This window comes from Streptomyces sp. ISL-96 (assembly GCF_018614035.1).
Taxonomy (GTDB): domain Bacteria; phylum Actinomycetota; class Actinomycetes; order Streptomycetales; family Streptomycetaceae; genus Streptomyces.
The window spans coordinates 1-55,140 of the sequence record NZ_JAGGPA010000002.1 but is presented as its reverse complement, the minus strand read 5'-3'; the positions used below and the strand labels follow the sequence as shown (position 1 = coordinate 55,140).

At 69.0% G+C, this 55,140-nt stretch carries 56 protein-coding genes and 6 pseudogenes; 27 read left to right on the top strand and 35 right to left on the bottom strand.

The window, feature by feature from the left end:
- Positions 1–84 precede the first annotated feature (84 nt).
- Positions 85–828, top strand: a complete 744-nt coding sequence (locus tag J7E96_RS01535; RefSeq protein WP_215126578.1) for a hypothetical protein — start codon at positions 85–87, stop codon at positions 826–828.
- A gap of 24 nt (positions 829–852) precedes the next feature.
- Here J7E96_RS01535 and J7E96_RS01530 read toward each other — a convergent pair whose 3' ends face one another.
- On the bottom strand, positions 853–2,085 hold the full coding sequence (locus J7E96_RS01530) for a cytochrome P450 (protein WP_215126577.1): 1,233 nt from the start codon (positions 2,083–2,085) through the stop codon (positions 853–855).
- A complete protein-coding gene (locus tag J7E96_RS01525) occupies positions 2,082–2,846 on the bottom strand; it encodes an alpha/beta fold hydrolase (RefSeq protein WP_215126575.1) in 765 nt (254 codons plus the stop codon). The genes J7E96_RS01530 and J7E96_RS01525 overlap by 4 nt, the downstream gene beginning before the upstream one ends.
- Positions 2,847–3,150: 304 nt before the next feature.
- Between J7E96_RS01525 and J7E96_RS01520 the strand changes: the two genes are divergently transcribed.
- The 3 genes and pseudogenes from J7E96_RS01520 to J7E96_RS01510 all read left to right on the top strand — a co-directional run bounded on the left by J7E96_RS01520 (position 3,151) and on the right by J7E96_RS01510 (position 6,099).
- Complete coding sequence (locus J7E96_RS01520) at positions 3,151–4,110, top strand: Ig-like domain-containing protein (protein ID WP_215126793.1); 960 nt, start codon at positions 3,151–3,153, stop codon at positions 4,108–4,110.
- A gap of 79 nt (positions 4,111–4,189) precedes the next feature.
- Positions 4,190–4,438, top strand: a pseudogene (locus J7E96_RS38665) (DUF3995 domain-containing protein); the annotation flags it as partial.
- A gap of 65 nt (positions 4,439–4,503) precedes the next feature.
- On the top strand, positions 4,504–6,099 hold the full coding sequence (locus tag J7E96_RS01510; protein ID WP_215126789.1) for an alpha/beta fold hydrolase: 1,596 nt from the start codon (positions 4,504–4,506) through the stop codon (positions 6,097–6,099).
- 47 nt (positions 6,100–6,146) lie between these two features.
- Here the strand turns inward: J7E96_RS01510 and J7E96_RS01505 are convergent.
- From J7E96_RS01505 to J7E96_RS01450, 12 genes and pseudogenes are all read right to left on the bottom strand, one after another.
- A pseudogene (locus J7E96_RS01505) lies at positions 6,147–6,501 on the bottom strand (amino acid ABC transporter permease); the annotation flags it as partial.
- Positions 6,476–6,685: pseudogene (locus J7E96_RS01500) on the bottom strand (ATP-binding cassette domain-containing protein); the annotation flags it as partial. The pseudogenes J7E96_RS01505 and J7E96_RS01500, both read right to left, overlap by 26 nt.
- A gap of 125 nt (positions 6,686–6,810) precedes the next feature.
- Entirely contained in the window at positions 6,811–7,281 is a 471-nt protein-coding gene (locus J7E96_RS01495) for a DUF6278 family protein (RefSeq protein WP_215126573.1), read from the bottom strand.
- A gap of 88 nt (positions 7,282–7,369) precedes the next feature.
- Entirely contained in the window at positions 7,370–8,149 is a 780-nt protein-coding gene (locus tag J7E96_RS01490; protein ID WP_215126571.1) for an exodeoxyribonuclease III, read from the bottom strand.
- A gap of 30 nt (positions 8,150–8,179) precedes the next feature.
- Positions 8,180–8,812 (bottom strand): MBL fold metallo-hydrolase, encoded by a 633-nt coding sequence (locus J7E96_RS01485; RefSeq protein ID WP_215126570.1) that lies wholly within the window; start codon positions 8,810–8,812, stop codon positions 8,180–8,182.
- Between the two features lie 27 nt (positions 8,813–8,839).
- Positions 8,840–10,156, bottom strand: a complete 1,317-nt coding sequence (pcaC, locus tag J7E96_RS01480) for a 4-carboxymuconolactone decarboxylase (RefSeq protein ID WP_215126568.1) — start codon at positions 10,154–10,156, stop codon at positions 8,840–8,842.
- A complete protein-coding gene (locus J7E96_RS01475) occupies positions 10,135–11,301 on the bottom strand; it encodes a site-specific integrase (protein ID WP_215126566.1) in 1,167 nt (388 codons plus the stop codon). Before J7E96_RS01475 ends, pcaC begins: the two co-directional genes overlap by 22 nt.
- Before the next feature lie 581 nt (positions 11,302–11,882).
- Positions 11,883–12,296: a VOC family protein gene (locus J7E96_RS01470; protein ID WP_214980643.1), complete on the bottom strand. Its 414-nt coding sequence runs from the start codon at positions 12,294–12,296 to the stop codon at positions 11,883–11,885.
- Positions 12,293–12,877, bottom strand: coding sequence for a dihydrofolate reductase family protein (locus tag J7E96_RS01465; RefSeq protein ID WP_214980642.1), 585 nt, complete (start codon positions 12,875–12,877; stop codon positions 12,293–12,295). Before J7E96_RS01465 ends, J7E96_RS01470 begins: the two co-directional genes overlap by 4 nt.
- A gap of 328 nt (positions 12,878–13,205) precedes the next feature.
- Positions 13,206–14,303, bottom strand: coding sequence for an IS110 family transposase (locus J7E96_RS01460; RefSeq protein ID WP_251069255.1), 1,098 nt, complete (start codon positions 14,301–14,303; stop codon positions 13,206–13,208).
- A 686-nt stretch (positions 14,304–14,989) separates the two neighbouring features.
- Positions 14,990–15,829, bottom strand: a complete 840-nt coding sequence (locus J7E96_RS01455) for a F510_1955 family glycosylhydrolase (RefSeq protein WP_215126564.1) — start codon at positions 15,827–15,829, stop codon at positions 14,990–14,992.
- Positions 15,830–15,922: 93 nt separating this feature from the next.
- Positions 15,923–16,171 (bottom strand): hypothetical protein, encoded by a 249-nt coding sequence (locus J7E96_RS01450; protein ID WP_215126562.1) that lies wholly within the window; start codon positions 16,169–16,171, stop codon positions 15,923–15,925.
- Positions 16,172–16,252: 81 nt separating this feature from the next.
- Here J7E96_RS01450 and J7E96_RS01445 point away from each other — a divergent pair, with 81 nt between their 5' ends.
- Positions 16,253–16,666, top strand: a complete 414-nt coding sequence (locus J7E96_RS01445; protein ID WP_251069254.1) for a heavy metal-responsive transcriptional regulator — start codon at positions 16,253–16,255, stop codon at positions 16,664–16,666.
- A gap of 447 nt (positions 16,667–17,113) precedes the next feature.
- Here the strand turns inward: J7E96_RS01445 and J7E96_RS01440 are convergent, their stop codons facing one another.
- The 4 genes from J7E96_RS01440 to J7E96_RS01425 form a co-directional block, all read right to left on the bottom strand.
- Positions 17,114–18,016 (bottom strand): cytochrome c biogenesis protein CcdA, encoded by a 903-nt coding sequence (locus J7E96_RS01440; protein WP_215126560.1) that lies wholly within the window; start codon positions 18,014–18,016, stop codon positions 17,114–17,116.
- A 6-nt stretch (positions 18,017–18,022) separates the two neighbouring features.
- Positions 18,023–18,604 (bottom strand): redoxin domain-containing protein, encoded by a 582-nt coding sequence (locus J7E96_RS01435; RefSeq protein ID WP_214928743.1) that lies wholly within the window; start codon positions 18,602–18,604, stop codon positions 18,023–18,025.
- 87 nt (positions 18,605–18,691) lie between these two features.
- Complete coding sequence (locus J7E96_RS01430) at positions 18,692–19,393, bottom strand: Crp/Fnr family transcriptional regulator (RefSeq protein ID WP_251069253.1); 702 nt, start codon at positions 19,391–19,393, stop codon at positions 18,692–18,694.
- Between the two features lie 176 nt (positions 19,394–19,569).
- A complete protein-coding gene (locus J7E96_RS01425; RefSeq protein ID WP_215126784.1) occupies positions 19,570–20,055 on the bottom strand; it encodes a hypothetical protein in 486 nt (161 codons plus the stop codon).
- 274 nt (positions 20,056–20,329) lie between these two features.
- Between J7E96_RS01425 and J7E96_RS01420 the strand changes: the two genes are divergently transcribed.
- Both J7E96_RS01420 and J7E96_RS01415 read left to right on the top strand, forming a co-directional pair.
- Positions 20,330–20,722 (top strand): carboxymuconolactone decarboxylase family protein, encoded by a 393-nt coding sequence (locus J7E96_RS01420; RefSeq protein ID WP_214928741.1) that lies wholly within the window; start codon positions 20,330–20,332, stop codon positions 20,720–20,722.
- Positions 20,723–20,726: 4 nt separating this feature from the next.
- A complete protein-coding gene (locus tag J7E96_RS01415; RefSeq protein ID WP_214928740.1) occupies positions 20,727–20,939 on the top strand; it encodes a hypothetical protein in 213 nt (70 codons plus the stop codon).
- Between the two features lie 56 nt (positions 20,940–20,995).
- Here J7E96_RS01415 and J7E96_RS01410 read toward each other — a convergent pair whose 3' ends face one another.
- The 4 genes from J7E96_RS01410 to J7E96_RS01395 form a co-directional block, all read right to left on the bottom strand.
- Complete coding sequence (locus J7E96_RS01410) at positions 20,996–21,823, bottom strand: class I SAM-dependent methyltransferase (protein ID WP_215126556.1); 828 nt, start codon at positions 21,821–21,823, stop codon at positions 20,996–20,998.
- Positions 21,820–23,403 (bottom strand): radical SAM protein, encoded by a 1,584-nt coding sequence (locus J7E96_RS01405; protein ID WP_215126554.1) that lies wholly within the window; start codon positions 23,401–23,403, stop codon positions 21,820–21,822. Before J7E96_RS01405 ends, J7E96_RS01410 begins: the two co-directional genes overlap by 4 nt.
- A 122-nt stretch (positions 23,404–23,525) precedes the next feature.
- A complete protein-coding gene (locus tag J7E96_RS01400; RefSeq protein WP_215126552.1) occupies positions 23,526–23,861 on the bottom strand; it encodes a hypothetical protein in 336 nt (111 codons plus the stop codon).
- Positions 23,845–24,360 carry a MauE/DoxX family redox-associated membrane protein gene (locus J7E96_RS01395; protein ID WP_215126550.1) on the bottom strand — a complete coding sequence of 172 codons (516 nt, stop codon included), beginning with the start codon at positions 24,358–24,360 and terminating at the stop codon, positions 23,845–23,847. The genes J7E96_RS01400 and J7E96_RS01395 overlap by 17 nt, the downstream gene beginning before the upstream one ends.
- Positions 24,361–24,506: 146 nt before the next feature.
- On the opposite strand from J7E96_RS01395, the gene J7E96_RS01390 reads away from it, so the two are divergent.
- Together J7E96_RS01390 and J7E96_RS01385 are read left to right on the top strand one after the other, a co-directional pair.
- The gene (locus J7E96_RS01390; RefSeq protein WP_215126549.1) at positions 24,507–25,532 is read left to right on the top strand and encodes a DUF3179 domain-containing protein; all 1,026 of its coding nucleotides are present in this window, start codon (positions 24,507–24,509) and stop codon (positions 25,530–25,532) included.
- The gene (locus J7E96_RS01385) at positions 25,529–26,212 is read left to right on the top strand and encodes a hypothetical protein (RefSeq protein WP_251069252.1); all 684 of its coding nucleotides are present in this window, start codon (positions 25,529–25,531) and stop codon (positions 26,210–26,212) included. The genes J7E96_RS01390 and J7E96_RS01385 overlap by 4 nt, the downstream gene beginning before the upstream one ends.
- A 26-nt stretch (positions 26,213–26,238) precedes the next feature.
- On the opposite strand, the gene J7E96_RS01380 is transcribed toward J7E96_RS01385, so the two are convergent.
- From J7E96_RS01380 to J7E96_RS01370, 3 genes are all read right to left on the bottom strand, one after another.
- Positions 26,239–26,532, bottom strand: coding sequence for a DUF1707 domain-containing protein (locus J7E96_RS01380; protein WP_215126547.1), 294 nt, complete (start codon positions 26,530–26,532; stop codon positions 26,239–26,241).
- An 82-nt stretch (positions 26,533–26,614) separates the two neighbouring features.
- Positions 26,615–27,190 carry an SRPBCC family protein gene (locus J7E96_RS01375; protein ID WP_215126545.1) on the bottom strand — a complete coding sequence of 192 codons (576 nt, stop codon included), beginning with the start codon at positions 27,188–27,190 and terminating at the stop codon, positions 26,615–26,617.
- The gene (locus J7E96_RS01370; RefSeq protein WP_215126543.1) at positions 27,187–27,489 is read right to left on the bottom strand and encodes a DUF427 domain-containing protein; all 303 of its coding nucleotides are present in this window, start codon (positions 27,487–27,489) and stop codon (positions 27,187–27,189) included. The genes J7E96_RS01375 and J7E96_RS01370 overlap by 4 nt, the downstream gene beginning before the upstream one ends.
- A 184-nt stretch (positions 27,490–27,673) precedes the next feature.
- On the opposite strand from J7E96_RS01370, the gene J7E96_RS01365 reads away from it, so the two are divergent.
- The 7 genes and pseudogenes from J7E96_RS01365 (at position 27,674) to J7E96_RS01340 (ending at position 31,975) form a co-directional block, all read left to right on the top strand.
- Positions 27,674–28,093 (top strand): DoxX family protein, encoded by a 420-nt coding sequence (locus tag J7E96_RS01365; protein ID WP_215126782.1) that lies wholly within the window; start codon positions 27,674–27,676, stop codon positions 28,091–28,093.
- A gap of 270 nt (positions 28,094–28,363) precedes the next feature.
- Positions 28,364–28,657, top strand: a pseudogene (locus J7E96_RS38660) (PAS domain-containing protein); the annotation flags it as partial.
- A 39-nt stretch (positions 28,658–28,696) separates the two neighbouring features.
- A pseudogene (locus J7E96_RS01360) lies at positions 28,697–29,779 on the top strand (SpoIIE family protein phosphatase); the annotation flags it as partial.
- 253 nt (positions 29,780–30,032) lie between these two features.
- Positions 30,033–30,311, top strand: coding sequence for a hypothetical protein (locus J7E96_RS01355; RefSeq protein WP_215126539.1), 279 nt, complete (start codon positions 30,033–30,035; stop codon positions 30,309–30,311).
- 168 nt (positions 30,312–30,479) lie between these two features.
- Entirely contained in the window at positions 30,480–30,743 is a 264-nt protein-coding gene (locus J7E96_RS01350) for a CopG family transcriptional regulator (RefSeq protein WP_215126537.1), read from the top strand.
- Positions 30,740–31,153: a type II toxin-antitoxin system VapC family toxin gene (locus J7E96_RS01345; RefSeq protein WP_214928727.1), complete on the top strand. Its 414-nt coding sequence runs from the start codon at positions 30,740–30,742 to the stop codon at positions 31,151–31,153. The genes J7E96_RS01350 and J7E96_RS01345 overlap by 4 nt, the downstream gene beginning before the upstream one ends.
- Before the next feature lie 471 nt (positions 31,154–31,624).
- Positions 31,625–31,975, top strand: a complete 351-nt coding sequence (locus tag J7E96_RS01340) for a hypothetical protein (protein WP_215126535.1) — start codon at positions 31,625–31,627, stop codon at positions 31,973–31,975.
- A gap of 30 nt (positions 31,976–32,005) precedes the next feature.
- Here J7E96_RS01340 and J7E96_RS01335 read toward each other — a convergent pair whose 3' ends face one another.
- The 9 genes and pseudogenes from J7E96_RS01335 to J7E96_RS01295 form a co-directional block, all read right to left on the bottom strand.
- The gene (locus J7E96_RS01335; protein WP_215126533.1) at positions 32,006–32,824 is read right to left on the bottom strand and encodes an IS5 family transposase; all 819 of its coding nucleotides are present in this window, start codon (positions 32,822–32,824) and stop codon (positions 32,006–32,008) included.
- A 1,015-nt stretch (positions 32,825–33,839) separates the two neighbouring features.
- Positions 33,840–34,352 carry an SRPBCC family protein gene (locus tag J7E96_RS01330; protein ID WP_215126531.1) on the bottom strand — a complete coding sequence of 171 codons (513 nt, stop codon included), beginning with the start codon at positions 34,350–34,352 and terminating at the stop codon, positions 33,840–33,842.
- Between the two features lie 238 nt (positions 34,353–34,590).
- Positions 34,591–35,301, bottom strand: coding sequence for an alpha/beta hydrolase (locus tag J7E96_RS01325; protein ID WP_308295792.1), 711 nt, complete (start codon positions 35,299–35,301; stop codon positions 34,591–34,593).
- A gap of 47 nt (positions 35,302–35,348) precedes the next feature.
- Positions 35,349–36,178, bottom strand: a pseudogene (locus J7E96_RS01320) (DUF1295 domain-containing protein).
- A complete protein-coding gene (locus J7E96_RS36995) occupies positions 36,178–36,621 on the bottom strand; it encodes a hypothetical protein (RefSeq protein WP_251069251.1) in 444 nt (147 codons plus the stop codon). Before J7E96_RS36995 ends, J7E96_RS01320 begins: the two are co-directional and overlap by 1 nt.
- Positions 36,618–37,913 carry a cyclopropane-fatty-acyl-phospholipid synthase family protein gene (locus tag J7E96_RS01310; protein WP_215126527.1) on the bottom strand — a complete coding sequence of 432 codons (1,296 nt, stop codon included), beginning with the start codon at positions 37,911–37,913 and terminating at the stop codon, positions 36,618–36,620. Before J7E96_RS01310 ends, J7E96_RS36995 begins: the two co-directional genes overlap by 4 nt.
- A complete protein-coding gene (locus J7E96_RS01305) occupies positions 37,910–38,659 on the bottom strand; it encodes a DUF1365 domain-containing protein (RefSeq protein ID WP_215126780.1) in 750 nt (249 codons plus the stop codon). Before J7E96_RS01305 ends, J7E96_RS01310 begins: the two co-directional genes overlap by 4 nt.
- Positions 38,660–38,664: 5 nt before the next feature.
- On the bottom strand, positions 38,665–39,924 hold the full coding sequence (locus tag J7E96_RS01300; RefSeq protein ID WP_215126525.1) for an NAD(P)/FAD-dependent oxidoreductase: 1,260 nt from the start codon (positions 39,922–39,924) through the stop codon (positions 38,665–38,667).
- Positions 39,925–39,976: 52 nt separating this feature from the next.
- Positions 39,977–40,450, bottom strand: coding sequence for an ATP-binding protein (locus J7E96_RS01295; protein WP_308295791.1), 474 nt, complete (start codon positions 40,448–40,450; stop codon positions 39,977–39,979).
- Here J7E96_RS01295 and J7E96_RS01290 point away from each other — a divergent pair.
- From J7E96_RS01290 to J7E96_RS01280, 3 genes are all read left to right on the top strand, one after another.
- Entirely contained in the window at positions 40,341–40,742 is a 402-nt protein-coding gene (locus tag J7E96_RS01290) for an anti-sigma factor (RefSeq protein WP_215126521.1), read from the top strand. The two genes, J7E96_RS01295 and J7E96_RS01290, sit on opposite strands and share 110 nt — an antisense overlap.
- A gap of 475 nt (positions 40,743–41,217) precedes the next feature.
- Entirely contained in the window at positions 41,218–42,483 is a 1,266-nt protein-coding gene (locus tag J7E96_RS01285; RefSeq protein WP_215126519.1) for a hypothetical protein, read from the top strand.
- Positions 42,484–42,597: 114 nt separating this feature from the next.
- Positions 42,598–43,092, top strand: a complete 495-nt coding sequence (locus J7E96_RS01280; protein ID WP_215126517.1) for a hypothetical protein — start codon at positions 42,598–42,600, stop codon at positions 43,090–43,092.
- Between the two features lie 35 nt (positions 43,093–43,127).
- Here the strand turns inward: J7E96_RS01280 and J7E96_RS01275 are convergent, their stop codons facing one another.
- Entirely contained in the window at positions 43,128–43,469 is a 342-nt protein-coding gene (locus J7E96_RS01275; RefSeq protein ID WP_215126515.1) for a hypothetical protein, read from the bottom strand.
- Between the two features lie 799 nt (positions 43,470–44,268).
- Between J7E96_RS01275 and J7E96_RS01270 the strand changes: the two genes are divergently transcribed.
- From J7E96_RS01270 to J7E96_RS01235, 8 genes are all read left to right on the top strand, one after another.
- The gene (locus J7E96_RS01270) at positions 44,269–45,939 is read left to right on the top strand and encodes a DUF4331 domain-containing protein (RefSeq protein WP_215126513.1); all 1,671 of its coding nucleotides are present in this window, start codon (positions 44,269–44,271) and stop codon (positions 45,937–45,939) included.
- A complete protein-coding gene (locus tag J7E96_RS01265; protein WP_215126511.1) occupies positions 45,936–46,631 on the top strand; it encodes a class F sortase in 696 nt (231 codons plus the stop codon). Before J7E96_RS01270 ends, J7E96_RS01265 begins: the two co-directional genes overlap by 4 nt.
- 37 nt (positions 46,632–46,668) lie before the next feature.
- The gene (locus tag J7E96_RS01260) at positions 46,669–48,027 is read left to right on the top strand and encodes a lipopolysaccharide assembly protein LapB (RefSeq protein ID WP_215126510.1); all 1,359 of its coding nucleotides are present in this window, start codon (positions 46,669–46,671) and stop codon (positions 48,025–48,027) included.
- A 280-nt stretch (positions 48,028–48,307) separates the two neighbouring features.
- Positions 48,308–48,784 (top strand): redoxin domain-containing protein, encoded by a 477-nt coding sequence (locus tag J7E96_RS01255; RefSeq protein WP_308295790.1) that lies wholly within the window; start codon positions 48,308–48,310, stop codon positions 48,782–48,784.
- A gap of 427 nt (positions 48,785–49,211) precedes the next feature.
- Complete coding sequence (locus J7E96_RS01250; protein ID WP_215126778.1) at positions 49,212–50,768, top strand: DUF4331 domain-containing protein; 1,557 nt, start codon at positions 49,212–49,214, stop codon at positions 50,766–50,768.
- A 99-nt stretch (positions 50,769–50,867) separates the two neighbouring features.
- A complete protein-coding gene (locus J7E96_RS01245) occupies positions 50,868–52,232 on the top strand; it encodes a tetratricopeptide repeat protein (protein WP_215126506.1) in 1,365 nt (454 codons plus the stop codon).
- Complete coding sequence (locus J7E96_RS01240) at positions 52,229–53,863, top strand: nickel/cobalt transporter (RefSeq protein ID WP_215126504.1); 1,635 nt, start codon at positions 52,229–52,231, stop codon at positions 53,861–53,863. The genes J7E96_RS01245 and J7E96_RS01240 overlap by 4 nt, the downstream gene beginning before the upstream one ends.
- 472 nt (positions 53,864–54,335) lie before the next feature.
- Entirely contained in the window at positions 54,336–54,548 is a 213-nt protein-coding gene (locus J7E96_RS01235) for a hypothetical protein (protein WP_215126502.1), read from the top strand.
- The last annotated feature ends 592 nt before the right edge of the window (positions 54,549–55,140 follow it).

Sequence of the window (55,140 nt, the reverse complement as noted above, 5' to 3'; positions counted from 1 at the left end):
TGTCCGCGCAGCGTAACTTCACGACACCATGCCCGTCAGGACCCCGTCGAACACCGGTGCGCCGTGGCGCTAGCATGCCGCCCCATGACTGACGACGTACGCAACATCGTGCTCGGCGTGATCGCGGCCGGACTCAGCGCTTCACTCGGCTGGCTCACCCGTACGTACCTGTGGCGGCGCAAGCTGCGCCGCAAGCAGGCGTTCCTCGGGCTGCCCACGAACTCCGAGGCGCTGCTGGTGGTGAACCGCGAAGTGGGCGGCGACGGTGTGCACCGGTTCGACGTCTTCGCGCTCCTCGAACTCGCCGCCGTCATCAAGGACTGCGGGGCCCACGCGCGGATCCTCTCCCACGACGGCGCGCGGCAGGGCTTCGGCGAGCGCACGGAGTTCTGCGTCGGCGGCCCGGCGTCGAACCGTCGCATGGCCGCCCACCTGCACAGCCTGCTCCCGGGCGTCCGGGTCAACACCGACGTCGAGCCGGGACCCGACCGGGGCGGCTTCCAGATAGGCAGCGAGCGCTACCGCATAGAGCCCGGTGTCGCCGAATACGTCATGCTGGCGCGCCTGACAGCCGGTCAGGAAGGCAGACCGGTGTTCCTCTTCTGCGGGCAGCGCGCCATCACCAACCAGGCCGCGACCCGCTATCTCGCCCGCAACCACGAGAAGCTGGCCCGCAAACACGGCAACGGATCCTTCTGCCTCCTGCTGAAGGTCGTCAACTCGGACGCGTACGGCCCGGACGTGGTGGAAGTGATCGCCGACGTGACCCGCGCCGCCCAGACCCCGGTCCCGGCCGCCCCCCGCCCCTCCCACCGCGCGGTCGGATAGCCGGGGAGCGGGGCGGCTTCCCGGTCAGTTCACGAACCGCACGGGCAGAGCCTTGACGCCGTTGATGAAGTTGGAGACGAGGCGGCGCGGCGGGCCCGCGAGCTCCAGGGCGGGCAGCCGCAGCGCCTCCTCGTGCAGGACCCGCAGCTGGAGCCGGGCGAAGTGCGCGCCGAGGCAGATGTGCGGGCCGTCGCCGAAGGAGACGTGCGGGTTGGGTGACCGGGCCAGGTCGAGGCGGTGCGGAGTGTCGAAGACCCGCTCGTCGTAGTTGGCCGAGGCGTGGAATACGACGACCTTGTCGCCCGTACGCACCTGCTGACCGGCGAGTTCCGTGTCCCTGGCCGCGGTGCGGCGGAACGTCAGGACGGGTGGGTGCCAGCGCAGCAGCTCCTCGACGGCCGTGGACATCGGCACGTCACCGGCGCGCAGTCCGCGCTGCTGATCCGGGTGCTCGGCGAGCGCCAGGAAGCCGCCGGGGGCGGCGCTGCGTACCGTGTCGTTGCCCGCCACCGTCAGCAGGAAGAAGAACATCTCCAGCTCGGCGTCCAGCAGTTCCGAGTGCGCGAGCGAGGTCATGATGTCGTCGCCGGGACGGCCTCGCTTGTACGCCGCGAGCTCCTGCGCGTACGCGAACATCTCCTGGAGCATGGCCGGCGAGCGCGGATTGACCGGCTTCCCGTCGGACCCCAGGACGGGCGGCTCGTCGGGGTCCTGGTAGGCGATGACCCGCTCGGTCCACTTGAGCAGCAGGCCGCGGTCGCTCTCCGGTACGCCCAGCAGGTCGGCGAGGTTGAGCAGGGCGTAGTCGTCGGTGACGGCCGTGACGAGGTCGAAGACGGGCCCGGCGTCGTCCCTGGCCGCGCCCAGCAGCGCCCTGGCCCTCGCCCGCGCGGACCCCTCGAAGCGGTCGGTGCGCCCGGGGGTGAAGGCCCGGCTGACGAGCCGCCGCAGCCGGCCGTGTCCAGGTAAGTCCTGGTTGAGCATCATGCGGCGGATGAAGGGCAGGTCGGCCGGGTCGGGATCGCGGATCTGGGTGGCGCCCAGCGCGGAGGAGTAGGTCCGCGAGTCCTTGAGTACGCCGACGACGTCGCGGTGGCGCGTCACCGCCCAGAAGCCGGGTCCGGCCGGCCAGCCCAGCACCTCGTACTCCTCCTGCCGGGCCACCGGGTGCCGGTCGCGCAGCACCCGGAAGGCCTCGTGCGGCAGCCCGGCGCCGTACAGCCGGGGGTCGAACACATCAGGCACGTCGCCGCTCATGCGCGCAGGAAGTCCTCGACCGTACGGATCAGCTGGAGCGGCGTCTCGTCCATCGCGTAATGACCGGCGCCCGGCAGTTCGGTGAGCGCGGCGCGGGGGAACCAGTCCAGCCAGGTCCGGCGCATCAGCTCGGCGCTCAGCGCCGGGTCCAGGGCCCCGGTCACCGCGAGGGCGGGTACGTCGCAGCCCTTGACCTCGGCGTGGAAGTCGTCACCGGCCCAGGATTCGAACCAGGCGCCGAAGGCCTTGGGGGCGCTCTGCTCGACCGACTGGCGCACCATGCGGTCGAGCCAGGCGGCCGGGCGGTTCCCGCCGGTCGTGGAGTCGATGATGACGCGGCGGTTCGCGGGACGGTCGGCCGCTCCGGCGAAGAGCTCCCACTGCTCGGGCGGCATCGGCAGCCCGGTCGCGGGCACGGGCGATACGCCGACCAGGCGCCGCACCCGCTGCGGCGCGGCGGCCAGGACGCGCTGGACGACCGAGCCGCCCATCGAGTGCCCGACGAGCGAGAAGGAGTCCCAGCCGAGCCGGTCGGCGAGCGCGAGCACGTCCGCCGCGCCCTCGGCCGTCGTATACCGCCCCGGTGCGTCCTTGGCCTCGCCGTAGCCGCGCAGATCGACGACGGCGTAGCTGAAGGAGCGGGTGTCGAGATCCGGCAGGACGGCGGCGTAGGCGCTGCGGTCGGCGAGCCAGCCGTGCACGGCGATGACCCGGTGGGGTCCGTCACCGAGCAGCGTGCGCGGGAGTACCAAGGGGGCCACGGCGTCTCCGATCGGGAGCGTACGGCTGTGTCGGTCCTCACGTTGACTCAGGCACCGGGTCCCGACAAGACCGCGTACGCGGCCGTCAAGGCCACCTATCCTCCCCTTCTGGGGTATTTGTCACAGCGGATTTGGGCGAATTTACTGCCATTCATGCAACCACTCCCTGTTCAATCGGATCTTCGGGACGACAGACATCGCACCGGAGGTTTTCTCGTTGAGCCGCTCAAGCCGCACGCACAGCCACCCCCGCCACCACCCCCGCACCCGTAACCGCCGCCGCACCCTGCTGGCCGGCACCGCGATGCTCACCGTCGCGCTCACCGCCTGTTCCGCCGACGGGGCCGACAAGGCGGACGCGGCCGCTCTGTCCGAAAAGAACCCCGGGACCTCGGCGAACCTCCGCGGGGATCACCCCGAGGACGAGACCGACGGCAGCCCGAAGGCCACCGCCGCCCCGGCAGCCCGCGACAAGGTCAACAAGCTCAACCTGACCCCGGGCCACAGGGCCACGGTCGGCATCGGCCAGCCCCTGTCGGTTTCCTTCGACCACCCCGTCAAGAACAAGGCCGCTGTCGAGGAGCGCCTCAAGGTGTCGACCTCGAACGGCACCGAGGGCTCCTGGGGCTGGATGCGGGACTACTCCGGCAAGGAACGCGTGGACTGGCGCCCCAAGGAGTACTGGAAGCCGGGCACGAAGGTCTCCCTGAAGGCGGACCTCGACGGGGTCGACTCGGGCGCCGACGGTGGCTGGTTCGTACGCGACTACGCCACGACCTTCACCATCGGCGAGCAGCAGATCGTCAAGGTCGACCTCGACAAGCACCGCCTGAAGCTGATGCGTGACGGGAAGCTGGTCAAGGACGTGCCGATGTCGGCCGGCACGCCCGGCGGCGACAAGGCGTCGTGGCGCGGTACGGCCGTCCTGATGTCCAAGGAGGGCACGATCAACATGCGCTCCGAGACCGTGGGCCTCGGTGACGCCTACGACAAGATGGTCGACTCCTCGATGCGGCTGACCTGGTCCGGGATGTACGCGCACGCCGCGCCCTGGAACAAGGCGTACCTCGGCAAGGCCAACAAGAGCTCCGGCTGCGTCGGCATGAGCGACGAGGACGCCGAGTGGATCTACCGCCAGGTCCAGGTCGGCGACCCGTTCGAGATGACCGGCGACGACGCCAAGGGCACGGTCGCGCCCAACAACGGCTACGGCGAGTGGAACCTCTCCTGGGCCGACTGGCAGACGAAGAGCGCCCTGGGCTGACACGGGCTGACGCTTAGGGGCGTGTCCGACGGGGTCCCGTGACGGGTCTGCTCCAAGAGGTGGATCTCCATGCGCGGCGCCGGCACGGTGGCTGGGGTGGGGCGTCAGTGCCCTCCTACTGGTCCGGGGCATCGGTATCGAGGTGCTGCTGCTGACCGGCACAAGGCACCTGGCCACCTCGGTGAGCGGGGAGCAGCGAGCCTGGACGCCGGCCCTCTGGAACCCCTGGTTCATCGCCGGAGGACTGGCCTTCGGCCTCGCCACCCTTCAGGCCCCACACAATTGTTACCCCGACGTAACTTACCGGGGAGTTACCAACGGTAAGTGACGCAGGTTACCGTCGGGTCACTTTGCACTGACACGAGTGAGGAGTGACCCGTGAGACACCCCCACATGTCCCTGCGCGGCACTACGGCCGGCGCCGCCACCGCCGCCGTACTGCTCGCCGGGACCGCCGCTGGCGTGGCTCCCACAGCCCAGGCCACCACTGCCCCCGCCCAACAGCCCACGACCGCGGCCGACGCTCTCCCCGGCGTCCGGTTCGTCGACATCGCCGGCGACGGCGGGACCGTACTCAAAGCCAACGTCTTCACCCCGGCCGGCGCCGACGGCAGCCGCACGTACCCGGTGATCGTGCTGCCGACCAGCTGGGCCGTGCCGCAGATCGAGTACGTCGCCCAGGCCAAGAAGCTCGCCGACTCCGGCTATGTCGTGGTGAGTTACAACTCCCGCGGCTTCTGGCAGTCCGGCGGCAACATCGAGGTCGCCGGCCCGCCGGACATCGCCGACGCCTCCAAGGTCATCGACTGGGCGCTCGCCAACACCCCGGCCGACCCGGCGAAGGTCGGCATGGCGGGCGTCTCGTACGGCGCCGGAATCAGCCTCCTCGCCGCCGGACACGACAAGCGCATCAAGGCAGTTGTCGCACTGAGCGGCTGGGCCGACCTCATCGACTCCATCTACAGCGGTCGTACGCAGCACCAGCAGGCGGCAGCGCTGCTCAGCGGCGCCGGTTACCTCACCGGCCGCCCGAGCCCCGAACTCCAGCAGACGATGAAGGACTTCCTCGGCTCCAACTTGGCCAAGGAGCAGGAAATGATCGAGTGGGGGAAGAAGCGCTCCCCCGCCACCTACCTCGATCAGATCAACAAGAACGGCTCGGCGATCATGCTGGGCAACGCGTGGGGCGACACCATCTTCCCGCCCAACCAGTACGCCGACTTCTACGAAAAGCTCACCGGGCCCAAGCGCCTGGAATTCCGCCCCGGCGACCACGCCACCGCCGAGGCCACCGGCCTCCTCGGGCTGCCCAGCGACGTCTGGACGAACGCCCAGCGCTGGTTCGACCACCACCTCAACGGCGCCGCGAACGGCATCGACGGCGAGCAGCCGGTCCAGCTCAAATCCCGCTCCACCGGCGCGTACGAGGGCTACCCCGACTGGAAGTCGGTCGGCGCGAACCAGCGGAAGATCGCCATGGGCGGCGACAAAACCATCCACGCGAACGTCGACTCGGGTGCCAACGGCGGGGTCGTCCTGCTGTCCAACGCCCTCGACCAGTTCCTGAAGCTGCCGCCGGTGGCGTCCATACCGCTGCTGCCCCGTTCGTACGCCTCGGTCTGGCAGTCGGAGCGGTACGAAGAGACGCAGCGCGTGCGCGGCACCGCCAAGATCCACACGACCGTCTCCAGCACCAAGGAGAGCGGCACCCTCGTCGCATACCTCTACGACGTGGGCCCGCTCGGCCTCGGCAAGCTGGTCAGCAACGCGCCGTACACCTTCCACGGCAAGACACCCGGCCGGCCGTTCCCCGTAGACCTGGAGCTGTTCTCCACCGCCTACGACGTCCCGGCAGGCCACCGGCTGGCCCTGGTGGTCGACACCGTCGACCCGCTCTACATCGAACACAACCCGTCCGGCGCGCAGCTGACCTTCTCGTCGCCCGAGTCCGACCCGTCATACGTGTCGGTCCCACTGCGCGACAAGTGATCTCCGGCTGCTGCCGGGCAGGCACGTGCCCTCGTTCTACTGACGCACTAACGCACGCCCGGCAGCAGCCGGCCCACGTCGGCCGGACCCACATCCACGGCCTCGGTCCTGGGACTGCGCTTCTCCCGCTTGGCCACCCACTGGGCGAACCAGGAGAGCAGCATGCACATCCCGATGCAGATAGGCGAGATCACCATCACTACAGGGATGAACGGCAAATCGTAGTCGAGATTGGACGCGATGAGTTTTCCGGCATGGAGGAACTCCTCATGTACCGAGTGAGTACGCCGCCTCCCGCTGACCCCTTTCCACGGAGTTGACCCCCGTACGGAACACCTCGGCGAGCACCGTGCCGTTGCACAGCAGATACAGCAGCCAGCCGGCCGGCAAGAGATCGAAGGGTGCCCGACTCGACCGGCTCCAGCCGGTTCACCGCCCGGCAGAGCGTCGACTTGCCCGAGTCTGAAGGGCCGATGACCACCGCCACCTCCGCGGGGCCGACGGTGAGGCTGATGTTGTGAAGGACGTGCAACTTCCCGTAGTGCTTGTTGACGTCACGCAGCTCGATCAACGGATCGACGGCCATACGCAGCCCTACCCACTCTCAGCTGTGTCGAGGTCAGCGCAAACTATCCATCCCAATAAAGGACTTCACACACGACACGCTCAAATGGGGCATAAGGCGCACTAAAGAGTTCGGGCGGTCAGAGCTCAGAGCTCCGAGACCTCGGCGTACACCTGGGAGAGCTCGGGCGCGCCGTTGACGGCCCAGTCCAGACCGAACTCGACCACGTTGATCTCGCGGCCGGAGGACAGCCGGACCACCGGCTGTCCGCTCGGCCACAGGTGCCAGGCCGCCCCGGGGACCGTACGTACGATCACGGAGCCGAGGTAGAGGCCCGCGTCATTGCCCAGCCAGGGCAGTTCCTCGGGGTCGTCGCGCCAGCGCGGGGTCAGCTGGTCGAGGGCATCCAACGAAGCCGGGGAGTCGTCGAGTTCGAGGCCGGCATCCCCTGCCCGGACGCGCAACAGCTCGCACTCGGCGAGCAGTTCCGCCAGGCCTTCCGTCTCACTGTCTCCGCCGACGCCGACGCCGGCGTCGGCTCCGGGTCCCAACACCGCCGTACCACGCGCCAGGTCGCGGCGCTTGAGCCAGTTGTCGAGGAAAGGGATGTTCTTCATATCGCTCACCCTCGCATTCGTCCCGCCATGTTCACCACAGGCGCGCGGAGACCCGTACGCGCCCGCGTCCGCCCACATCCGCTCACCGTCAGACGTCGAGATCGACGACGACCGGTGCGTGGTCCGACGCGCCCTTGCCCTTGCGCTCCTCACGGTCGACATAGCTGTCCTTGACCGCTCCCGCGAAGGGGGCGTTGCCGTAGACCAGGTCGATGCGCATGCCCTTGTTCTTCGGGAAACCCAGCAGCCGGTAATCCCAGTAGGTATAAGGACGGTCGTACTTGAGCGGGCGCGGCACCACGTCCGAGAGCCCGGTGTCGCGCAGCGCGGCGAGCGCCGCCCGCTCGGCCGGGGTGACGTGGGTGGAGTCCACGAAGAGCGCGGGGTCCCAGACGTCCTCGTCGGTCGGGGCGATGTTGAAGTCGCCGAGGACGGCGAAGGGCCGCTCCCTCGCGGCGTCCTCGGCCACGGCCTCGCGAAGCGCCTCCAGCCAGCGCAGCTTGTACCCGTAGTGGTCGTGGCCGACCTCGCGGCCGTTCGGCACGTACACCGACCAGACGCGGACCGGGCCGCAGGTCGCGGAGATCGCCCGCGGCTCCTGCACGCCCTCGTAGTCCGGCCCGCCGGGCAGGCCCACGACGACGTCCTCCAGGCCCACCTTGGAGATCACGGCCACGCCGTTCCACCGGCCCGTGGCGTTGACCGCGCATTCGTAGCCGAGGTCGCGCAGCTGCGCGGCCGGGAAGTCCTCGGTGGTCGTCTTGGCCTCCTGCAGGCACAGCACATCGGTGCCGGTGCTCTCCAGCCAGGCCAGCAGCCGGGGCAGCCGGGCGGTGATCGAGTTGACGTTCCAGGTGGCGATACGCATGTACGACAGCTTATCCGCGAGGTCTGACACTCAGAGTTCGGTGGAGTCCCCCGGCGTCAGCCGGCTGTGGTCCGCGCCGCCCAGCCCGCCGATCTGGCGGTCGTAGATGGGCCGGGCGAGGTCGGTGAGCAGCGCGTCGTGGATGTCGATGGCGCGCCGCGGCTTCACCTCGCGTACGTACTCGATCACCTCGGAGATCTTCGACCACGGCGCCATCACCGGGAGCATCAGCGTCTCGACCGGCTGCTCGGGCACGGTGAGCGCGTCGCCGGGATGGAACACCGAACCGTCCACCAGATACCCGACGTTGGTGATCCGCGGGATGTCCGGGTGGATGACGGCGTGCAGCTCGCCGTGGACCTGCACGTCGAAGCCGGCGGCGGAGAAGGTGTCGCCGTGGCCGACGGTGTGCACGCGGCCGGGGAAAGCCGCCGAGAGCTGGTCCGCGACGCTGCGCAGGGTCCAGATCTCGGCGCCCGGGTTCGCTTCCAGGCCGGCCCGCAGCCGGTCCTCGGCAAAGTGGTCGGGGTGCTCGTGCGTCACCAGGATGACGTCGGCGCCGACCGCCGCGTCCTCTTCACTGAAGTCGCCCGGATCGATGACGAGGGTCTGCCCGTCCTTCTCCAGCCGGATGCAGGCATGGGACTTCTTGGTCAGTTTCATACGGACATCCTCCTTCCCGCCGTCCCGCTACGCCTGCGGTGTCGTCTCCTCCTGGATGACCGCCTGTGCCACCTTGAAGGCCGAGTTCGCCGCGGGGACGCCGCAGTAGACGGCCGTCTGGATCAGCACTTCCTTGATCTCGGCGGGCGTCAGACCGTTGCGCAGAGCGGCCCGCGTGTGGAACGCGAGCTCGTCCAGGTGACCGCCCGCGACCAGCGCGGTCAGGGTGACGCAACTGCGTGTACGGCGGTCGAGTCCGCCCCGCGTCCACACCTCGCCCCACGCGTAGCGGGTGATCAGCTCCTGGAAGTCACCGGTGAAGTCGTCCGCGTCGCCGAGGGCGCGGTCCACATGGGCGTCGCCCAGGACCTCACGGCGTACCTTGAGCCCGGCCTCGTACGGGTCGGGGCGGCCGCCCTCTTCGGGTACGGCGACGGGCTGCTCGGCCGTGCCGATCTCGGCCACGGGGGTGATGGGCGCGGAGATCGCCGGCATCACGGGCGGCGCCTGGATGGCCTGCATGCCCGTGGTCGAGGCGGGGGTGGCCTGCCACGCGGTGGAGAAGTGGTGCACGAGCAGATCCGTGACGGCGGCGGGCTGCTCGACGGGGGCGAGGTGGGAGGCCCCGGGAACCAGCGCCAGCCGGGCGTCGGGGATGCCCGCGACCAGGGTGCGGGCCTCGGCGGGGCCGGTGACCTGGTCCTCGGAGCCGACCAGGACGAGGGTCGGGACGCCGATGCGGCGCAGGTCGACGCGGATGTCGAAGGCGGCCAGCGCCTCGCAGGCGGCGATGTAGCAGCCGGGGTCGGTGGTGCGGACCATCTGGACGGCCCACTCCACGATCGCGGGCTGCGCGGCGGCGAAACCGTGCGTGAACCAGCGGGCGGGCGCGGAGGCCGCCATCGGCTCCAGGCCGTTCGTCCGTACGATCACCCCGCGCTGGCGGAACTCGTCGGCGGTGCCGAACCGGGGCGACGCCGCCACCAGTCCCAGCGAGGCGACCCGCTCCGGGTGGCGCAGCGCCAGCTCGGCGCCGATCGCGCCGCCGATGGAGCAGCCGGCGTAACCGAAGCGCTGTACGCCGAGGCTGTCGAGGGTCGCCAGCAGGCGCTCCGCGAGTTCGTTGACGGAGCTGGCGGGGTGCGCGGGGGCGCCGCCGTGGCCCGGCAGGTCGAAGCGGAAGACGCGCCATTGGCGGGTCAGGTCCGGTATCTGCCGGTCCCACATGTGCCATGTAGCACCGAGAGAGGTGCCTATAACGAGGACCGGGGCATCTTCTGGCCCGTCAAAGCGGTATTGCAGGGTCTTAACGTTCTCGTCACTCACCCACTCACGCTCCCACATCTCACATTCGCTTCGCGATCGGGGGCAGAGCCACTCGCCAGACCTCCCCACATATCCGCTGTCGGCCGAAGATCTTCCACATTCGGCTTCACATACCAGCGCTTCGTCGTCTGGACGTCCGTGTGCCCGGCCCAGCGGGCGAGAAGGTGATCCGGCACTCCATTGTTCGCCAGGTAAGTGAGACAGCTTGCGCGGGTATCGTACAGACGAACCCGCCGCAGCCCGTTCTCGTCCATGACCTTGTACGCCCGCTCCCGCAACTGCCGCCCGTTGAGCGCCACGCCGAGTTCGTCCACGAGAACGTACCCACAGGCTTCGTACCTCCCCCCGGACGCCGCCTTCTCGGCCACCTGTGCGGCCTTGAAACCGGTCAGGGCCTGCGCGACGAGATGAGGCAGGGGAAGCCGCCGCTTACCTGCGAGCGACTTCGCGTCCTTCTCGACCACGATCTTGTTCCCCACGACCGTCCGGGTGTTCGCGATCGTCAGCGTGGCATCGCCCAAATCGACGTCGGCCCAGCGCATCCCGCAGATCTCCGCCGGCCGCAAGCCCATCAGCGACAGGAGGAACGGGGCAGCCAAGCGGTCATCCCTGACCGCACGCACGAAGGCAAGCACCTCTGCGACATCCCAGGGCGCCACCACCACCCTGGTCCTGCGCTCCTCCTTGCGTGCCTTCCGCGGGATGGTCACCTCCCTGGCCACGTTCACCTCGACCAGATGCCGCGACACCGCCCGGTCAAGGGCCTCCTTCAGCCGCGCCAGCGACATCTCGACAGAGGTCACCCCCAGCCCCGTGCCCGCCTCGCCACCCCGGCCCCGGCCCTCCTGAAGAGCCCATCGCATCCACGCCTCGACATGATCCTCCGTGAGTTCCTGCAACCGGATGCGCCCCAGGCTTCCCCGAAGGCGGCCCAGAGTCATGGTGTAGCTGTAGACGGTGGTTTCCTCCAGATCCTCCGCCTTCCTCGCGAGCCACTGATCAAGCCACTCATCCACCGTGATCCCACTGGCCGGCACGGACACGCCCTCGTAACGGCGGTGCGTGATACGCGCATACTCGGCCTTCGCCTCCCTCTGCGTGCCAAAGGTGCGGGTCACCTGCTTACGCTTCCCCGTGACGGGATCGGCCCCCACATCGACCACAAACCGGTACCGGACCTGCCCCTTCGCATTCGGAGGAAGCTTCTTGATCGGAACAGACAGGACTACTCACTCTCCTCAATGATTCGCCAGCCCCGTACAGGACGGACATCGCCGCCTCTCAGCGAAGGACGAACTCCGCAGCCGACAGGGCAGCAGTTAGCAGGACCATGCGTGGCGGTCGAGGGGTGTTCGGCGCTGTCCACAGCTCCAGGCAGAGCCGGACGCGGACACACTCAATGGTCCTCACCATCGCCGGTTTGGCCAACCGGCGATCACGGCGTATGTTGCGCTCCTCACCGGCCAGGGCCTGAACATCCGGCGCCTGAAGCCGGCCGGGCGGCTGGCTCGGCCCCGCCGGAACAACTGCCCTCACCGGCCAACGCCACCACAGGAGACACCAAAGCCCTCAACCCGGCCGCGGCTCGCTGCCGACACGGGTCCTGCGAGCCCTGGCCATGACACGCGGAATGCCCCTCAAAGCGAGTAATCGTCAAGAGCTGTGGGTGAGGTGGAGCTGCCGCTGCGCGTTGCGCCGCGGCCGCATCGACAGGTGCTTCGTCACTCCACTCACGTTGGCTGTCTCAGGAGAAGTCTGCTGCGGTGATGCCGTCGGGATGTCCGGACGGCCATTCCACCAACTCGATCCGGTAGCCGTCCGGGTCCGTGAGCCACGACGTCTTTGGGCCATGAGGGCCGCCTGGATACTGGATAGGCTCCGGCTCCAGGCCGGATTCGGCCAGTGTCTCCAGGGCGGTGGCGAGTGTTTCCACCTGGATCGCGAGATGGTCGAAACCGTTGCCCACGTCGATGCGTCCGTCGCCGGGGCGGTCGACCAGTTCGAGCGAGGCCGCCGGTTCGCCGGGGAACTTCAGGATCGCAAGGCGAGCACCGTCACCGGGTTCGACCCTGCCCAGCTCGACGTAGCCCAAGGCGGTGTAGAAACCGAGCGAGCGGTCCAGATCGGTAACGCGGTACGCCACGAAGAGCGTCTTCATGCGGTCTTCTCGGGTTGGTGCACCCGGTAGCGGAGGTGCGTGACGTCTCGATCGTCGAGCCGGCGGACGAGGTCGAGTTCAATGTGATCACTACCGAGATGGTCGAACAGCCGTCGGCCGCTGCCGAGAAGGACCTGGACCAGATGGATCTCCATCTCGTCGATCTGCCCGGCTCGGAGAAGGGCTTGGGCCGCTCCCGCTCCGTGGACCATGACCGGCCGGTCACCGGCTGCCATGCGAGCCTGACGGGCGCAGTCCGCGACATCGGTGACGAATCGCGCGTGGCCTGGTGGCACGTCCCCGTCATCCACGTGGTGGGTGAGGACGAAGATCGGCACGCCGTCGTGATGGTCGCCCTGCCAGCGCCCGGCGAGTTCGAATGTCCGACGGCCGGAGATCACTGCGCCGGTTGCCAGCGCTTCGCGGTAGACCTGTCCGTTGGGCCCATCGGATTCCCGATCGTCGAGCCAGTTGAAGAGCCGCCCACCGTTGCGTCCGAGCTCCTGGCCTGACCGATCGTCCGGGCCGGCGATATAGCCGTCGAGGGACATCGACATGTACAGCCGAATCGGAGTGTTCATCCTGGCCTCCATCTCTCCTCCTCCATGACACCGGGATCCACCGGCTTCCTGCCCGCCGGGCGGGATGTCACAAGGAAGACTGCAGTCAACCGGAAAACTCATCGGCCTGGGGGTCAGTTGAGGTCGTTCAGGCTGCGTGGCTCTCCGGGCGTTCGACGAGGTGGCCGCGTTCGAAGCGGGCTCCGGCGCGGACGAGGGCGACGAGGTGGGGTGCGTTCACGGCCCGCCAGTGGGTCTGCGCATCGGCCGGAGCACACGCGTCGTCTTGCAACCGCACGCAGAGCCCCGCCGGAGTGCACCAGCGAGGGCTCCTCATCTCACAACGCCCCTATGACAGGGGGCCGGTGGATACCGGCCTGACCAGGTTGAAGACATCTCGGGCGGTATATCGCTTGAGGCATCGGATGATCTCACGCCGGGTCTTGCCCTCCTGAGCGCGGCGTTCGTAGTACGCCTGGGTGCGGGGATCGAAGCGCAGCCGGGTGAACACGATGCGGTGCAGGGCCGCGTTGGCCTGCCGGTCGCCGCCATGGTTGAGCCGACGCGAGCTCCGACGGCCCGAGGAATACTCGATGGGACTGACTCCGCACATAGCAGCGAAAGACGCCTCGATGTTCAGCCGCTCGGGGTTGTCTCCCATGGTGATCAAAAGAGTGACGGCGCTGTCCGGGCCGATGCCCACCGGTATGAGCAGCTGCGGGGCATGGCGTTCGACGAGCCGGGTCAGGCGCTGATTCAGCTCATCGATCTGCCCGGTGTGCTGCTCGATGCGCTGGGCCAGCATGCTCAGGGTCATATGGGTGGCCTGGGGCACGGCGTCCTCGTCGTCCCCGTCGCGCAGGCTGAGGCGCGCGCAGGTGCGGAACAGCTCGCGGTTGCCCAGGCTGGACAGTCGTTCCCGCAGGGCCGGGTCGGCTATGACCAGGACGGCCTTGAGCTGGTTGATCGCCTGGGTGCGGGCCTTGACCGCGGAGTCCTTGGCGAGTTTGAACATCCGGGCGCTGTGCACCGGACCGTCGCCGGTTTTGGCCCGCGCCCGGGCGCGACCACTGAGCACGGCCCGCGCAGCAGCCTGCGCATCGAGCGGGTCCGACTTCCCGCGCAGACGGCGGGCCGTGCGGTCGGGCCGGTTCACCTCGTACACCTCGACGTGCTGCGCCAGCAGGTACCGGGACAGGCCCGCTCCGAAGGTGCCGGTGCCCTCCACACCGGCCCGGCGCACCGTCCCCAACTTGCGGGCCCAGACGAGCAGCCGACGGTAGCCGGCCGCCGTGGTCGGAAAGGACTCGGTACCCAGGACCTCCCCCAGCGGGGAGACCACGACGGCAACATGAACCTCGCCGTGCGTGTCCACACCCAGGACGACCTCGCCCCAAGCGGGAGGATCCGTGCTGGTGGAGAAGGCGCTGCGCTGTCTGGTCGTCATGGTGGTCCGCCCCCCGCATGGTGACGAGCTGGGTGGATGACACCGGCCCGCTCGGGCGGTCTGAACCGTGATGGCGCCTGATCGACGGCAAGGCCCCTATGGGGACACGCCCTGTGGCTCGGTGACAGCAGGCACCATCCCGCAACGGCAGTCGACAAGCCTGTGACAAGACACTTCGGTCAAAAGTCTCATGAGTCAGACCCCCGTCCGGGACGGCATTGCGCAACCGTCCCATTGATCCCAGCACAACAGCACGGCCTGATCACTGCCGGAAGTCTTCGTCCGAACCGGTGCTCAACCTGGCCTGGACGGGCTGACAATGAGTTGACTCCTCGTCCACTCGTGACCGGCATTGACGGACAGCCAAGTTGGCCGCCGTACCGGCTGTCCGTCCTCGACCGTCGCACGGACGGCCTCGAACTCTCTTTTGGTAAACGGCCGGCCACAAGTCCTGTACCTGCTACGCGAGTTCCTCGCTGGCTTCCCTCCAACTCCTCCAAGAGGTGGATGCTCTACGCGGTCCTGGCCGTTCCACGACGACGGCACCGTCATGGCCGTGAGCATCTTGCCTATTCGCAAACGGCGCCCGCTCTGAACCATGAATTCGGGAGATCTTACTGGTTCACGTTCTCCGCTTCCGGCAGCGCAACATAGCTCGGCTTGGGCGGAGAGGTACGTCAGTGGTCTCAACGTGATATCGGGAGACGCTTGGTGAAGGTTTCGCCGCCGTCCCGGGTCTCGTAGATGCCGTCCTGTGTGGCGACGAGGATGTGGTTGGGGCTGATGGCGGTGAGGGCCTGCGGTCGTCCGCCGGGGACCTCGCCGACGGGCTTCCAGGTGGTGCCGCCGTCGGTGCTGCGGTTCAGGCTCCCATTCGGGTCGACTCCGTACAGGGCGTCCGTCTTGGGCCAGGAGAGGAAGGCCATCACCGGCTCGGCGCCGGGACGGAATGTCCTGCCGCCGTCGGTGCTCGTGGCGATGCCGTCCTCCGTGGTGGCCAGGACAGTGTTCGCGTTATCGGGGCTGATGGCGAGGTCCAGCAGGTTCAGGGCGGCTCGGTCGTCCCAGGTGGCGCCTTCCTTGCTGACGCGCAGCTTGCCGCTGATGCTGTCGTAGCCGTAGATCGTGTGTACGGCGTCGAGGGCGTGGAAGTCGGCCTCGCCCTCCAGGGAGCGGGTCTTCCATGTCTTCCCGGCGTCGGTGCTCTCGATCAGGCCGCGGTGGGGCGGCTCGTCGTCGGAGGCCGGGTGTCCGCTGGCCAGGAAGGTCTTGGGGCCGGCCACCGTGAATCCCATGAAGTCGTCCCGGCTGTCACCCACGAGCTGCGGTTCGCCCTTGGCGTTGGGGGTGAAGAGGCCGTCATGGGGGGCGACGTAGAGCCGGCCGTCCGACGGATCGACTCCGAGCCCGTGGACATGGCTCAGGCTTACGGCTGCCTCGGTCGAGTCGGAGTCGCTGGTACAGGCCGTCAGCCCTGCGGCAAGGACCGCGGCGGCGAGGGCGGGAGCGAGGGCACGCACTTTCATCCGGGAATCCCTGCGGGCTGGAGTGGGTGGCGCGGCGGCATGCGGCCGGCGCGGTGCCCGGACCGCGGGGGCGGTGCGGGGCGCTGGGACATGTCACCGTCCGGTGGACTCCCGTCGCCGATCGGAGGCGGGGGTCGGGTGGGTGTGCCGTGTGGCGGCCTGGTCGCGCAGCAGGCGCAGTTCCTCGCGGGTGCGCCTGATCTCCTCGTCGACGCTCTCCCGGGTACGCGAGGGCGGAGCCGGGCAGCAGCCGCCCTTGTTGCGCATCGGGCGGATGCAGCACACGTACGTGGCGACGGCGGCGAGCAGCGTCGCGACGAGCAGGAGCCAGGCGCCGGTCACGGCGTGCGGTCCTAACCTTGCCCTTAGGGCAGAGTCAAGCCCGACGAACGACACCCGAGACCTTCGAGGAGGGCAACCGCCATGCTGACCGTCGGCCGCGTCGCCGAGCAGACCGGACTGAGCGCCAAGGCCATCCGCCTGTACGAGGCCGGAGGGCTCATCGACCCACCCGAGCGCACCCCGGCCGGATACCGCACCTACGGCGACGACACCCTCCCCGTACTGCGCTTCATCCGCCGGGCCCAGGCCCTCGGCCTCAGCCTGAAGGAGATCAAGCGCATCCTTGACCTCCAGCGCGAGGGCCGGCAGCCCTGCGGCTTGGTCACCGGCCTTCTCGACGAGCACCTCGCCGAGATCGACCAGCGCATCGCCGACCTCCAGGCCCTGCGCGAAACCCTCCAGGCCGCCCGCGACCGTGCCGACCAGGCAGCCGATCGCGGCGAGACCGCCGTGATCTGCCACATCATCGAGGCCACCCCCGACGGCACGAACTGACCGCTTGACCTTTCCCATGGGGCAAGGTTCTAGCGTCGCTCGTGAAAGATGAGAACGCGAAAAGGCGAGGTGACGAGCGATGCCATTCCGTGAGGGCGAGGTATATCGCTGCCCTGACCCGGACTGCGGATGCGAGCTGACCGTGACCAAGGCGGCCCCGCCAACCTGCTCCGGCCAGTCCAGTCCCACCTGCTGCTGCGGCAGGACAATGACCAAGGTTGCGTAGCACTGGCGAACCGGGGCCGGGTCGACGACGTCGGCGGGCCCCGTGTGCTGCGAAGCGTCGAGGGCGTGGTGGAGCGGGCTGCCCGTCCTGGTCAACCTCCTCATCGGCGTCGTCAGCAACTCCCTCGACGTAGCCAGCGCACTCGAAATCTGGCACGCCGGGTACCGGAGCAGCCCGTCACGCCTCCGGTTCCTCATGGGGTGGGGCGAACTTCCCGTAGTTCAGAGAGTTCGCTGGGTGCCATCTGGTGAAGTGCCACTGTTGGTTCGTGGCGTGTCCTGGGCCCGGCGGTGAAGGTGGTGGCGGAGTGCCAGCGCCGTCAGCAGCAGTGCTGCGAACACGGCGGTGATGGTGGGGATGCCGACGGTCTCGAGGGTTTCGGAGATCCACCGCTGTACGGTGCCTGCGCCGTCGATGACGGGGTCGGTGGACAGCGGGTCACGCAGGACGCGGATTTCGTACCAGCCGTAGTACGCCACGTACGCACCGACCAGGAACAGCAGGCCGCCGCCGAGGCGGGAGGCGGTGGCACCGAGGCGGCGCAGACGGCCCACCCGGGCGGTGCGGGTCAGCGCCACAGACAGCGCGGCGGCGCCCACGATCACTCCCATCCCGGCCGCGTACGCAGTGAACAGCGCGACACCTTCGAGCGTCGATCCACTGCGGAACGCGGAGACCACGATCGCGAGGAAAGGAGCGATGGTGCAGCCCAGCGAGGCGATCGCGTAGGCGGCGCCAAACAGTGCCATCGACTGCACGGAGCGGGTCACGGCGGGGGCACGGCGGAGCTTGGGGAGCAGGGTGGGCAGGTCGCGGCCGGCCAGCAGCCAGCCGCCGACGAGGGCGAGCAGCAGGCCGAAGGCGATGGTGAACCATGGCAGGTGCTGCTGCACCTGGCCGGCGACGGGTGCGACGGCGAGTCCGAAGACGGCGAACAAGGCCGCGAATCCGGCGGTCATGGCAGCTGTCGCGGCCAGCGCGCGGCCGACCGCGGCCGTGCGGGTGGGCGAGTCGTCGCCCAGGACGAGCAGGGAGAGGTAGGCGGGCAGCAGGGCGAAGCCGCACGGGTTCACCGCGGCGAGCATGCCCGCGGTCAGGGCGAGGGCGAGCGGAACGTCGGACACGGCGCGTCAGCCGACGAGCTTGCTGACCTTGTCGGCCAGCCCCTTGCCGGCGGGCAGGTTGCCGGTGAAGACGGTCTTGCCGTCCTTGTCGAGCACGACGTACGTGCTCTGCTCTGTGATCTCGAACTTCTTCCAGATGTCACCGCCTTCGTCGGACAGGTTCGGGAAGGCGCCGACCTTGGCCGAGGCGACGAAGTCCTTCATGGCCGCCGGCTTGTCCAGCCCGGCCACCCCGACGACATTGGCCCTCCCCTCGAACTGCGCTGCGACCTTCGCCGTCTCCGGCCCTTGGGCCTTGCACTTGGGGCACCAGGGGGCCCAGAACCACAGCACCGTGGGCTTGCCGACCAGCGTCGCGCCGTCAAACGGCTTGCCCTCAATGGTCATTCCGGTGAAGCGCAGTGCCTCGGGCACCGTCCCGGAAGAATCGCTGCCGGCTGAGGTGGGAGTGGCGGCGGGGGCCGTGTTCGCGCCAGAGCTGTCCGTGCCCGCATCACTGCCGGATGCGTCACCGCCGTCGGAGCCACAGCCTGCAAGGGCGAGCATTCCGGCGGTCAGGACGGCCGGGAGGAACGAGCGGACACGCATGAGGGCTCCTGATGTTCGGGATCGGCTCTGAATGTAGATCGGCCGGTCCCGTGGGCGGGACGGCTGAGTGCTTACGGTTCGGTGACGTCAGCCCGCGTGGTCCTTGAGGCGCTCAGGGTCGAGGACGGCGATACGCCCTCTGGCGAGGCGGATCAGCCCCTGTCCGGCGAACTCGCGCAGGACCTTGGTGGTGGTTTCGCGGGAGGTGCCTGCCAGGGCTGCGATCTGCTGGTGTGTCAGGGCGATCTGCGGGCTGCGGGCCCCGAGCACGCGCGTTCGGTTCTCGGCGGCGAGGGTCAGCAGGGTGGTGGCGATGCGCTGGGGTACGGATTTGAAGACGGTGTCGGACAGGCGTTGTTCGAGGTCGGCCAGGCGGCGGCCGAGGATTTCGGTGATCCGGGCGGAGATCCGCGCATCAGAGAGCAGGAAACGGCGGACATCGGCGCGGCTCATGACGCAGACGGTGACCTCGTCGAGGGCTTCGGCGAAGTTGTCGTACATCCGCTGCCCGAGCAGCGCCATCTCCCCAAAGATGGTGCCCGGGCTGATAATCGCGCAGGTCAGGGCCCGGCCGTCGGCGGAGACACGGAAAATGCGGACCCGGCCGCGCTTGAGGATGAACAGCACCTCGGACGGCTGGGCCGGGGAATGCAGAAGCTCTCCCGCGGAGTAGGTCTTCATCGGCGCTGCGGCGGCGATGGCGTCCATCTCCGCCTCGCTGAGGTCGCGGAAGATGTCGACCTCGGAGATGCACCACGTCTTCTCCACGTCGTCACCGGCGTCGGTCATGTGGTGTGTCTCCTCGCGTCGTCCCGGTGCCCACGGCGGGGGCGCCGCGCCCCACGCCGGGCTGGCCATCGCACCGGCGCTGTCGGCCAGACAGTAGCCGTCCGGGGTGCTGCGAAGCTGTGCAGCACCCCGGGGCGGTGTGCCGGGGCCGGGTGTTGACGCCGGCGGTACGCGGGTCATCCTCCGGCCCGGCCCGTCCGCTTGGCCGCCATCTGGGCGATACAGGCGAAGGTCAGTCCGGCGAGCAGCCCGAACACCAGGTGGCCGCCGAGGCTGGAGCTGGTGACGTCGTTCCACTCGAAGACCGGCATGCCCATGTTGGCGGGCATGATCCACAGCGCGCCGACGAACCACCACACGGCGCCGTAGGCCAGCCCCAGCACGACCGCGGGTGCCATCTTCTGGGCGAACTGGCCCAGGACCGCGCCGAAGGTGATGCCGGCGAAGACCGCGATGCCCAGGTGGATCAGCCACCCGGCGAAGGCGTTGGTCGATCCGAGCAGACCGGCGACCATGGTGATCATCGCGGTGTCCATCATCGGCCGGGACACCGACATCCAGATGCCGAACCCGATCCCGCCGACCACACCGGCCACAGCGCCGTAGGCCGCGTAGACAGGGATGACGGCGGCTCTCGGGGATACCTGCACGGTGGCTGTCATGATCTTCAAGTCCTCTCCTGCCCGGGATGCTTGCTTCAGCGACGACGCTAGGACCGGTGACGGATGCAGGTATGTGAGCGCGCTTACCTACGTGCCAGTAACTCCAAGCCGCGGCGATATTCCCGGCGGACGTGGCTGCCGGGCGTCGGGACGAGGGGCTCGCCATCTGTGGGGGCGATGCGGGAAGAGGCAGGCGCGGCAGCGGTCGCAGGGCCCGCTGGCGAGCTCTAGCGTGGAAGGAGGGTCCGTTCGCTGGCTGAGAGGAGTGGTCGCCATGGCAGGCCGGAGCCGAAGCGAGGTCGAGTCGGAGATCAAGGAGACGCTGGGTCTCGTTCCGCATTTCTTCTCCCGGATCCCCGATGACCTGCTGGACTACGAGTGGGAGATCTTCAAGAAGATCGAGCTCGGTGAGACGCTCATCCCGAACAAGTACAAGGAACTGATCGGGATCGCGTTGCATTCGGAGACGAAGTGTCGCTACTGCACGCTCTTCCACACGGAGGCCGCGAAGCTGTTCGGGGCCACCGACGAGGAGATCCAGGAAGCCGTCCACTACGCGAAGAACAGCCTCGGCTGGAGCGCATACCTCAACGGTATCCGTGAGGACTACGACGACTTCGCGCAGGAACTCGGGCAGATCAAGGACTACTTGGCATCGAAGGGCTGAGATCATGCACCTCGAGTGGGCCCGGCCGGGTGTCCTGAGTGCGACTGCTCACGCGTTCGAGTTCGCCGCGCTGGTGGCCGCCGCCCGATTCGTGGCCGAGTCCGCTCCGCCCGAAATCCCCACGGAGGCGTTGGAACAGCTCCGGCAGATTCTCCACGACTACGACACACAGGCGCTGCGTCTGCGCGAAGCGGCATCCCCTGCGGACGGCGCCTGAGCGCAGGCGCATCCGATGCAACAAGCGCCGTTGCACGGGATGCACGCGTCCTCCAGTCAGGCGTTCGGCAGGCCCTTCTCCGCGATCAGCAGGGAGTAGCCGAGGACGCCGTCCGCCACGGCGGCGCGGGCAGCGGCGAGGACGGCTGGGGCCGCCTCCAGGTCCACGCCGGCGTCGGTGAGCTTGGCCGCAGCGGTCATGCGCAGCAGGTTCAGCCTCGCCTCGATCTGGTCGATCATGCGGGTCATGGCCGCGTCGTGGCGTTCGGTGCGGATGGTGCGCAGTCCGGCGGCGGCCAGGATCTCAACGTATTGGGCCAGCGGGCGGGCGTCGGCGATGCAGGCGATCCGCGCGGCCAGACCGGTCAGTTCCGGCGGGAGGCGGTCGGGGGCGGCGGTGACGTCGGTGATGCCGACCCGTCCACCGGGACGCAGGACACGGGAGAACTCAACTGCGGCCTGGGCCTTGTCGGGGAAGGTGCACAGGGCGCACTCGCACACCACCGCGTCGAACACGCCGCCCGGGTAGGACAGGCGCTCGGCATCCCCGGTGGTGAACACGGCACAGTCTCCGAGTCCCGCGGCTGCGGCGGCTCCTTGGGCCAGGGCGGTGTTGGCCGGTGAGTAGTCCACCCCGTCCACCCGTACGCCGTAGACGTCGGCGAGGAGAAGGGCGGTGGTGCCGCGGCCCGAGGCCACATCGAGAACGCGGCAGCCCTCCGCCAGGCGGAGACCGTCGGCGAGGCGGCGGGTCAGGGCGGTGCCGCCCGGGTGGTAGGAGTCGCCGAGCAGCAGGGCGACCACATCGGACGAGTACGCGGCGGCGCAGCAGGCTTTGAGTTCATCGCCGGTCGCGATGGGTGGGCGGGCGTTCTGGTCGGTCATCGTGCGCCCTCTTCGGCGGTCGGCTGGGGCTTTGTGCTGCGGGCGGTCTTGGAGCCGTAGGGGGTGTCGGTGAGGACGGGCGCGAGGGGCAGCGCGTTGGGCACCACGTCGGCGACGGGAACGCCGGACATCTGCGCGCGGACCTGTTCGCGGTAGCCGACGGAGTTGTAGGCGCAGAAGGGGATGAGGCGTCCGTCAGGGGTGATCTCCTCGACGCAGCGCTTCATCAGCTGCTTGACGTTGAGGGTGTAGGGGTCCTGGAAGTCCTGTACGACGATCATGAATGCCTTGTCGTTGAGGTCCTTCACCGCATGCGGGAGGTCGATGCCGCAGGAGTCCGCGCAATCGAGTCCTTCGGCGGTGGCCCGTAGCTTCTCCTGGGTCGTTTCCGTGCCCATGAAGGCGGAGGCAGACCACAGCTTCTCCAGCGCCTCGCGGATTCCGGTGTCGGGCATGACGCGGTTGGTGACGTAGTCGAGGTAGTCATCGACCTGCAGCAGCCGGGGAATGGGCACGACGGTCCGGCTGCCCGGCTCGCCGTCCACCAGCAGATAGGTGATGGAGCGGCAGGTCGGGAAGCAGCAGGGGACGGGGAAGAAGTCGCCCTTCTTGAACCACTGCGGCCGCTGTTCATTGATGAGCTTGATGACATCGGGGTTGGTGAGCCGGTTCAGCGGGTCGAACTCCACATGCCGACCGGAGTGGGTGACGGGCTGGAAAGCCACCGACCGTACGGCCGGGTGGTCGATGCCGAACTCGACGATGTCTCCGAGCTCGTGCTCGTTCAGCCCCCGCTCGACAGCCGCGACCAAAGTGACGCTCAGCCCAGCAGACGCGCAGTTGTCCAGTGCCCGCTGTTTGAACGTACGCAGGTCACGGCCCCGGATCTCCCGGTGGGTTCGCTCGTCGAAGCCGTCGAACTGCAGGTAGATGTTCACCGACCTGCCGGGCAGCTGGTTGCGTTTGCCCAGCTCGGCGACGAAGCGTTGGTCGGTGGCGAGACGGATGCCGTTGGTATTGAGGGTGACGTTCTTGATCGGCCGGTTCAGCGCGAGGTCGATGAAGTCCAGGATGTGCTTGTGGATGGTGGGCTCGCCGCCGGAGAACATCACCACCTCCGCCTCGCCCTCGGAGGCCACGAAGACGTCGAGCATCCGTGCGCACTGCTCGTGGGTGATGGAGTAGCCGTCGCTGTGGTGGCCGGAGTCAGCGAAGCAGATCGGGCAGTCCAGGTTGCAGTTGGTGTTGACCTCGATGATGCCCAGGCAGGCGTGCTGTTTGTGCTCCGGGCACAGCCCGCAGTCCGACGGGCAGCCGTCCCTCACCTCGGTCTGGAAGGTGAGGGGGATGGTGCCGGGCTTGTTGAACCGGGCCGAGAAGACGTACTCCTCGGCGTCCCCGTATACCAGCGCCTCGAACTCACCGTGCTCCTTGCAGCGTTTGCGCAGATAGACCTTGCCCTGGCGGATGTTGACCTGGGCGTCGACGGGCGTCTTGCACATCGGGCAGATCGACTTGGTGAACTCCACGAACACCTCGTCGCGGTCCACCTTGCGCCGCGGCGCGGGGGCTTGGGTCATCTCGGCTCCTCCACTCGAAAGGAACCCGGGCCGTGAACCCGGGCCGGCGGTCACCGCGCTGCAACACGGCGGTATGGGCAGACGCTGGCAGAGCAGCCGTCCACCGGGCGTCATCAGCGTCATCAACGGGGTGGGACGTCCTCGACGGTCGAGCTGTGCAGCCGCCGCTGGTCCGCGGCGCTGGACGGCCGAGTGACGTACGGCCGGCAGCCCTCCTGCCCTGAACCACGGCTGCGGTGGGCCCGACATCGCAGGGCATGGACGACAGCGACGACAGCGATAAGCACCATCAGGGCACCGACGATGATCAGAAAGGGACTGCCTCGCCCACCGCCGACGGCAACGGCCACGACGCCGGCCACGAGCAGCGGGCCCGCGCAGGACAGCACGAGCAGCAGCCCGGCACCGACGTCGGCCGGCGTGCCGCGCAGGCCGGAGCGTTTACGGGATTCGGGCATCAGGATCGGCCTCCTCGGTCACGGGCGGGGATTCCGCGGGCGCAGCGGTCTCGTCAGGCTCGGTGCCCCGGCTGGAGAGGGCGCGCCTGGCAGGCGGGCGAGCCGTTCGGGTCCCGCGCAGTAGCAGTCCCGCGTAGAGCAGCGTCAAGGCGTCCTGGGCGAGCACGAACCAGCTCAGCCGCTGGGACAGGTAGATGCCGAAGCAGCCGCAGTTGGTGACAGTGAGCCCGCGTGCGTACGCCTGCACGGCGAGGAACGACCAGATCACCGCCACGGCCGTGAAGACCCACACCGGAGCGACCGTCTTCGAGCGCGGGCGGGCCAGGAACCAGACCCCGCACACCAGCTCGCCCGCGATCAGTGCCACGGCCAGCGCGGTCTCGGCGACGCCGTCGACCAGCCCGTAGGCGGCCAGAATCCCGGGCATGTGCCCGAAGGAGGCGAGCTGGCCGACCGCCATCGCCGTGTACACCGCACCCAGCACGATCCGCAGCACCATGCCCTGAACGTAAGCCGAGCTGGAGGCCGAGAACTGTAAGCGCGCTCACCGAACCGGCAGCTCGTGCGCGAGAACATCAGCAGGACGGGACCCGTCTTCGACGAGTGCGTATCACGCGGATCCCGTGTGGTCAGGGGTGATGCCCGGTGAATGCTCAGCCAAAGCCCAAGCCGGATCGTCGGCAGGTCATCAAGGGCGCCGGGGTGATCGGGGGGCTTGCCGCTCTGCTCCTGGGCGGAGGCGTCCTGGGCTGGCAGGCCATCTCCGACCGCCCGTCCGAGACGGTGCCGACCGTGCAGCCGGGCCAGGATCCGTCGCTGGAGACGTTGGCCGGTGCTGCGGTCTCCGGCGGACCGGGCAAGGACGGGATCCCCTCCGTCGACCGGCCCCGGTTCGTTGCAGCGCGCGAGGCGGGCTTCCTCGCGGACGACGAGCCGGTGTTCGGTCTGGAGTACCGCGGTGAGGTACGGGCCTATCCGCAGCAGGTGCTGGTATGGCACGAGATCGTCAACGACACCGTGGGCGGCGAGCCGCTGGCGGTCACCTACTGCCCGCTCACCGGCACGGTGATCGGCTTCGCCGCCCCGCCCGGCACACCGGAGCTGACGTTCGGCACCACCGGCAAGCTCGTCAACTCCAACCTGCTGATGTACGACCGGCAGACCGGCTCCGAGTGGCCCCAGCTGCTCGGCCAAGCGGTCAGCGGCCCGCTCAAGGGCACGAAGCTGGACACCGTCCCCCTGGTGTGGACCACCTGGAAGGACTGGCGGGCCGCGCATCCGGACACCCAGGTGCTGTCCACCGACACCGGCGCCCTGCGCAGTTACGGCAGCGATCCCTACGGCTCCTACCCCGGCCGCAGCGGCTACTACGTCAAGGGCCGCCCGTTCTTCCCCGTGCTCACATCGAGCGACCGCTTCCCCGACAAGGACGTTGTGATCGGCGTACGGGTCGGCGAGCAGCGCCTCGCGATCCACAAGGATCTCGTCCGCAAGGCCGGGACCGTGCAGGCCCAGGTCGCGGGGACTCAAGTCGTCGCGCGCTGGGACGACCGGCTCGACACGGCTCGTGTCCTCCAGCGCGTCGGCGAGAAGTGGGAGTCCGCCGACTTCCTCGACTCCATGTGGTTCGCCTGGTACGCCTTCTACCCGAACACCCAGGTCCGGCAATGAGCAGGCTCGTGACCGCGCTCGGCAGGGCAGGCGATGCATGGGACGCCACCCTCGCCGCCACTCCTCGTGGCGTGCGCGCCGCTCTCGCCGTGCGCCGTCACCGGCGGGTCGCACTGGCGGCTGCGGCGCTGGTGCTGGTCGGGTACCTGTTCTCGATCGGCGATCTCGCGGTGTCGGCCTCTGGCCGGTTCACCGGCGTGCCCGTCTTCCAGTCCGCCCCTGGGCAGCTCTTCCATGCGCGGGGGCCGTTTCTGTTCGAGCCGGTGCTCGCGCTCCATCCGACCGCGCATGTGGCGGTGTTCCTCAGTCCGGTCAACCTGCTGCTCGGCACGGTCGTCGCCGCGCTCGTCGGCTGCAACATCGCGATCGCCGGGCTGGCGGCACGGCAGGCGGCCTCCTGCCGACGCACCAGATACGCGCGGCTGCTCGGCGTCCTCCCGGCGTTCCTGCTCGGCTTCGCCTGCTGCGTACCGACGCTCCTGCTCGTCCTCGGCGCCGGCACCGCCGCGGCCCTCCTGCCGGTGCTGATCCCCCTGCGCCCGGTGTTCTATCCGCTCACGCTGGTGCTGCTGATCGGCACGCTGGTGTGGGGTGCGTCCCGGCTGGGCACGACCCCCGTCACCGTCCAGGCCGGGAAATCACCCATCCCCGAGCAGGGCAGCGATCGTCCGGAGCGATAGGTGCCGGGGGCAGTCCTTTCCGGGGATCAATCGCGTGCGCGGGGTGGGGGCAGCCAGCAGAACACCGCACACCGCAGCGCCCGGACCAGCCGGTCGCCTACGCGCTCGCGCAGCGACGCGGGGCCGACACCGGAGGGCTCGGTCGGGTCCGTGGGCAGATCGTCCAGCAGTGCGCTCAGCTCGTCCTGAGAGCGAGCCCGCATGGCCCGCCCGGCGCGGTCCTCGAACTCCGGCTCATCCAGCCGGCCCTCGGCGTAGGCCGTCTTGAGACGTTCGAGGGCCTGTTCCCGTTCGGCGTGTCCGATGCGCAGTGACGGCATGGCGGGCCTCCTCTTGCTTCCAGGATATTGCGCTGCCATCGACGCGATCGGCGGCCGGGCCGTGACATGACGCGGTATGCCGTCACCGGCGGGCTCTGCGCTCCGCTTCCTCCTTGACCGATGCCAGCGTTTTCGCGACCGTCTCCTCCCAGCGGCGGGCGACCAGCTGCCCCCAGTGTTGCCCCAGCCCCCACAGGTCGGTGCCCAGCACCCCTTCGTACGCCAGCCGCGTGCCGGACTCGTGCTCGGTGAGGACAAACGCCTCGACGACATGCGGCACCGGGCCGCGCACCAGCCGGAAGTCGATGCGCTCGGGCCGGGTGAACCGCACTGTCTCCACCGTGGTTGCGGTCAGCCGCCCGCCTGCTACGGGCGTGTGGTGCGCGGCGAGCACCATGTCACTGCCCCGCTCCAGCACGTTCACCTTCTCCCGCATCGCCCGGGTGGCCCGCCCGAGATACGGCTGGGCGATCACATCGAAGACCACGTCCCTGGGCGCCGTGATGTCGACGGTCTGCGGGCCCAGCGGGCGGGTGCGCCGCCCGACGCCCACGTCGGCGTGCAGTGCGCCGCTCACCAGCCCGAGATAGGTCGCGGTCACCGCACCCGAGGCACCGGCGGTCCACGCCGCGAGGCGCGCAAGTCGATGGGCGCTCACCGGCCGGTCTCCGGCGGCGCTTCGACCGTGACGCCGTTCCAGAAGGCGACATGGTTCTTGATCTTCTTCGCCAGCGGGGTGGGGTGCGGGTAGTACCAGGCGGCATTCGCGTTGACCTGTCCGTCGACCGTGACCGTGTAGTAGCGGGCCAGCCCCTTCCACAGGCACAGCGACTTCGTCCGGCTCTCGGTGAAGTACTCGCGGTGCAGCGACTCGGGCGGGAAGTAGTGATTGCCCTCGACCACCACGGTGCGCTCCGCCTCCGCCAGTACCGCGCCGTGCCACACAGCGCGCATCATGATCTTCCACCTCCGGGCACGTCAGGGAATCCCATGCCGCGACGCTAAACCGCCGCCCCGGGCCCCGACGGTGATCCCGCTTACAGTCTGGGGCCGGTGTCGGGGTACGCGCGGGGACGTGCTGCCGGAGCTAGCCTGGAAGCAGGTGGTTAAACCTTCAATCAAACTCGCGCTGGAGGCCGCCATGGACGTCCTGGTGTTGATCGGACGCATCCTCTTCTCAGCCCTCTTCCTCAGCAGCGCGGTCGGCCACATGACCCAGACCAAGGCCATGGCCTGCTACGCCTCGTCGCGAGGCGTGCCGGCACCCGCTCCGGCCGTGCTCGGCGGCGGTGTGCTCCTGCTCGCGGGCGGGCTGAGCGTGCTGCTCGGGGTCTGGGCGGACCTCGGGGCGCTGCTGCTGGTCGTCTTCCTCGTGCCGACCGCCGTGCTGATGCACGCCTTCTGGAAGGAGACCGAGCCGCAGGCACGGCAGATGGAGATGGCCCACTTCCAGAAGGACATGGCGCTCGCCGGCGCCGCGCTCATGCTGCTCGGCCTCATCGCCCATGCGGGCGGTGACCTGGGCCTGACCCTCACGGGACCGCTTTTCGACATCGGCTGACCAGCGCGTCCAACGCCGGGGAGGGGAAATCCCAAGCGGCGTTGTTCCAGCCGCCCCCCTCTCGCCACGGCACCCCAAGCGTCCACCCGAGATGCCCGGGGCCTTCCACCGGTGCCGCGTGCTCTGGGCCGTAGGACACCTTCCGGCAACGGCCCACGCCGCATTCACCCCGAGCCCATTCGTCTCTCCTTCCACTGTCTTCCAGCACTGGGACGGCGCGCCAGGAAGAGCCGGGTGCGGGAGCACAATGGAAAGAAGGGAGATGAGGGCATGTCTGACAACACCCTGGCGGTGGAAAAGGCTGCGGCTGCGGTTGACGCGCAGGGCGTCGTAACGGCCTGGAGCCGGGGTGCACGACTCCTTCTCGGGTATGAGCCGGCCGAGGCGATCGGACGTCCGGCATCCGATCTTCTTGCTGCTCGCCTCCCGGACTCGGCGTGGCGGAGCCTTTCACAGCAGGAGCCGTGGAGCGGGCGCGTCGCGCTGCGCGACCGGGACGGCCACACCGTAGAGGCCGACGTGCGGGCCTACCCGCTGCTGGGCGCCGATGACCACATCGGATGGTTCATCCACGCCGCCCCGCCGGAGACCGACGGTGCCGACCTCGCCCTGCAGCGCCGCCTGCTCCTGTATCACCGGCCCGCGCAGCCGGCAGTGGAGACGGCGATGCGCTACCTGCCCGCCGATCCGCAGGCCGGTGTGGGCGGCGACTGGTTCGACGTCATCCCCCTCTCCGGAGCCCGGGTGGCCCTGGTCGTCGGTGATGTCGTCGGCCACGGCATCCATGCCTCCGCCACCATGGGCCAACTGCGCAGCGCGATGCGCACGTTGGCGGATGTCGATCTTCCTCCCGACGAACTGCTGACCCAGCTCGACGACCTCATCCTCGAAGAGATCGAAGAGGGCATCGAATCCGCCGGAGAGGTCGGCGCGACATGCCTGTACGCGGTCTACGACCCGATCTCCCGCCACTGCACCCTGGCCAGCGCCGGCCACCCCGCCCCCGCCGCCGTCCTGCCGGACGGCTCCGTGGAATTCATCTCCCTGGCCCCAGGCCCCCCTCTCGGCGTAGGCGGCCTCCCCTTCGAAGCAACCGACGTCCGCCTGCCCGAAGGCAGCCTGCTCGTCCTGTACACGAATGGACTCGTCGAAGCCCACGACCGCGACATCGGCACCGGAATGCAGGAACTCGTGCACGCCCTGGCCGGACCCACCCCATCGCTGGAAGCCATCTGCGACCACCTCATCACGGCACTCCTGCCCGAGCACCCGGACGACGACGCCGCCCTGCTCGTAGCCCGCACCCACGCCCTGGGCCCCTCGCACGTGGCCACCTGGGACCTGCCCGCGGCGCCCGTCATCGTCGCCGACGCGCGCCGACGGACCACCGACCAGCTCACGACCTGGGGCCTGCAGGATGCCGTCCCGACCACCGAGCTGATCGTCAGCGAGCTGGTCACCAACGCCATCCGGCACGCCGAAGCCCCCATCCAGCTGCGGCTCATCCGCAATACCGCCCTGATCTGCGAGGTCTCCGACGCCAGCAGCACCGCCCCGCACGCCCGCCGCGCCCGTGCCCTGGACGAGGGCGGCCGCGGCCTGTTCCTGGTCGGCCAGCTCGCCGAACGCTGGGGCACCCGTCACACACCGACAGGAAAGACCATCTGGGCAGAGCAGCCCCGACCGCTCCCTCGCCCACGGCCCCGACGCCAGCCGTCGCGAGTACGTGGCGGACCGACGGGCTCCGCCCGGCGGACCAGGCCTGCGGCCACGACCGGATCACGGTAGAGCTTCCGGGGCGAGCGCGGCGGTGCCCTCGAGCAGGTGAGGCCGATCACGCGTCTGCCACAGGCGTGACCGAAGCGACGCCCGGCTCCCTGCGGCCGCCCGGCCGGCTACCGCGGGCGGGTCGGGCCGTGCCGCCGCCTATCGTGGAGACATGGGCGAAGTCCTCGTCGTGTACGAGCTCGACAAGGCGGCCACGCGCGCCTCCCGTCGTGTACCGCGTGGTGGGGAACGGCCCGTCCGCCGGGTGCACGCGGCGCCTGCCGCCCCAGGGACACCCGCCGTGACCGGACCACGAACCCTCTGCGGCAAGGACACCTTCGCCATGGAGACGACCGGCCGGAAGCTCTCCGAGCACCCCGAGTCGCCGTGGTACCCCGAGGAGTACGCATCCGCGGTTTGCCCCGACTGCGATGCCGTGATGGAGACCTGACCGCGCGCCGACTGCACAGACGTTGCTGCGTCGCCGGAGAGGATTCCGACGCCAGTGCCACGTCCCGCGCTCGTGCAACGCATCCTGGCCACATCGAAAGGCAAGGACTGAGATGGGGCAGTGACGCCTGCCGCACCCTCCAAGGAGATAAGCAGTAGGATCAGTAGCATGAGCGAGCCTACCGGCAAGTACTCGATCACCATGCCGCGCGACATCGCCGAAGCCGCCAAGGCCCGCAGCGGCCCCTCCGGCCTGTCCGCCTACGTCGCCGCAGCCGTCGCCCGCCAGATCGAACGCGACAACCTCAACGAGATCATCGGCGTCGCCGAGGCCGAGCACGGCCCCTTCACCGACGAGGAGATCCAGGCGCTGCGCGACCAGCTCCACCAGGCCCGCCGCGAGCAGACGCGGGGCGGAGCGGACGCCGCGTGACCCGCTCCCCCGCCGTCCCCGGCGGCACGCTCGTTCTGGACAGCGAGGGGCTGGCCAAGGCCGTGCTGCGCGACCGCACCGTCACCGGATGGCTCGCCCTGGCCCGCGCCGACGACCTCCGGGTCATCACGTCTGCGGCCACCCTGGTGGAGGTCGTCCACCCGCGGATGAACCGCCCGGCGCTGGAGTGGACCCTCTCCCGCCTCGTCGTCGAACCGGTCACCGAGCCGATCGCCCGCCATGCTGCCGTCCTCCTCGCCGACGCCGGCCTGCATGGGCACAAGTACGCCATCGACGCCATGCTCAGCGCCACCGCCCTCGCCGCCCCCGGCCCTGTCTCGGTCCTCACCTCGGACCCGGAGGACCTCACCGCGCTATGCGGCAGGCGGGTCACCGTGATCAAGGTCTGACCCGGCGCCCTCCTCGATCGCAACCGGCTCCACAGCGATCACCGTTTCGCCCCGGACACCGCTGATCCAGGCCGGGCGGCCGCAGGCGCTCAGGCCCCCTTCGCCGCGCTGCCCGTTGATGGACTCCAAAGTCCAACCAGAAGGAGCAGGCTCCCCCCGCCACCCGGTGGCTCGCTCCGGGCATGGCAATCGCCTGGATCCGCCACATGACACACCACAACGGGGGAACGATGTCGATCGACTCGAACATGCGAAGGTGCGGCGATGGACGCTGGAGTGGCTGCCCTGTTGAGTGCAGCCGTGGGAGGACTCCTCGGAGCAGGCGGGACCCTGGGAGCAGCCGCCCTGACGGGAAGGTATCAGGGACGCAGTCAGCACTCCCAATGACGCCGCCAGGGGCGACGCGAGGTGTACAGCAGATTCCTCGAAGCCATCCCTGCCCACCAAGAAGCTCTGGGGCGCCTTTCGTCGATGGCCTACGCCGCGGTCCGGGGAGATCACTCCCCGGAAGAACTCGACGCCGCTTGGCAGGAGGTAACCGCCCTCATGCCCGCAGTGCGCACCACCGGCCCCATCGTCATGATCGAAGGACCGCGCGGCATCGCAGACCTGGCCGAGGCCATCGTGGAACTTGCGACCACAGCCACATACAACGCCAGGTCGTATTCCTTGATCCACGCCAAGCGCGCGTACGACGATCCAGCGTTTGGTGAACGCTCGCGACGGGTGTCGACGGCTGCCTCGGAACTCAAAGAGAAGCTCTCAGCCCTCGCCGAGCAGGCGCGAAACGCCCTGGACGTTCCGGGCGGCACCCACTCATGATCCGCCGTGTGTCTTCCCTTAGGGGTGCTTTCAGAAAGCTGGGTGTTTGCGGGCGAGGGTCATGCAGTGGGCGAGCTGGAGGAAAGCGTCGTGTATGTCGTCGCGTACTTCCCAGCGGGTCCGTAGGCGGCGGGGGCCGTGGAGCCAGGCGATGGCGGACTCGGCGACCCAACGGACCTTGCCCAAGCCCGAGCCGTGTGGCTGGCCGCGTCGGGCAATCTTCGGTGTGATGCCACGCTCGCGCAGACGGCGGCGGTAGATGTCGTGGTCGTAGCCGCGGTCGGCGTATAACGTGCGGGGCTTGCGCCGGGGCCGGCCCCGCTTGCCCCTCACCGGCCCAATGCTGTCGACGAGGGGCAGGAGTTGGGTGACGTCGTTGCGGTGACCGCCGGTCAGGGACACCCGCAGCGGGATGCCGTGCGCCTCGGTCAGCACGTGATGCTTCGAGCCCGGCCGTGCGCGGTCAACCGGGCTGGGACCGACTTTTGGGCTGCTTCGCCCCCGCTTGGCCTGCACGTGCGAGGCGTCGATGGTGGCGCGGGAGAAGTCGAGGCGGTCTGCGGCACGCAGCCGGTCCAGCAGCACCCGCTGGAGTTCCTCCCACACGCCGGCCTGCTGCCATTCGGCCAGCCGCCGCCAGCAGGTAGGACCGGAGCCGAACCCCAGTTCCTGCGGCAGGAACTCCCACTGGATGCCGGTGTAGAGGACGAACAACACACCCTGCAGCGTCTTGCGGTCATCGATGCGCTTGCGCCCGGGATGCCGATACCGTCGTTCATGCTTCGGCAACAGCGGCTCGATCACCGCCCACAGCTCGTCGCTGACCTCCCACGGCTTCCGCCGTGCCATGGCCACCCCACAAAACACGGGATCACGTACATCTCCACCGTGCCACAGAAAGATCATTCTGCAAGGACCCCTAAGCGCCGGTCAGGCATGCACGTCCGGGCACCTCACCCTCCGAGGAGTGTGAGCTCGTCCTGCTTGCTCTGTCGAACCCAAATATGCTCACCACAGACCGATGACAGCGTGGGCCGTGAGCCCGCTGTCGACGATCAAGACGAGGGCGGATGTCACGACCGACCGACGCGGGCGAATCGCTTGGGCACCGCCCACCGGGTGGGCGGTGCGCAGCACACGCCGACCACATGCGGTCGCGTAGCCGTAGTGATGGTGATGGGTGGGGCGGTTACGCAGTGCGGAGCGCAGCAACCACCCTCCAACGGCCGTGACTAGGAAGCCGCTGGTCAGTGCGAACCCGGTCAGGACCGTCTCGCCGGCTAGGTGGGTGGCGAGAGGCTGGACTCAGGGTCAGGACGCCTGCCTCATCGGTGAGAGTGACGGTGGCCCGGACGGTGACGGCGTCCTTGCGAGTATCTCTGGCTCCGGCGAGGTGGGCCGCCATGATCGTTTTCCGTGGGCTGGCAGAGCCGCGTGGAAGCCCCCAGCACCACGGCGAGCAACAGCACCAGAAGCCGCCCTGGCGCAGTCAGTTCACGGGGGCGGACAAGCGAGCCGAACTCGTTCCCGAAGAGCTTCGACCGAACCCTTCCCTGCTGCTGTGCCGGCCCGGTTCTGTGAGGCGAAGGAGGCCGTGAAAGAGGGGTGCTCCGGTGAGAGGTCCACGGGCCCCGGCCGTGAACATCGTCGCGCCCGAAGCGAAGGGCGCCGTGGTGTCGCGCAGGCGTCAGCGGCCGCGATGCGCAGAGGTGGGGGCAACGGGTGGGCCGGGCGCGAATTCTCCCCAGTCAATGAGGGTCTCTGCTGCCTGAAACGGAGGCCCTGGTGGGCGAGGCTGTCCATTCCTCGCCCACCAGGTAAGCAGAGGAACGCCCAAAGGTCCGGGTAGCGAAAACCGCTTGCTTCAGAGCATCGCCGATGGGGCTTCGAGCGCCGCTTTAAGGTTGCGCAGAGTGATTCGGATGTTCGTGCGCTGGAAGTCAGCGAAGGAAGAGCCGCGCGTTGCGGCTTTGTCGAACAGGTTCGCAACGAAGTCGGGCCAAGACCGACGGTCGTCGGTCCATGTCTCGGTGACCCTCGTGCCCTCGGCGGTTGGCTCGAACCGGTACTCCCAGGTAGCGATGGGTCCCCGCAACCGCGGTTGTTTCAGGCCGATGGCGTGAACCCGAAACCGGAACAGCTTGTCTGGCTCAGCCGCGGTCACCGTGCATCTCGTGGTCCACCGGAGAGAGCCTCGCTTGTTGTGGCCGTCGAAGACCGTGCCGACAACAGCCGGCCCCTGCGGGTCGCACAGTGTGGCACCAAGATTCTCCGGGCTCCAGCGGCCCATGAGTGCCGGGTCGCAGACATGTTGGTAGACCAGCGAAGGGCTGGCCGCGATGCTGACGCTGTCGGAAACACTGAACGTGCGAGCCATGGGACTCCAATCCTCGATACGGACGGTACAGCCCGGTCTCCCGGGCCTATGTGGGGGCCCTGTTGCGGCCATCTGCGCACGCCCGGGGGAGCTGTCCGGTCGGTCTGGCCCTTGAGAGTCTGCCCATGCGTTCGGGCAGGTCGGTTGCCGGCTTCGGACGACATCTGCGTACGCGGGACACCCTGCGGGGGTGAAAGTCAGGTACCGCGCTCGACCGCTGACGGGCAGAGGCCGAGGCTCACCTTGCCCCACAGCCTTTGCGGGGCAGTTCCTTGAGAACGCGGTGCGCACCGACGACCGCGATGTCGGCTGACAGTGTCTTGGTCAGACAGGATGGAAGAGACTCCGCGCCGAGGATGCCCGCGGTCAGGGCCGCCGTGAGCCGGTGCCAGGTGCCCGCGTCGCGCAGCATGGCGTGACCACCGCGGGGCATGGTGATGCCGCACGCCTGCGCTCCGGCGCGCCGGGCTCTTCGTACGAAGTCCCAGGAGTCGTGGGCGTTGGTGACGCGGTCCTGTTCGTCGTGGAGGACGATCAGATGTTTGTTCTTCAGGTGCGCGACGGGTTCGCCCGGCGGACACCATGGTGCGAGAGCCACGATGCCGCTGACGTGGGAGTGTTCGGCCACGCGCAGCGCTGCTCGCGCGCCCATGGAGTGGCCGACCAGGACGACCGGCCTGAGTGGGGCGAGGAGTTTCAGCTCGTCGAGTGCCTCCTGAGCGTCGTGCACGGGGTCGCTGCGTGATCCGTTCCAGCCGCGGTAGCGGTAGCGCACCGATGCCAGCAGTACGTCGTGGTCGGGTGTCGCTCTGAGAATGGCGGTACCGAAGGGTCGCATGCGCGCACTGGGCAGGTTGAGCAGCGGTGGTGGCGTCAGGGCGTCCGAGCGGCCGCCGTGCAGGAGCAGGACCGCTCCCATGGAGGCGGGCGGGACGGCCCGTAGTCGCAAGGAGCGATGGCCAGTACGGCGTTGCTCGTGATGGAAGGGTGGGGGCTTCATCGTGCGCCTCGCTGTTTGTGATGGGCACAGTGGCGCGGAGGGCGAGGAAAGAATCCGCTGGTACGTGCGGCGTAGGCGGCGTAGGTCGAGCGGTCGGCCATGTGCTTCTCCAGAAGCCTTTTGCCGCTGCCCTGGGTCAGCAGGAGGGTCATCACCATGGGGAGACGAGCGAGATGGCCGCGGCCTGCCAGTTGCCGCAGGCCATGAGGAACAGGCCCCACCAGACGAGGAAGTCGCCGAAGTAGTTCGGGTGTCGTGTCCAGCTCCACAAGCCCCGGTCCATGATGCGTCCGCGATGAGCGGGGTCGGCCTTGAAGCGGGCCAGCTGGTAGTCGCCGACCGCTTCGAAGCCGAGGCCGACCGCCCACACCACCGCGCCCAGCACGGTCAGTGCTCCGGCAGGCTCCGGCGCGTACTGTGCCGCCTGGACAGGCAGGGAGATCAGCCAGACCAGTGCGGCCTGGAGCAGGTACACCTTTCGAAAGGCGTACAAGGTGCGGTTGCCGGGGGCCTTGCCCAGCATGCGGTCGTAGCGCGGGTCCTCACCGTGTCCGTGTCCGCGCCACGCGATGTGGGCGGCCAGCCGCACACCCCACATGGCGGTCGCCCCGGTGATCAGCAGCCGTCTCGTGTCGTCACCGTGGTCCGCGGACATGGCGTACGAGACGACGGCCACCGCGGTGAAGGCGAGGCCCCAGGCCACGTCCACGAGCCGGTGTGTTCCCTTGACTGCGGCCACGGCGAAGGCGAGGAGCATGACCGCGAGCGCGGCACCGGCGGCGGGCGCCAGGTTGGCGGCGAGGGCCGCCCACGGGTACCCGCTCATCACGATGCCTCCGGCCCGTACTCGTCGTACCCGCAGGCGAGCATCCCCGCGTCACCGTTGCGCGTGGGGCGGACCGCGAGAATCTGGTCGACGCCCATGCGCCGTTCGGTGAACGCCAGGCCGCTGCCCACGAGGTACAGACGCCAGACCCACGCGGTCGGCTCGCCGACCATGGCCAAGTCGCGCACCTGTTGCCACACCGCGCTCAGTCCGGCCGCCAGTTCCCCTGTCACGTCGATCTCCCCGGCGCTGTATGCCTCGGCGAGCCCGAGTTCGTCCGGCCGCCACAGCAGCCGGCGCAGGGCCGGGCGGGAGCGGAGGACGACCAGGGGGCCTCCCGGCGGACCTGCCTCGCTGCCGTCCCAGGCCCTCAGCCGTACCGGAACGGGGCCGGGAATGCAGCGCCCGAGGAGCGGGAGAAGACGGTCGGCGACGGACGTCATCGCGCTTCTCCTTGCGTCGTCGTGCTTTCGGTCAACAGCAGTTGCCGTACGTCGAGATAGCGGGCACGGAATCCGGCCTCGGAGTACGCCAGGTACAGCTCCCACATGCGGCGGAAGACGGCGTCGAAGCCCAGGGCTTCCACGCTCGCGGCCTCCTGGTGGAAGCGCTCGCGCCACAGTCGCAGCGTTTCCGCGTAGTGCTCGCCGTAGCCGTGGTCCGCGGCGACGCACAGCCCCGCCCGCGCCGACTCCCCGCGGATGGCCGTCATCGAGGGGATGAGCCCGCCGGGGAAGATGTACTTGCTGATCCACGTGTGGGTGCGGGCGGTGGTCAGCATCCGCTCGTGGGGCATCGTGATCGTCTGCAGTGCTATCCGTCCGCCGGGGGCGAGGCGCTCGCGCAGGGTCGCGAAGTAGACGGGCCAGTAGTCGGCTCCGACCGCCTCGACCATCTCCACGCTCACCACCGCGTCGTAGGTGCCCTGGACATGGCGGTAGTCGCACAGGTCCACGGTCACCCGGTCGGCCACCCCCGCCTCCCGCAGACGGTGCTGGGCCAGGCGTCGCTGTTCGGCGGAGAGCGTCACCGTCGTCACCTGCGCGCCGCGCTCGGCGGCCCGCAGCGCGAGTTCGCCCCACCCTGTGCCGATCTCCAGCAGGCGGGTCCCCGGGCCGACGCCTGCCAGGTCGAGCAGTCGGTCGATCTTGCGGTGCTGGGCCTCAGCGAATGTGGCGCCGGTCGCCGGGAGGGTGGAGAAGACAGCTGAGGAGTACGACATCGTCGGGTCGAGGAAGAGGGCGAACAGGTCGTTCGACAGGTCGTAGTGGCGGCGGATGTTGTCGCGGGCCCCGGCGAGTGTGTTGCTCTGGGCGTCTGGGCGGCGCCGCGCCCACAGCCCGCGCAGCCGCCTCAGGGATTTGGGCGCCAGCTCGTCCACGTGGGCGGCGAGCACCGTCAGGACGTCGACGAGCTCGTCCGCGGTCCACTCCCCCGCCATGTACGACTCACCGAACCCGATCAGCCCGTCGGCGCCGATGCGCCGGAAGAACGCCTCTGGGTCCCGAACGTGCAGCAGTGGCCCGCTTCCCGGTCCTGCGGGCTCCTCTCCCACTTGCACCCGCAGGGGCAGCCGCTTGAAGGCGCCTTGCAGGATCAGGCGGGTGATGGCGGTCCGCGCATGTGAGCCGCGCGGCAGGCGGGTGACGTCCGGCCATACGTTGTCGCCGGTCGTCGATGTCCGCTGCGGTGGCAGAAGAGTGCGGTCGGTGTCGCGCGTGGTCGGAGCTGTCACTTCATGCCTTCTTGCGTCCGGTGAGGGGGGCGGGGCTGTACGGGGAGTCCGCGCAGGAGCAGGTGTACGCCGTGCCGGCGGATGCCGGCGAAGACGGCGGCCGTGGACCAGGGGCGGCGCAGCGATGCCCCGAGCAGCCGCCGGGCGGTGGCCGGCCGGTGTGTTCCTCGGACGGTGGCGGTGAACGGGCTCCCTTCACCGCGCCGGAGTTGGACGGTGAGGTCCAGCTGCCTGCTGGGGACGGGCAGGCGCATGCGGTAGGTGCCGTCGACGGGGAAGAACGGCGAGACGTAGAAGTCCTTCGCCACCTCGGCCCTGCCGCCTTCGTCGGTCCGCAGCAGGTAGCAGTGACGCTGCCCGTAGGTGTTGTGCACTTCGGTCACCACGCAGACGAGAGCGCCGGTGCGGTCGTGGCACCAGTAGACAGTGATCGGGTTGAAGACGTAGCCGAGGACCCGGGCGTGCGCGAGCATCAAGACTTGGCCACCGTCCAGGCGCACGCCTTCGTCGGCCAGGTATGTGTTGAGCCCGTCGCGGATGGAGGGGGCCGTCCCCCCGAAGTGGTCGCGCGGATCGAAGCGGGCGAGCGGGCGAAGTGGGCGGGGCAGCACGGGTATCCGGTCCAGGTCCACCAGCCACATGTAGGTGCGGTGGCGGAAGCTGTGGCGCATGGGCGTGGTACGAGCATGGGAAATGACGCAGTCGTAGAGCGCCGGTGCCGATGCCCGAACCGTTACGCCGGCCATGGCGGTCACCACCGCACCCCCAGGGCGGCTGCCGCTTCGACGCCCGAGCGACAGCCGTCTTCGTGGAACCCCCACCCGTGGTACGCCCCGGCGAACGCGGTCACGTCCGTGTTCAGCTGCGGCAGGTTCTGCTGCGCGGTGACGGACTCGGGCGTGAAGACCGGGTGTTCGTACACCATGCGGGCCAGCACCTTCGACGGGTTCACCCGTCCGTCGCCGTTGAGGGTGACGACATGGTCGTTACCGGCTCCCAGGCGCTGCAGGCGGTTCATGTCGTAGCTGACCTGCACCGCGTCGGCCGGCGCATCACAGGACGGCATGAAGTAGTTCCACGAGGCCCGCGCCTTGGAGGAGCGGGGCAGCAGTGTGGTGTCGGTGTGCAGGACCGTCGGGTTACGGGAGTAACGGAACGCTCCGAGCAGCCGCTGCTCGTCCTCGGTGGCATCGCTGAGGAGGCGCAGTGCCTGATCGGGGTGCACCGCGATCACGACTGCCGCGTAGTCCTGGGTGTCGCCGTCGTCGGGCGTCACCCTTGCGCGGTCGGCGAAGCGCTGCACGCCTCGTACGGGGGCTCCTGTGCGCACGGTGGTGAGCTGTTTCGCGATCCGGTCCACGTATTCCACCGACCCGCCGGTCACCGTCTTCCACTGCGGGGAGCCCTTGACGGAGAGAAGGCCGTGATGTTCCAGGAAACGGAACAAGTACCGGGCGGGGTACCGCATGGCGGTCTCGGGCGCGCACGACCAGACCGCTGACACCAGCGGTATGACGAAGTGGGCGACGAAGTAGGCAGAGTAGGCACCGTCGTCGAGGAACCGGCGCAAGGTGTACGCCGGTCCGCTGCCGGAGGCGAGAACACGGCGGGCCGCCCGGTGGAACACGGGCACCTGCCCGAGCAGCCGCAGGTAGCTGCCGCGCACCGCGTTGCGTCCGGCGAACAGGCCCGCCGGCCCGCGTGCTCCCGCGTACTCGAGTCCGCAGCCCTGACAGCGCACCGACATGCTCATCTCGGAGTCCTGGGTGGTGACCCCGAGCTCGTCGAACAGCCGGAGCAACAAGGGGTAGGTGCGCTCGTTGTGCACGATGAACCCGCTGTCGACACGGAGCGGACGGCCGTCGCCCGTGGTCAGCTCGTGCGTGTGCGCGTGACCACCGAGCCTCGTGTCCGCCTCGTACAAGGTGACGTCACAGCTCTGCTGGAGTACGTACGCCGCGGTCAGGCCCGCCACTCCTCCACCCACCACTGCTATGTTCCGTCGCTGCATGGTCCTCCGCCGTTCGTTTCCACCGGCCGTCGCGTCCCTTCCTGCGACCCGGTCAGCACCTATTCGCAGCACCGGGCCGATCGGATTGGTCCCGGTGCGGAATCGCTGCCGTGGGCCTGTCAGCCGCCTGCGACAGGGCGGCCGAGCTGCCGGGCTTGACGTCCAGTTCGGCCCACACCGTGTGCCCGGAGTCGGAGCGGTCGTCGCCCCAGCGAGAAGCAAGCGTGTCCACGATGAACAGCCCGCGCCCGCCGCTCGTCAAAGAGCCCGAAGGGTGGCGCCAGTGGGCGCGTACCCGGCCTACGTTGATACCCGCCCCGGCGTCGGCGACCTCCAGCCGCACGTACCGCCGGCCGCCCTCCTCGAGCACCAGCCACATGCGCACACCCCACGGCGGAGTACCGTGACGGACAGCATTGGACAGCAGCTCCGTCACGACCAGCAGCGCCTCGTCGACGACACTTTCCAGGTCCCAGAACGCCAGATACCGCCTGATCACAGCCCGGGCGCCGGAAGCCGATGCCACAGACTCACTACGGTCGGACCGGAACGGGGACACGACGACTCTCATACTCCTTATTCGTCACCGGCACGTCCGCGGATGGGTCCGGCCCACGGGCCCGCCGGCACCAAATCAACTGTGGTTCGACGACGACGGCCGCACGATGAGACCGGCCGGTCTCATCGGACACGATGGTGCTGTGGTGATGGAGGGAGACATGGGAAAGGCCACCGGCATGGGCATCACGGCAGAACCCACCGGCGGCTCGCCCCAGCCCACCACTGCACCCCTGGCACTCATGACACTCCCCGCTTGATACATCAGGAAGATGGTGCCGCCAAGCTCAGGCCCAGCGTGGTTGTGACCAAAGGTGTGGCTGCGAGCGCTTGGCCGAAGCCGGCGACCGCCAAGAGGTCAGCGGGCCCCCAGCACCAGCAGGCCGGGGGATGGTCTTCCGCGAGCTGGCGGCCTGAGAGGACGCGGGCTTTCCCACCCGTCGGCCCCCGGTCGACCGGCGCAGAGCCGGTGTGCCCCCTGAGGACCCAGACGCGAGAACCGTCGACGCGTCGTCCAGCTCAGCAAACGCGCCGCGTGCGGGTGCTGCCCCCGATCTCTGCGAGAGCCCGCCGAGGGCACGACGGTATGGGCTTGTTGTCCGCGGGGTACAGATACGGCTGCCGCGGTGAGGCGGATGGCCGGTGGCCGAGTGCTCTGGCGGAGGGGTGGTGTCGAAGGTGGACGCTGAGCGGGGGCTTCTGGTCTTGATGGGCTCGGGCGAGACCAGTCCTACGATGGTGACTTTGCACCGGGAGTTGGTCGCACACCTCCCGCCTGAGCCGGGTGCGGTGATCCTGGAGGCCCCGTACGGGTTCCAGGTGAACCGTGATGACATTTCCTCGCGTGCCCGGGACTACTTCCGGCGCAGTGTGGGGCTCACCGCGGTGGTTGCCCCGGATGCGGATGCCGGTGCCCAGGCGGGGAGCGACGCGGACGGGGTGCGCGATCAGGTGCGCAGGGCGGCCTGGGTGTTCTCCGGCCCTGGCAGCCCTTCTTACGCTCTGCGCCGCTGGCGTGCGCAGGGTCTGGGGGAGATTCTGCGCGAGCGTGTACGGCGCGGGCACGGGGTGACGGTGATGGCGTCCGCGGCAGCGTGCACCGTCGGGTTCGCCGCGCTGCCTGTCTACGAGGTCTACAAGGCCGGGCACCCGGCGGTGTGGCTGGAGGGTCTGGACCTGCTGGGGGCGCTCGGTGTGCCGGTTGCGGTCATCCCGCATTACGACAACGCCGAGGGCGGAACGCACGACACCCGTTTCTGCTACCTCGGCGAATCCCGCCTGGCCGCCCTGGAGCAGGACCTGCCCGAGGACAGCGCCGTGCTCGGCATTGATGAGCACACCGCGGTCATCATCGACCTCGAAGCCTCCCTGGCGAGGGTCTGGGGGCGCGGTGCGATGACCGTTCGGCGCCGCGGTGCAAACTGCCTGGTCCCGGCGGGTTCCGTCCTGCCCCTGGAGCAACTGCGCGACCTGGTCGTCGGCAAGACGGTGGGTCAAGTCCCCGCGCCCAGAGCAACGCTCGCCGGTCGGGGCACCGACGCGTCTGCCGCGCGCGGGCCGGCGACGCTCCAGGAGGCGGTCACCGCGTCGGAATCGCGTTTCGACGCGGCCCGGGCGGCGCAGGACGCCGAGGGCATGGTCGAAGCGATTCTCGAACTGGAGGCCGTGATCGCGGCGTGGAGCGCCGATATGGAGGAAGACCAGGGCGGGGAATGGGCCCGCACCGTCTTGCGCGGGATGATCCGCCAGCTCACCCAGCCGGCTCAACAGGGCATGCTGGAACCCGAACACACCCTCGGCCGCATCCTCGACCCCTTACTGAGCATGCGTCGGCATCTGCGCAGCGAAGGCGCGTACGAACTGGCTGACCAGCTACGCGAGATCCTCGCCGCCGGTGGGGTCGAGATACGGGACACCGCCGAAGCCAGCCTGTGGCAGCTCCTGCAGGGTGACGCCGCGGTTCCCCCCGGCTCCGGCCGTCCTGTGCCGCCACGAGAGTAGCCGGAACCAGCCCTTACATCCCTTTTGATGCAGTTGCGCACGATGTGCAATAGGGTCGACCTGGGGCTCTCGCGAAGGACAGGGCCCGGTCGTCGACCCAGGAGCCGCGACGCGATGACGCCCTTCCCTCACGACTCACCGCCGCCCGTCCTGGTCGAAGCGCTGCTCCTGCGACACGATCCGGCCGAGGGCTTCGCTTATCGTCGGCTGATCACGGCCCTGCGCTACCGACCGGACCCCGACCAGACCGTACGTCGCCTCGCGCTCCTCGACGAGGGCGACGACCGGCACATCGTGCACTCCACCAGCTGGCGGGCCACCCATGACGGACACATCGTCCTGACCTATCTCGTCCACCCGGACCCTGATCCACGCCGGCCGGGTACCACTCTGCCCGACCCGCACGACATCGCCTGCTCACCCCGCCCCGGCCATCCGGCACCAACCGATCTCTCGCTGGACCAGGTAGCTGCGCACGCGGTCAGGCATCTCGCGTTCCTCGGGCGCACCGATCCCGCAATCGCCGCCCACCTGGAGCCCCGGCCCCATTTGCGGCACGCACTCGATACCGTCCCCGGGGTCCCCGCCGGTCAGCTCCAACCCCTGTGACTGGCGCGGCGGTGCGGGGATCTGCGCCCGCGGGTTCAGGGGACCAGTGTGTCGGGTCCGGGTGTGCGGCGTCCTTCGCCGCCGAGCTGGGCGTAGAGATCCATCCAGCGGCGGTCGGCGCTGGTCGGGTCTTCACCGTCACAGAAGGGTTTGCTTCCGTGTGCCGTGTAGTAGCGCATCATCTCCAGGACGGATCCAGTGTCGGCGCGGGAGCCCGCCGTGTAGCGGGGGCCGGGGTCCGTCGTCTGATGGACCCGACAACTGGGGGACGGCGTTGCCGTTTGTGTGTCCAGGGACCCGTTGGGCGACGGGGCGCAGCCACTCACGGCGAGCGCGGCCAGCAGGGCCGCGCTGAAGATGATCCGGCGGTATGTCATGAGGACTCCAAGGGGCAGAACGGGCAGAAGACTGCGGGCCGTCAGACCGAGGCCGGCATGGAGGAAAACGCAGGGCTTCCAGCGATGCCGGGCGGCCGGCGCCCACGCGGCCCCGCCGACGACGAGGGGCTGCCGACGACGAGGGGCTGCCGAGACGGGCACGCCAGCCAATAGCCGGGCCGTCTCGGTGACCGCAGGCCGCCACCCCCACCAGGCCGAAGCGAGGAGCCGGTGTACTGGTTGCTGGAGAGGTCACCGGGAGGACGAGGTCGGGCGGTCGGGTGCGGCCGCCTCGTACCGCCACACCATAAAGGCGGGCACCACTGCCGGGCGCCATGAGAGACCGCAGCGTGTTACGTGTTCGCGGGCGCGTCCGAGCCAGTAGGGCATCCTTATCGCTTCCGGTGAGAGGGCGCAGAGAAATGCAGGTTCTCGTACGCCCGAGAGCTGACGGGCGGACGGTTACGTCCAGGGCCGCGAGCACACTCGTACCCGATCGCGGTGAGTGCGCGCCGTCGACCAGGACCCGCGACCCGCATGGCTCATCGCGACATCGGGCGCTCACGAGGCTTTGACCCCTTATGCCTCATTCGGCTCAAGCGTCTTTGCGGGCACGTCCCTCGCGTGGTGCCCTGTAAAGAGCCCAAACGTCATATTTTGCGACTTTCGCCGTACAGGTTTCACCGCGCAGGGCGAGACCGGGCGTAGGCCCCTATATGGCGCTTCGAGCGTCCGCATTCTCAGCCGCCCCGCCTCCAGCTCGTGGAGGGCCGCGGCTCTCACCGGAAACGGATGGCCCATGGAGTCCTCCCGCCTGTCCCGACGAAAGCACCCGGCCCGCCGGGCCGAACGCACTCTCGCCACTGTCGGCACCCTGTCCCTGGTGACCGCAGCCGCCCTCACCGGCCTCACGCCCTCCACCGGCTCTGCCTCCAGCCACCGTGAGGCACCGCTGATCGCGGGTGACCCGAAGGCCGACAACACAGACGTCTATGCCTTCACCAGCCCCGACAAACCCGATACGGTCACCTTGGTGGCGAACTGGATCCCGTTCGAGGAGCCCAACGGAGGCCCGAACTTCTACCCCTTCGCCAACGACGCCCGCTACACCATCAAGATCGACGGCGACGGCGACGGTAAGCCCGACACCACGTACACCTGGAAGTTCACCGACCGCATCCGCGACGACGCGAATCAGTTCCTGTACAACACGGGCGTCGTCAAGACCCTGGACGACCAGACGCTGAACTTCCGCCAGACGTACGACCTCACCGTCACCGATGCCGCCGGCAACACCAAGACCCTGCTCAAGGACGCCCCGGCGGCCCCGTCGAACGTGGGCAAGGCGTCGATGCCGGACTACGCCTCGCTGCGCAAGCAGGCCGTCGTACCGCTGCCGAACGGCGGTCAGACGTTCGCGGGGCAGGCGTCCGACCCGTTCTTCCTGGACCTGCGGGTCTTCGATCTCCTCTACGGAGGCGATCTCTCGGAGACCGGCCACAACACCCTCGCCGGGTACAACGTCAACACCATCGCCATCCAGGTGCCCAAGAAGGACGTCGCACTCAAGGGCGACGCCACCCGCAACCCCGTGATCGGCGTGTGGTCCACCACCGACCGCCAGGGGACAGCCGTCACCGGCGCGGGCGGCAAGGGCAGCGAGAACGCCCCGGCCCAGGACGCCAAGGGAACGGATCAGGGCGCACCCGACAAGGGCGGCGAAGGTGGCTGGCGTCAGGTCTCGCGCCTCGGCAACCCGCTGGTCAACGAGGTCGTCGTACCCCTGAAGTACAAGGACGCGTTCAACGCGCTCACCCCGGACAAGGACAACACGGTCACCCCGGTCGTGGACAAGGTCAAGGACCCGATCGTGCCCAAGCTCGTGCAGAGCATCTACGGGGTCCCCGCACCCGCCACGCCGCGCAACGACCTGGTCGAGATCTTCCTCACCGGCATCTGCAAGGAGTGCGGGCCCATCAAGGCGGACCTGAACTCGCAGAAGCTCAACGCCGATGCCGACAAGGCCAAGTTCGTACCGGCCGAAGAGCTGCGGCTGAACATGTCCATCCCGCCCACCGCCAAGCCCAACCGCCTCGGCGTCCTCGCCAAGGACCTGGGCGGCTTCCCCAACGGCCGCCGCCTCAACGACGACGTCGTCGACATCGAACTCCAGGCTCTCGAAGGCGCCGCGCAGACCGGCAAGATCGTGCCCGCGCTGGCTGCGGGCGACCGGGTTGACGCCCCGTACCGTCAGCCGGGCGACACCTTCCCGTATGTCGCGCTGCCCAACACCGCGGCCGTCAACCAGGCCGACTCCCTGCACCCCGACGGCGGTGTCGGCGCCGGCTTCGGTGGCACCGCCTTCGGCGACGGGTTCCCCGTGGCGTCCGTCCTGGCGGTCGGCGGTGGCACCCTGCTGGCATGTGCCGGAGTTCTGGCACTGCGCCGGCGGCGTGCCGGCCAGGCATGACCGGCCCCGCCTCCACAGGTCGCCCGCCTGCCGCACGGCAGCGCGGGCGACCGCGGCGCACCCTGGCACTCACCCGCCGCGGCCGAAACGTCGCGTCCGCGGCCCTGGCCGTCGGCATATCCCTGGCCGCGGCCGGCACCACGGCGCTGATCGCGGCCCCCAGCGGGAAGCCGGCGTACGTCGACATAGGCACCCTGCCCGCCCAGCCGGACTCGGAAGACACTGCCGCCGCCACTGAATCCGCCACCCCTCCGATACGCATACGCATCGACCGCATCGCACTCGACAAGCCCCTCACCGGCTTGCGAGTGCAGCAGGACGGCCGCCTCGGCGTACCCAAGGACCCCGCCGACGTCGGCTGGTGGAGCGACGGCCCGCGACCGGGTGATGCGGGCGCGGCCGTCGTCGTCGGCCACGTCGACTCGCCCACGGGTCCCGGCGCCTTCCACGGCCTGTCCTCGTTGCGTCCGGGCGACCGGATCTCCGTACGCCGCCAGGACCGCAGCACTGTCGCGTTCACCGTCAAGGCCCTGCGGCAGTACGACAAGGACTCCCTTCCCGACAGCCAGGTCTACGCGACCACCGGCCCACCGGCCCTGCGGCTGATCACCTGCGGCGGCGCCTACGACCGCGAGCGGGGCGAGTACAGCCACAACCTCGTCGTCTACGCGACGCTCGCGGAAGGCGACTGACCAAACCCACCCACCCTTACCGGAACGGGAACTGACCATGCGCCTCCGCCGGCTCCCGCCCCTCCGGCGTTCCCTGCTGTCCGCCGCGGGCGTCACCGCCCTCGGCATGGCTCTGTTTCTCGCCGGTGGCCTCGGTCTGGCGCCCTGGCCCGCCGCGCAGAGCCCTCGCATCCAAGCGCCGGCCACTGGCCCGGCCTTCCGCGCCGACCCCATGGCGGCGGAGATCACCGCACTCCAGGAGCGCCTGCGCCGCACCCCGAAAGACCCCGTCACCCTGGGCACGCTCGGGCTGAACTACGTCCAGCAGGCGAAAACCACCGGAGACCCGACCTATTACCCGAAGGCGGAAGAGGTCCTGAGGCGCTCGCTGGCGCTGGAGCCGGCGGACAACTACACGGCGATGGGCGGCATGGCCGCACTGGAGGCGGCCCGCCACAACTTCACCCGGGCACTGGACTGGGCCAAGCGGGCCATCGCCGTCAACCCGTACAACGCCTTCCTGTACGGCACCCTCGCCGACGCGCACACCCAGCTCGGCCACTACTCCGCCGCCGCCGACGCCGTGCAGAAGATGGTCGACCTCCAACCCGGCACCCCCTCGCTGGCCCGCGCCTCCTACGCCGCCGAGCTGCGCGGCGAAACCGCCGCCGCCCGCACCGAGATGCGACGGGCCCTGAAGAGCGCCAGCACCCCGGCCGACCAGGCGTTCGCGCGCTACTACCTCAGCGAGATCGCCTTCAACAACGGAGACCCGGCCACGGCACTGACCGAGGCCGAGGCGGGCCTGCGCACCGCCCCCTCCTACACCGCCCTGCTTCAGATCAAAGCCAGGGCCCAGGCCGCCCTCGGCAAGACCGAGGAAGCCACCGCGACTCTCACCCAGGCCGTGCAGCGCCTTCCACTGCCCGAATACGTCCTGCAACTCGGCGAGCTCCACCAGTCCCTCGGCCGTCCCAAGGAAGCAGAGCAGCAGTACGAGATCTTCCGAGCCGAGCAGAAGCTCTTCGCGGACAACGGCGTCACCCTCGATTCGGACGCCGTACTCTTCGAAGCCGACCACGGAGACCCCAAGAAGGCCCTCACCATCGCCAGACAAGGCGTCGAGGGCCGCCCCTTCTTGGACTCCCACGACGCCCTGGCCTGGGCCCTGCACGTCAACGGCCAAGACGAAGAAGCCCTCGCCGCATCCGGTCGGGCCCTGGCCCTCGGCACCCGCAACGCTCTCTTCCACTACCACCGCGCGGTGATCCAGCAGGCCCTCGGAAACCACTCCGCCGCCCGCGCCGGACTCACCAAGGCCCTCGCCATCAACCCGCACTTCCATCCCCTGCACGCCCCCAGAGCACGAGCGGCTCTGACCACTCTCGAAGGCGCCGACACGGGGGCGCCGAGGTGAAGGCCGGGCCGTCCTGGCAGCGGCAGTCCCCTCGCCCGCGGACAGTCTGATCAAGTAGAACGAAGTCGCCCGGCGTCCGGCGGTGATGCCCTCTTGGCCAGGGGGGAGGGGAACGCCACAATGGGTCTCCCAGGTGTTTCGTTCCTCTCCGGACGGCGCACTCAGCAGTGAGGTCAGGCGGGGCGACCCGGTGTGGGCATGGTCAGTCCAGCGGTCCGTCCCGTGGCGCGCATCGCGGGCTTGACTCGGTATGACCCGACGGGGGTTCACATTGTCGACGGTGCCCGAAACGGGTGATCACATGGGCGATTTCGCCCTGCCGGGTGGAGTGCTCGAGGGAACCTTTTTCGCACGGCGCGATTTCCTGCTGTGCCGACAGCGTGGCGCCCCGCTTGTCCTCGTCTTTCCTCACGGCGACGAGGCCACGGGATACGGCGAGCAACTACGTTCCTACTCAGACGGCTTGGAGACCGTGCCCCTCCATGGAGCCCAGGTGTGGGGCATCAGCTCACAGTGCGTCAAAAGCAATGAACTTCTTGCCCGAAAGTACAACTTAAGGATTCCCCTGCTCTCCGACACCAGTCGAAGTGTGGCCCGGGCCTTCGGCATCACGGCGTCCGGAACCGAGCTACGACAGGCTGTCTTCCTCATCGCCCCGGATGGAACCCTGCACTGGAAGCATGTCGCCCCTCTGGGCGCGGCGCTGCCGAGCCTGACCACTCTCTGTGGACATGTGGCCGACACGCGAGGCCGCTGAGCGTTCCTTCGGCTCAACACCCCACCCGTTGTTGCATATTACTTGCAATAAGGGGTTTCGTTCTCGGGTGGGCTAACGGCCGCGCCCCGTGTCGCCGTCGGTTAATTCGCATCCCAAGAGGCGTAATAATCGGCTGTCACCTGCGGCTTTGCGCGTAGGTGCCGCGCGGGACCAGCAGTCCGATCAGGAATGCTCGCCAAATCGATGAGTTTCCATGGTTTCCTGCCGCTTGCGCACCAGATGCGTGGTGATGTGCAAGACCGGCGAGGACTCTGTCCTCGTGGAAGCCGCCCGGACACATTCTGATGTCCCGCCCGCTGGGTCCAGTCATCGCCTCTGACACGTGACGAATCCGCCCGACGCATCCCGCGCGGGTGCCGGGGCGACGGGTTCGCAGCCGAGAGGATCAGTCTTGACGTCCCTTTCCATGAGGCCCCGCAAGCGGCGCGTCCTCGACCAGTCGCTTCTCGTCCTGGGGGCCGGCGCGCTGGCCACCGGCCTGGCCGTGCTCACCCTCGGGCCGGGGACCAGTGCCGCGTCCAGCCACCGCGAGGCACCACTGATCGCGGGTGACCCGCGGGCGGACAACACGGATGTGTACGCGTTCACCAGCCCCGACCGCGCGGACACGGTGACTCTGGTCGCGAACTGGATTCCCTTCGAGGAGCCCAACGGCGGCCCGAACTTCTACGCCTTCGCGGACGACGCGCGCTACCACATCAAGATCGACAACACCGGTGACGGGCGCGCCGACGTCACGTACACCTGGCGCTTCAAGAACAAGATCCGGGACGCGGCCGACCAGTTCCTGTACAACACCGGACCGGTCACCTCGCTCAACGACCCTGACCTGAACTTCCGTCAGCTCTATGACCTGACCGTCACCGACTCACGCGGTCATACCCGAACCCTGCTGCGGGACGCACCCGTCGCCCCTTCACGCACCGGTGAGGCATCGATGCCCGCCTACGGCGCCCTGCGCGGCCAGGCGGTGCGCAACGCGCCCCGCGGAGCCAAGGCGTTCGCCGGACAGGCGGAAGACCCGTTCTTCGCGGACCTGCGGGTCTTCGACCTCCTGTACGGCGGGGACCTGAGCAAGCGCGGCCAGGACACCCTGGCCGGCTACAACGTCAACTCCGTGGCACTGCAGATCCCCAAGAGCCAGCTCGCCCTGCGCGGCAACACCTCCCGCAACCCGGTCATCGGCGTCTGGTCGACCACCGAACGACGCGGCGTCAACGTCACCGACAGCCGCGACAAGAAGACGAACACCGGCTGGCGCCAGGTCTCGCGGCTCGGCAACCCGCTGGTCAACGAGGTCGTCGTACCCCTGAAGTTCAAGGACGCCTTCAACACGATCTCCCCGGACCAGGACCGCACCGTGCAGCCGGTCGTCGACAAGGTCTACGACCCGATCCTCCCGAAGCTGATCGAGAAGGTCTACGGGATTCCGGCGCCGGCGACTCCGCGCAACGACCTCGCCGAGATCTACCTCACCGGCATCTGCAAGGCATGCGGCCCGATCAAGGCCGACCTCAACGCCCACAGCCTCAACAGGGACGCACCCCGCCGCAAGATCGTGCCGGCCGAGGAACTGCGCCTGAACATGGCCGTACCCCCGACCGATGAGCCCCAGCGCCTGGGCGTCCTCGCCGGAGACCTGGCGGGCTTCCCCAACGGCCGCCGCCTGACCGACGACGTCATCGACATCTCCCTCCAGGCCGTCGAAGGCGCCGCCCAGACCGGCGAGCTCGTCCCCGCACTCGCCGAGGGCGACAAGGTCGACACCAACGAGGTGCCCTTCGCGGGCAGGTTCCCCTACCTCGCTCTGCCGCACACCAAGAGCGTCAACAGCGGACCGCAGGGCGAGGGCATGCAGCAGACCGCGATGCACACCTCCCACGCTTCCGCGCTCGGAGCGGCGGGGGCACTCCTGCTCGGAGCGGGCGGCTACCGACTGCGCCGCCGCCCCGCCACCAGCTGACCCCCGAACAGAACGCTTCAGGCCACGCGCCTGCGGCCGGGCGGGGCTCTGTGAGCCCCGCCCGGCCGCCTGAAACGACCGAACCACCGAGGAGGCCGCGTGCCGCCGCCAGAGACGAACGCCGAACCCCGCATTCCGCGCACCGGCCGTCGCAGACGGCTGCGCAGCACGCTGGTCACGCTCGTCCTGGGCTCGGTCCTGTTCACCGTCGGTGCGGTGGGACTGGACCCGCCGCCCACTGACGACGCCCCTGACCGGCCAAGCCGTCTGGGCGGCGCTGCGGGCGAGGCATCCCTGCGGGAGCCCGTCGAAGCTCTCAGGGAGCGGTTACGACACCTGCCCAACAACCCGGTCGGCTGGGCCCATCTGGGCATGGCCTACGTCCAACAGGCCCGTACGACCGCGGACCCCACCACTTACGCGCGAGGCGAGAGCGCTCTGCGCAAGTCCCTCAAGCTTCAGCCGGCCGACAACTTCCAGGCCGAGACCGGCATGGGAGCCCTGGCCTCCGCTCGCCACGACTTCCCCAGCGCCCTCGCCTGGGCCAGGAAAGCCACAGCGACGAACCCCTCGAGCCCCGCCGCCCACGGCGTACTGGCCGACGCCTACACCCAGCTGGGACGCTACGAAGCCTCCTACAGGGCTGTTCAGCGCATGACGGACCTGCGCCCGGACGCCGCGTCCCTTGCCCGCGCCTCCTACACGTGGGAGCTGCGAGGTGACACGCGCCGAGCCCGGGAGCTGATGCGCAGGTCCCTCCAAGCAGCGTCCACCGGCCCGGAGAGGTCGTTCGCCCGCACGCACCTGGCGCTCCTGGCCCTGGAGACCGGCGATCGTGTCACCGCGTTGCGTGAAGCGAACGCCGGGCTCCGAGCCGCTCCGCGCGACCCCGCGCTCCTGGAAGCGCGGGCCCGCACCCACGCGGCCCTCGGCAAACCCCGCGAGGCTGTCGACGACTACACCACGGCCATCGCGATCGCACCGCTGCCCCAGTACCTCCTCGGCCTGGGCGAACTCCATGAGTCACTCGGCCGGCAGGAACAGGCCGAGACGCTGTACGGGCTGCTGCGCGCCCAGGACCGGCTGCGTACCGCGAGTGGGGGAACCCCGGACGTCGACGCGATCCTCTTCGAGGCGGACCACGGTGACCCGGACAAGGCCGTCGTCATGTGCAGGCACGTACTGCGCGGCAGGCCCTTCATCGCCGTACACGACGCCTGCGCCTGGGCTCTCCATCGCGCCGGCAGTGACGAACAAGCTCTGGAACACGCCGGCCAGGCCCTGGCCCTGGGCACGCGCAGCGCCCCGTTCCACTACCACCGGGCGAGGATCCATCACGCGTTGGGCGACCTGGACGCGACCCGCGAAGACCTCGACCGCGCCCTGGCCATCGACCCGCACTTCCACCCCCTGCACGCCACCGAAGCACGCACCATGCTCCGCAGAATCGACGGCACCCGATGAATCTGACCCTTCGCCGCGCCGCCTCCGGCCTCGTAACGGCCTTCCTGGTCTGCACGTCCGCGGTGGCCGCGGCTCCCGCCGCCACCGCTCACCCTCTGGGAAACTTCACGGTCAACCACTACACCGGGCTGACCCTTCACCCCGACCGGATCGAAGCCCTGGTCGTCGTCGACCGAGCCGAGATCGCCGCCGCCCAGGAGCACCCGCTCGTCGACCTAGACCACAACGGACGCATCGACACGCGGGAAGCCGGTACGTACGCCCGGCGCGCCTGTACCGAGATCGCCAACCAGCTGCTGGTGTCCGTGGGAAGCCGTCCCGCCGCCTGGCGGCCCTCCACCAGTGCCCTGACCCACCACCCCGGTGAAGCCGGACTCAAGACCAGCAGACTCCAGTGCGCACTGACCACCGGGACCGGCCTGCGGTCCGCGTCCGACATCAAGGTCCGCACCACCTACGACAGCCGGCGCATCGGCTGGCGCGAGATCACGGCCCGCGGCGAAGGCGTCCTGCTCACCGACTCCGACGTGCCCACCCGCTCCGCCACCAACGAGCTCCGCCGCTATCCGCAAGACCCGCTCGCCACGCCGCTCGACCAACGCGCGGCGACGCTACGCGTCGAACCGGGGCGCGGCAACGCCGCGTCGGCAGTCCGCGACTCCCTACCCGGGGCCGGCCCTGTCGGCGCCGCACTGAACAAAGTCTCCGGCGTTTTCGACTCGCTGGTCGGGTCCCGTGAACTCACTCTGCCCGTCGGGTTCTTGGCACTCCTGCTTGCCGTGGTCCTCGGCGCTTCCCACGCCGCCATGCCCGGTCACGGCAAGACCATCATGGCCGCCTATCTGGCGGGCCGGCGCGGCACTCCCAAAGACGCGGTCACCATCGGGGCAACCGTCACCCTCACCCACACCTCAGGCGTTCTCGTCCTCGGACTGACCCTCCCGGTCGCGACCCACCTGGCCGGGGAAACCGTCCTCACCTGGCTCGGAACGGCGAGCGGACTCATCGTCACCGCCATCGGCCTGTGGCTACTGCGCTCCGCCCTGCTCCACCGGCCCGTCCCCCACCATCACCACCATGGCCACACGCACCACCATCACGATCACGATCACGCGCACGACCACGGCGGTTCGCCCCACGAGCTGCCGGTGCAGTCCCCGGCTCGCCCCTCTCCCCACGACGCCGACGCTGTCCAGCCCTCCGGCACCGGAGCCGTGCTGACCAAGACGCACGCTCCCCACGGCCACACCCACCCCCAGCCCGGTCCGCCGATCCGGCCGCCCGCCAGATCCCGGCGCACCACACTGATCGGCATGGGCATCGCCGGAGGACTCGTACCCAGTCCCTCCGCGATCGTCGTCCTGCTCGGAGCGATCGCGCTGGGCCGCACCGCATTCGGCGTACTCCTCGTCGCCGCCTACGGCATCGGCATGGCCGGCACCCTCACCCTCGCCGGCCTTCTCCTTGTCCGGCTCGGAGACCGCATCACCACCGGCATCCGCACCGCCGAACATGCCCGCTGGGCGGCCGCACTCAAGCGACTCGCCCGCTACGGCCCCGTCGCCACCTCCAGTCTCGTGCTGCTCGTCGGTGTCGGGCTCACCATCCGCTCCGCCGTTGGCCCGTGGTGACCGGGCCCGGCCGTCTGTGCCGCCCTTGGGGTGAAATCGCACCCACCGCCTGCTGCCGTCGGCGCTCATGGAGAGACATAGGCAAGACAACACACGAGACGAAACCGGCCTGTGCGATCGCCGCCCGCCGTGCGGTCGCGCGACACTCCGTGCACGGTTGGTAGACCACCTTTTACCTGCGGGAACGACAGGCCGGCTGAAACACAGGAGTTGAACACATTTGCTGAATGAGCGACCTTTCCCCTCTTTGGCTGGTTCCGAATGAGGGGCGTGCGAATCTCCCGGTGCACACACAACTACAGCACGGGTGGGCAGAAGCGGACGATGTGCCTTGTGGACGACAGCAAGGACTTCACCTAAGCGGCAAGGACTACGGATTCAAGAGCATCATCACGGCGTATTGGGTTCCCGGGCATGTCGGCCCCTCAGGGTGCGCCAAGGACTGACGCGTCAACGCACTGGAGGTAACCCGATGGCTCACTGGTCCGTCGGTGACCGCGTCATGCCAGTAGATGAACCCGACCACCCAGAAGGCCCCGTCGGCGAAGTCGTCATGCCGACCGCCCTCGGAGAGGTCATCGTCAGCTTCCCCCTGATGGGATCCAAGGTCTACGCCCCGCACAAACTCATGGCAGCACCGTCCGAGGACATCTCTGAACAGGACCAGGCACGCCCCTCCGCGTGACGATCGCTCGATGGGAGGCGACCGGTACGCGCGGCGAACAATGCCTCGCCGCGCAGCGTGCCGTGTTGTCCACCCTGACGATCAGCAGCCGTAATCCTGGCCGCGTGCGGTGAGCGCATCGACTCCGCGACGCATGCCGCCGCACCCAGAGCCCCCGTCGGCACCAGCCGACGGGGGTTCCTCACCTCTCACGCCCTATCACACACGTATCACCAACAGAGTCGACGCTCCTAGACCACAGGGCCTTGACCTGCGCGTATACGCCTCACGTGGACCGGCTGGACCGCACAGGACGCTATTTACAACCTGTGCCATGTAGTACCGAGGGACGGTCCCAGGATCAGGACCGGGGCGTCTTCTGGCCCGTCAAAGCGGTATTGCAGGGTCTCAGCATTCGTCTCACTCACCTGCTCACGCTCCCACATCTCACTCTGTGCCCCGCCCACCGGGCCAGGATGTGATCCGGGACACCGCTGTTCGCGAGGTACGTCAAGTACGACGCGCTGCATCGTACAAGCGAGCGAGCACTCCTGAGGGCGCCTGGTCCAGGCCGGGAGGCGGCTGGGCAGTGGCCTCTAGGCCCGGACTTCGC

What these genes read in the sequence shown, in the direction of transcription:
- J7E96_RS01465 (WP_214980642.1), bottom strand. Translation starts at nt 12,877, where the DNA reads ATGAACACTCCGATTCGGCTGTACATGTCGATGTCCCTCGACGGCTAT.
- J7E96_RS01510 (WP_215126789.1), top strand. Translation starts at nt 4,504, where the DNA reads ATGTCCCTGCGCGGCACTACGGCCGGCGCCGCCACCGCCGCCGTACTG.
- J7E96_RS01355 (WP_215126539.1), top strand. Translation starts at nt 30,033, where the DNA reads ATGGGCGAAGTCCTCGTCGTGTACGAGCTCGACAAGGCGGCCACGCGC.
- J7E96_RS01395 (WP_215126550.1), bottom strand. Translation starts at nt 24,360, where the DNA reads ATGGTGCTGCGGATCGTGCTGGGTGCGGTGTACACGGCGATGGCGGTC.
- J7E96_RS01520 (WP_215126793.1), top strand. Translation starts at nt 3,151, where the DNA reads ATGCTCACCGTCGCGCTCACCGCCTGTTCCGCCGACGGGGCCGACAAG.
- J7E96_RS01400 (WP_215126552.1), bottom strand. Translation starts at nt 23,861, where the DNA reads ATGCCCGAATCCCGTAAACGCTCCGGCCTGCGCGGCACGCCGGCCGAC.
- J7E96_RS01455 (WP_215126564.1), bottom strand. Translation starts at nt 15,829, where the DNA reads ATGAAAGTGCGTGCCCTCGCTCCCGCCCTCGCCGCCGCGGTCCTTGCC.
- J7E96_RS01460 (WP_251069255.1), bottom strand. Translation starts at nt 14,303, where the DNA reads ATGACGACCAGACAGCGCAGCGCCTTCTCCACCAGCACGGATCCTCCC.
- J7E96_RS01235 (WP_215126502.1), top strand. Translation starts at nt 54,336, where the DNA reads ATGGCTCACTGGTCCGTCGGTGACCGCGTCATGCCAGTAGATGAACCC.
- J7E96_RS01330 (WP_215126531.1), bottom strand. Translation starts at nt 34,352, where the DNA reads ATGGCTCGCACGTTCAGTGTTTCCGACAGCGTCAGCATCGCGGCCAGC.
- J7E96_RS01385 (WP_251069252.1), top strand. Translation starts at nt 25,529, where the DNA reads ATGAGCAGGCTCGTGACCGCGCTCGGCAGGGCAGGCGATGCATGGGAC.
- J7E96_RS01370 (WP_215126543.1), bottom strand. Translation starts at nt 27,489, where the DNA reads ATGATGCGCGCTGTGTGGCACGGCGCGGTACTGGCGGAGGCGGAGCGC.
- J7E96_RS01260 (WP_215126510.1), top strand. Translation starts at nt 46,669, where the DNA reads ATGCGCCTCCGCCGGCTCCCGCCCCTCCGGCGTTCCCTGCTGTCCGCC.
- J7E96_RS01350 (WP_215126537.1), top strand. Translation starts at nt 30,480, where the DNA reads ATGAGCGAGCCTACCGGCAAGTACTCGATCACCATGCCGCGCGACATC.
- J7E96_RS01535 (WP_215126578.1), top strand. Translation starts at nt 85, where the DNA reads ATGACTGACGACGTACGCAACATCGTGCTCGGCGTGATCGCGGCCGGA.
- J7E96_RS01495 (WP_215126573.1), bottom strand. Translation starts at nt 7,281, where the DNA reads ATGAAGAACATCCCTTTCCTCGACAACTGGCTCAAGCGCCGCGACCTG.
- J7E96_RS01425 (WP_215126784.1), bottom strand. Translation starts at nt 20,055, where the DNA reads ATGACAGCCACCGTGCAGGTATCCCCGAGAGCCGCCGTCATCCCTGTC.
- J7E96_RS01470 (WP_214980643.1), bottom strand. Translation starts at nt 12,296, where the DNA reads ATGAAGACGCTCTTCGTGGCGTACCGCGTTACCGATCTGGACCGCTCG.
- J7E96_RS01490 (WP_215126571.1), bottom strand. Translation starts at nt 8,149, where the DNA reads ATGCGTATCGCCACCTGGAACGTCAACTCGATCACCGCCCGGCTGCCC.
- J7E96_RS01250 (WP_215126778.1), top strand. Translation starts at nt 49,212, where the DNA reads ATGAGGCCCCGCAAGCGGCGCGTCCTCGACCAGTCGCTTCTCGTCCTG.
- J7E96_RS01530 (WP_215126577.1), bottom strand. Translation starts at nt 2,085, where the DNA reads ATGAGCGGCGACGTGCCTGATGTGTTCGACCCCCGGCTGTACGGCGCC.
- J7E96_RS01265 (WP_215126511.1), top strand. Translation starts at nt 45,936, where the DNA reads ATGACCGGCCCCGCCTCCACAGGTCGCCCGCCTGCCGCACGGCAGCGC.
- J7E96_RS01485 (WP_215126570.1), bottom strand. Translation starts at nt 8,812, where the DNA reads ATGAAACTGACCAAGAAGTCCCATGCCTGCATCCGGCTGGAGAAGGAC.
- pcaC (WP_215126568.1), bottom strand. Translation starts at nt 10,156, where the DNA reads ATGTGGGAGCGTGAGTGGGTGAGTGACGAGAACGTTAAGACCCTGCAA.
- J7E96_RS01405 (WP_215126554.1), bottom strand. Translation starts at nt 23,403, where the DNA reads ATGACCCAAGCCCCCGCGCCGCGGCGCAAGGTGGACCGCGACGAGGTG.
- J7E96_RS01365 (WP_215126782.1), top strand. Translation starts at nt 27,674, where the DNA reads ATGGACGTCCTGGTGTTGATCGGACGCATCCTCTTCTCAGCCCTCTTC.
- J7E96_RS01380 (WP_215126547.1), bottom strand. Translation starts at nt 26,532, where the DNA reads ATGCCGTCACTGCGCATCGGACACGCCGAACGGGAACAGGCCCTCGAA.
- J7E96_RS01280 (WP_215126517.1), top strand. Translation starts at nt 42,598, where the DNA reads ATGACGCCCTTCCCTCACGACTCACCGCCGCCCGTCCTGGTCGAAGCG.
- J7E96_RS01335 (WP_215126533.1), bottom strand. Translation starts at nt 32,824, where the DNA reads ATGGCACGGCGGAAGCCGTGGGAGGTCAGCGACGAGCTGTGGGCGGTG.
- J7E96_RS01415 (WP_214928740.1), top strand. Translation starts at nt 20,727, where the DNA reads ATGCACCTCGAGTGGGCCCGGCCGGGTGTCCTGAGTGCGACTGCTCAC.
- J7E96_RS01410 (WP_215126556.1), bottom strand. Translation starts at nt 21,823, where the DNA reads ATGACCGACCAGAACGCCCGCCCACCCATCGCGACCGGCGATGAACTC.
- J7E96_RS01430 (WP_251069253.1), bottom strand. Translation starts at nt 19,393, where the DNA reads ATGACCGACGCCGGTGACGACGTGGAGAAGACGTGGTGCATCTCCGAG.
- J7E96_RS36995 (WP_251069251.1), bottom strand. Translation starts at nt 36,621, where the DNA reads ATGACGTCCGTCGCCGACCGTCTTCTCCCGCTCCTCGGGCGCTGCATT.
- J7E96_RS01420 (WP_214928741.1), top strand. Translation starts at nt 20,330, where the DNA reads ATGGCAGGCCGGAGCCGAAGCGAGGTCGAGTCGGAGATCAAGGAGACG.
- J7E96_RS01285 (WP_215126519.1), top strand. Translation starts at nt 41,218, where the DNA reads ATGGTGACTTTGCACCGGGAGTTGGTCGCACACCTCCCGCCTGAGCCG.
- J7E96_RS01240 (WP_215126504.1), top strand. Translation starts at nt 52,229, where the DNA reads ATGAATCTGACCCTTCGCCGCGCCGCCTCCGGCCTCGTAACGGCCTTC.
- J7E96_RS01300 (WP_215126525.1), bottom strand. Translation starts at nt 39,924, where the DNA reads ATGCAGCGACGGAACATAGCAGTGGTGGGTGGAGGAGTGGCGGGCCTG.
- J7E96_RS01270 (WP_215126513.1), top strand. Translation starts at nt 44,269, where the DNA reads ATGGAGTCCTCCCGCCTGTCCCGACGAAAGCACCCGGCCCGCCGGGCC.
- J7E96_RS01445 (WP_251069254.1), top strand. Translation starts at nt 16,253, where the DNA reads ATGCTGACCGTCGGCCGCGTCGCCGAGCAGACCGGACTGAGCGCCAAG.
- J7E96_RS01275 (WP_215126515.1), bottom strand. Translation starts at nt 43,469, where the DNA reads ATGACATACCGCCGGATCATCTTCAGCGCGGCCCTGCTGGCCGCGCTC.
- J7E96_RS01435 (WP_214928743.1), bottom strand. Translation starts at nt 18,604, where the DNA reads ATGCGTGTCCGCTCGTTCCTCCCGGCCGTCCTGACCGCCGGAATGCTC.
- J7E96_RS01305 (WP_215126780.1), bottom strand. Translation starts at nt 38,659, where the DNA reads ATGGCCGGCGTAACGGTTCGGGCATCGGCACCGGCGCTCTACGACTGC.
- J7E96_RS01340 (WP_215126535.1), top strand. Translation starts at nt 31,625, where the DNA reads ATGGCCTACGCCGCGGTCCGGGGAGATCACTCCCCGGAAGAACTCGAC.